At 72.0% G+C, this 57,671-nt stretch carries 51 protein-coding genes (1 of these 51 running past the window's edge); 30 read left to right on the top strand and 21 right to left on the bottom strand.

The window, feature by feature from the left end; all coding sequences use genetic code 11:
- Window positions 1–121, top strand: partial view of an endo-1,4-beta-xylanase gene (locus Ari01nite_RS08170; protein ID WP_203780497.1) — the final stretch only. Its footprint begins 1,877 nt before the window's first position; the window shows 121 of its 1,998 coding nt (coding positions 1,878–1,998); its start codon lies off the left edge, out of view; the stop codon is at window positions 119–121.
- A gap of 154 nt (window positions 122–275) precedes the next feature.
- Window positions 276–1,421, top strand: coding sequence for a S8 family peptidase (locus tag Ari01nite_RS08165; protein ID WP_203780535.1), 1,146 nt, complete (start codon window positions 276–278; stop codon window positions 1,419–1,421).
- Between the two features lie 53 nt (window positions 1,422–1,474).
- Here Ari01nite_RS08165 and Ari01nite_RS08160 read toward each other — a convergent pair whose 3' ends face one another.
- Complete coding sequence (locus Ari01nite_RS08160; RefSeq protein WP_203780496.1) at window positions 1,475–3,034, bottom strand: alpha/beta fold hydrolase; 1,560 nt, start codon at window positions 3,032–3,034, stop codon at window positions 1,475–1,477.
- A gap of 63 nt (window positions 3,035–3,097) precedes the next feature.
- Between Ari01nite_RS08160 and Ari01nite_RS08155 the strand changes: the two genes are divergently transcribed.
- On the top strand, window positions 3,098–4,150 hold the full coding sequence (locus Ari01nite_RS08155; protein WP_203780495.1) for an NAD(P)/FAD-dependent oxidoreductase: 1,053 nt from the start codon (window positions 3,098–3,100) through the stop codon (window positions 4,148–4,150).
- A 7-nt stretch (window positions 4,151–4,157) separates the two neighbouring features.
- Here Ari01nite_RS08155 and Ari01nite_RS08150 read toward each other — a convergent pair whose 3' ends face one another.
- Entirely contained in the window at window positions 4,158–5,600 is a 1,443-nt protein-coding gene (locus Ari01nite_RS08150) for a hypothetical protein (RefSeq protein ID WP_203780494.1), read from the bottom strand.
- Window positions 5,601–5,727: 127 nt separating this feature from the next.
- On the bottom strand, window positions 5,728–6,543 hold the full coding sequence (locus Ari01nite_RS08145; RefSeq protein WP_203780493.1) for a class I SAM-dependent methyltransferase: 816 nt from the start codon (window positions 6,541–6,543) through the stop codon (window positions 5,728–5,730).
- A 98-nt stretch (window positions 6,544–6,641) separates the two neighbouring features.
- Here Ari01nite_RS08145 and Ari01nite_RS08140 point away from each other — a divergent pair, with 98 nt between their 5' ends.
- Together Ari01nite_RS08140 and Ari01nite_RS08135 are read left to right on the top strand one after the other, a co-directional pair.
- The gene (locus Ari01nite_RS08140) at window positions 6,642–7,265 is read left to right on the top strand and encodes a TetR/AcrR family transcriptional regulator (RefSeq protein ID WP_239162568.1); all 624 of its coding nucleotides are present in this window, start codon (window positions 6,642–6,644) and stop codon (window positions 7,263–7,265) included.
- Between the two features lie 36 nt (window positions 7,266–7,301).
- Window positions 7,302–8,090, top strand: a complete 789-nt coding sequence (locus Ari01nite_RS08135; protein WP_203780492.1) for an SAM-dependent methyltransferase — start codon at window positions 7,302–7,304, stop codon at window positions 8,088–8,090.
- Window positions 8,091–8,891: 801 nt separating this feature from the next.
- Here the strand turns inward: Ari01nite_RS08135 and Ari01nite_RS08130 are convergent.
- From Ari01nite_RS08130 to Ari01nite_RS08115, 4 genes are read right to left on the bottom strand one after another with little or no spacing between them, the layout of a single operon-like run.
- Window positions 8,892–10,082, bottom strand: a complete 1,191-nt coding sequence (locus Ari01nite_RS08130) for an ABC transporter permease (protein WP_203780491.1) — start codon at window positions 10,080–10,082, stop codon at window positions 8,892–8,894.
- The gene (locus Ari01nite_RS08125; protein WP_438872155.1) at window positions 10,079–10,768 is read right to left on the bottom strand and encodes an ABC transporter ATP-binding protein; all 690 of its coding nucleotides are present in this window, start codon (window positions 10,766–10,768) and stop codon (window positions 10,079–10,081) included. The genes Ari01nite_RS08130 and Ari01nite_RS08125 overlap by 4 nt, the downstream gene beginning before the upstream one ends.
- Window positions 10,769–10,770: 2 nt before the next feature.
- Entirely contained in the window at window positions 10,771–11,820 is a 1,050-nt protein-coding gene (locus Ari01nite_RS50830; protein ID WP_203780490.1) for a peptidoglycan-binding protein, read from the bottom strand.
- Window positions 11,790–12,338, bottom strand: a complete 549-nt coding sequence (locus Ari01nite_RS08115; protein WP_203780489.1) for a hypothetical protein — start codon at window positions 12,336–12,338, stop codon at window positions 11,790–11,792. The genes Ari01nite_RS50830 and Ari01nite_RS08115 overlap by 31 nt, the downstream gene beginning before the upstream one ends.
- 101 nt (window positions 12,339–12,439) lie before the next feature.
- Here Ari01nite_RS08115 and Ari01nite_RS08110 point away from each other — a divergent pair, with 101 nt between their 5' ends.
- The 3 genes from Ari01nite_RS08110 to Ari01nite_RS08100 all read left to right on the top strand — a co-directional run bounded on the left by Ari01nite_RS08110 (window position 12,440) and on the right by Ari01nite_RS08100 (window position 15,019).
- Window positions 12,440–13,126, top strand: a complete 687-nt coding sequence (locus Ari01nite_RS08110; protein ID WP_203780488.1) for a response regulator transcription factor — start codon at window positions 12,440–12,442, stop codon at window positions 13,124–13,126.
- The gene (locus Ari01nite_RS08105; protein WP_203780487.1) at window positions 13,123–14,487 is read left to right on the top strand and encodes a HAMP domain-containing sensor histidine kinase; all 1,365 of its coding nucleotides are present in this window, start codon (window positions 13,123–13,125) and stop codon (window positions 14,485–14,487) included. The genes Ari01nite_RS08110 and Ari01nite_RS08105 overlap by 4 nt, the downstream gene beginning before the upstream one ends.
- An 85-nt stretch (window positions 14,488–14,572) precedes the next feature.
- The gene (locus Ari01nite_RS08100) at window positions 14,573–15,019 is read left to right on the top strand and encodes a DUF6918 family protein (RefSeq protein WP_203780486.1); all 447 of its coding nucleotides are present in this window, start codon (window positions 14,573–14,575) and stop codon (window positions 15,017–15,019) included.
- Here Ari01nite_RS08100 and Ari01nite_RS08095 read toward each other — a convergent pair.
- Window positions 15,016–16,083, bottom strand: coding sequence for a sugar ABC transporter substrate-binding protein (locus Ari01nite_RS08095; protein ID WP_203780485.1), 1,068 nt, complete (start codon window positions 16,081–16,083; stop codon window positions 15,016–15,018). The genes Ari01nite_RS08100 and Ari01nite_RS08095 overlap by 4 nt on opposite strands.
- A 133-nt stretch (window positions 16,084–16,216) precedes the next feature.
- Here Ari01nite_RS08095 and Ari01nite_RS08090 point away from each other — a divergent pair, with 133 nt between their 5' ends.
- Complete coding sequence (locus Ari01nite_RS08090; protein ID WP_203780484.1) at window positions 16,217–18,157, top strand: putative bifunctional diguanylate cyclase/phosphodiesterase; 1,941 nt, start codon at window positions 16,217–16,219, stop codon at window positions 18,155–18,157.
- Window positions 18,158–18,175: 18 nt separating this feature from the next.
- Here Ari01nite_RS08090 and Ari01nite_RS08085 read toward each other — a convergent pair whose 3' ends face one another.
- Window positions 18,176–18,574 carry a hypothetical protein gene (locus Ari01nite_RS08085; RefSeq protein ID WP_203780483.1) on the bottom strand — a complete coding sequence of 133 codons (399 nt, stop codon included), beginning with the start codon at window positions 18,572–18,574 and terminating at the stop codon, window positions 18,176–18,178.
- Between the two features lie 149 nt (window positions 18,575–18,723).
- Between Ari01nite_RS08085 and Ari01nite_RS08080 the strand changes: the two genes are divergently transcribed.
- From Ari01nite_RS08080 to Ari01nite_RS08065, 4 genes are all read left to right on the top strand, one after another.
- Complete coding sequence (locus tag Ari01nite_RS08080; protein WP_203780482.1) at window positions 18,724–19,392, top strand: response regulator; 669 nt, start codon at window positions 18,724–18,726, stop codon at window positions 19,390–19,392.
- On the top strand, window positions 19,389–21,176 hold the full coding sequence (locus Ari01nite_RS08075) for a sensor histidine kinase (protein WP_203780481.1): 1,788 nt from the start codon (window positions 19,389–19,391) through the stop codon (window positions 21,174–21,176). The genes Ari01nite_RS08080 and Ari01nite_RS08075 overlap by 4 nt, the downstream gene beginning before the upstream one ends.
- 100 nt (window positions 21,177–21,276) lie before the next feature.
- The gene (locus tag Ari01nite_RS08070; protein WP_203780480.1) at window positions 21,277–22,227 is read left to right on the top strand and encodes an ABC transporter substrate-binding protein; all 951 of its coding nucleotides are present in this window, start codon (window positions 21,277–21,279) and stop codon (window positions 22,225–22,227) included.
- Between the two features lie 141 nt (window positions 22,228–22,368).
- Window positions 22,369–23,193 (top strand): hypothetical protein, encoded by an 825-nt coding sequence (locus tag Ari01nite_RS08065; RefSeq protein ID WP_203780479.1) that lies wholly within the window; start codon window positions 22,369–22,371, stop codon window positions 23,191–23,193.
- Here Ari01nite_RS08065 and Ari01nite_RS08060 read toward each other — a convergent pair.
- A complete protein-coding gene (locus Ari01nite_RS08060; RefSeq protein ID WP_203780478.1) occupies window positions 23,186–23,992 on the bottom strand; it encodes a class I SAM-dependent methyltransferase in 807 nt (268 codons plus the stop codon). The two genes, Ari01nite_RS08065 and Ari01nite_RS08060, sit on opposite strands and share 8 nt — an antisense overlap.
- Window positions 23,993–24,365: 373 nt before the next feature.
- Window positions 24,366–27,191, bottom strand: coding sequence for an FAD-binding and (Fe-S)-binding domain-containing protein (locus tag Ari01nite_RS08055; RefSeq protein WP_203780477.1), 2,826 nt, complete (start codon window positions 27,189–27,191; stop codon window positions 24,366–24,368).
- A gap of 170 nt (window positions 27,192–27,361) precedes the next feature.
- On the opposite strand from Ari01nite_RS08055, the gene Ari01nite_RS08050 reads away from it, so the two are divergent.
- On the top strand, window positions 27,362–29,461 hold the full coding sequence (locus Ari01nite_RS08050) for a PhoX family protein (RefSeq protein ID WP_203780476.1): 2,100 nt from the start codon (window positions 27,362–27,364) through the stop codon (window positions 29,459–29,461).
- 41 nt (window positions 29,462–29,502) lie between these two features.
- Here Ari01nite_RS08050 and Ari01nite_RS08045 read toward each other — a convergent pair whose 3' ends face one another.
- Entirely contained in the window at window positions 29,503–32,289 is a 2,787-nt protein-coding gene (locus tag Ari01nite_RS08045) for a glycoside hydrolase family 2 TIM barrel-domain containing protein (protein ID WP_203780475.1), read from the bottom strand.
- Window positions 32,290–32,313: 24 nt separating this feature from the next.
- Between Ari01nite_RS08045 and Ari01nite_RS08040 the strand changes: the two genes are divergently transcribed.
- On the top strand, window positions 32,314–33,774 hold the full coding sequence (locus tag Ari01nite_RS08040; protein ID WP_239162567.1) for an ArnT family glycosyltransferase: 1,461 nt from the start codon (window positions 32,314–32,316) through the stop codon (window positions 33,772–33,774).
- Here Ari01nite_RS08040 and Ari01nite_RS08035 read toward each other — a convergent pair.
- Window positions 33,765–34,250, bottom strand: coding sequence for an Lrp/AsnC family transcriptional regulator (locus tag Ari01nite_RS08035; RefSeq protein WP_203780473.1), 486 nt, complete (start codon window positions 34,248–34,250; stop codon window positions 33,765–33,767). The genes Ari01nite_RS08040 and Ari01nite_RS08035 overlap by 10 nt on opposite strands.
- 61 nt (window positions 34,251–34,311) lie before the next feature.
- Here Ari01nite_RS08035 and Ari01nite_RS08030 point away from each other — a divergent pair, with 61 nt between their 5' ends.
- The 3 genes from Ari01nite_RS08030 (at window position 34,312) to Ari01nite_RS08020 (ending at window position 38,042) form a co-directional block, all read left to right on the top strand.
- Window positions 34,312–35,265 (top strand): EamA family transporter, encoded by a 954-nt coding sequence (locus Ari01nite_RS08030; RefSeq protein ID WP_239162566.1) that lies wholly within the window; start codon window positions 34,312–34,314, stop codon window positions 35,263–35,265.
- Window positions 35,266–35,468: 203 nt separating this feature from the next.
- Window positions 35,469–37,061, top strand: coding sequence for a pectate lyase family protein (locus Ari01nite_RS08025; protein WP_203780471.1), 1,593 nt, complete (start codon window positions 35,469–35,471; stop codon window positions 37,059–37,061).
- Window positions 37,062–37,067: 6 nt separating this feature from the next.
- A complete protein-coding gene (locus tag Ari01nite_RS08020) occupies window positions 37,068–38,042 on the top strand; it encodes a pectate lyase family protein (protein ID WP_203780470.1) in 975 nt (324 codons plus the stop codon).
- A gap of 54 nt (window positions 38,043–38,096) precedes the next feature.
- Here the strand turns inward: Ari01nite_RS08020 and Ari01nite_RS08015 are convergent, their stop codons facing one another.
- Window positions 38,097–39,569, bottom strand: coding sequence for a serine/threonine-protein kinase (locus Ari01nite_RS08015; protein WP_203780469.1), 1,473 nt, complete (start codon window positions 39,567–39,569; stop codon window positions 38,097–38,099).
- Window positions 39,570–40,057: 488 nt separating this feature from the next.
- Between Ari01nite_RS08015 and Ari01nite_RS08010 the strand changes: the two genes are divergently transcribed.
- The 10 genes from Ari01nite_RS08010 to Ari01nite_RS07965 all read left to right on the top strand — a co-directional run bounded on the left by Ari01nite_RS08010 (window position 40,058) and on the right by Ari01nite_RS07965 (window position 49,384).
- On the top strand, window positions 40,058–40,924 hold the full coding sequence (locus Ari01nite_RS08010; RefSeq protein WP_203780468.1) for a WD40 repeat domain-containing protein: 867 nt from the start codon (window positions 40,058–40,060) through the stop codon (window positions 40,922–40,924).
- A gap of 16 nt (window positions 40,925–40,940) precedes the next feature.
- A complete protein-coding gene (locus tag Ari01nite_RS08005; protein ID WP_203780467.1) occupies window positions 40,941–42,128 on the top strand; it encodes a zinc-dependent alcohol dehydrogenase in 1,188 nt (395 codons plus the stop codon).
- A gap of 24 nt (window positions 42,129–42,152) precedes the next feature.
- On the top strand, window positions 42,153–43,067 hold the full coding sequence (locus Ari01nite_RS08000; RefSeq protein WP_203780466.1) for a hypothetical protein: 915 nt from the start codon (window positions 42,153–42,155) through the stop codon (window positions 43,065–43,067).
- Between the two features lie 9 nt (window positions 43,068–43,076).
- The gene (locus Ari01nite_RS07995; RefSeq protein ID WP_203780465.1) at window positions 43,077–44,402 is read left to right on the top strand and encodes a calcium:cation antiporter family protein; all 1,326 of its coding nucleotides are present in this window, start codon (window positions 43,077–43,079) and stop codon (window positions 44,400–44,402) included.
- Window positions 44,403–44,610: 208 nt separating this feature from the next.
- Window positions 44,611–45,687 carry an NAD-dependent epimerase/dehydratase family protein gene (locus tag Ari01nite_RS07990; RefSeq protein WP_203780464.1) on the top strand — a complete coding sequence of 359 codons (1,077 nt, stop codon included), beginning with the start codon at window positions 44,611–44,613 and terminating at the stop codon, window positions 45,685–45,687.
- Window positions 45,688–46,195: 508 nt separating this feature from the next.
- Entirely contained in the window at window positions 46,196–46,627 is a 432-nt protein-coding gene (locus tag Ari01nite_RS07985; RefSeq protein WP_203780463.1) for a helix-turn-helix domain-containing protein, read from the top strand.
- 59 nt (window positions 46,628–46,686) lie between these two features.
- Entirely contained in the window at window positions 46,687–47,184 is a 498-nt protein-coding gene (locus Ari01nite_RS07980; protein WP_203780462.1) for a hypothetical protein, read from the top strand.
- Window positions 47,181–48,371, top strand: coding sequence for an MAB_1171c family putative transporter (locus Ari01nite_RS07975; RefSeq protein WP_203780461.1), 1,191 nt, complete (start codon window positions 47,181–47,183; stop codon window positions 48,369–48,371). The genes Ari01nite_RS07980 and Ari01nite_RS07975 overlap by 4 nt, the downstream gene beginning before the upstream one ends.
- 18 nt (window positions 48,372–48,389) lie before the next feature.
- Entirely contained in the window at window positions 48,390–48,596 is a 207-nt protein-coding gene (locus Ari01nite_RS07970; protein WP_203780460.1) for a hypothetical protein, read from the top strand.
- 32 nt (window positions 48,597–48,628) lie between these two features.
- Window positions 48,629–49,384 (top strand): SAM-dependent methyltransferase, encoded by a 756-nt coding sequence (locus Ari01nite_RS07965; RefSeq protein ID WP_438872154.1) that lies wholly within the window; start codon window positions 48,629–48,631, stop codon window positions 49,382–49,384.
- 48 nt (window positions 49,385–49,432) lie between these two features.
- On the opposite strand, the gene Ari01nite_RS51670 is transcribed toward Ari01nite_RS07965, so the two are convergent.
- The 4 genes from Ari01nite_RS51670 to Ari01nite_RS07945 form a co-directional block, all read right to left on the bottom strand.
- The gene (locus Ari01nite_RS51670) at window positions 49,433–50,812 is read right to left on the bottom strand and encodes a serine hydrolase (protein ID WP_438872152.1); all 1,380 of its coding nucleotides are present in this window, start codon (window positions 50,810–50,812) and stop codon (window positions 49,433–49,435) included.
- A gap of 377 nt (window positions 50,813–51,189) precedes the next feature.
- Window positions 51,190–51,981, bottom strand: coding sequence for a WXG100 family type VII secretion target (locus Ari01nite_RS07955; protein WP_203780458.1), 792 nt, complete (start codon window positions 51,979–51,981; stop codon window positions 51,190–51,192).
- Complete coding sequence (locus tag Ari01nite_RS07950; RefSeq protein WP_203780457.1) at window positions 51,978–52,286, bottom strand: hypothetical protein; 309 nt, start codon at window positions 52,284–52,286, stop codon at window positions 51,978–51,980. The genes Ari01nite_RS07955 and Ari01nite_RS07950 overlap by 4 nt, the downstream gene beginning before the upstream one ends.
- A 33-nt stretch (window positions 52,287–52,319) precedes the next feature.
- Window positions 52,320–52,892, bottom strand: coding sequence for a hypothetical protein (locus Ari01nite_RS07945; RefSeq protein ID WP_203780456.1), 573 nt, complete (start codon window positions 52,890–52,892; stop codon window positions 52,320–52,322).
- A gap of 72 nt (window positions 52,893–52,964) precedes the next feature.
- Here Ari01nite_RS07945 and Ari01nite_RS07940 point away from each other — a divergent pair, with 72 nt between their 5' ends.
- Entirely contained in the window at window positions 52,965–53,363 is a 399-nt protein-coding gene (locus Ari01nite_RS07940) for a YbaB/EbfC family nucleoid-associated protein (RefSeq protein ID WP_203780455.1), read from the top strand.
- A gap of 422 nt (window positions 53,364–53,785) precedes the next feature.
- On the opposite strand, the gene Ari01nite_RS07935 is transcribed toward Ari01nite_RS07940, so the two are convergent.
- Window positions 53,786–54,964, bottom strand: a complete 1,179-nt coding sequence (locus Ari01nite_RS07935) for an MFS transporter (protein WP_203780454.1) — start codon at window positions 54,962–54,964, stop codon at window positions 53,786–53,788.
- Window positions 54,965–55,031: 67 nt separating this feature from the next.
- Window positions 55,032–56,327, bottom strand: a complete 1,296-nt coding sequence (locus Ari01nite_RS07930; protein WP_203780453.1) for a cytochrome P450 — start codon at window positions 56,325–56,327, stop codon at window positions 55,032–55,034.
- A gap of 92 nt (window positions 56,328–56,419) precedes the next feature.
- Here Ari01nite_RS07930 and Ari01nite_RS07925 point away from each other — a divergent pair, with 92 nt between their 5' ends.
- Window positions 56,420–57,010 (top strand): TetR/AcrR family transcriptional regulator, encoded by a 591-nt coding sequence (locus Ari01nite_RS07925; RefSeq protein WP_203780452.1) that lies wholly within the window; start codon window positions 56,420–56,422, stop codon window positions 57,008–57,010.
- Here the strand turns inward: Ari01nite_RS07925 and Ari01nite_RS07920 are convergent.
- Window positions 56,958–57,455: a GNAT family N-acetyltransferase gene (locus Ari01nite_RS07920; RefSeq protein ID WP_203780451.1), complete on the bottom strand. Its 498-nt coding sequence runs from the start codon at window positions 57,453–57,455 to the stop codon at window positions 56,958–56,960. The genes Ari01nite_RS07925 and Ari01nite_RS07920 overlap by 53 nt on opposite strands.
- Window positions 57,456–57,671: the final 216 nt, after the last annotated feature.

Below are 57,671 nucleotides of genomic sequence, written 5' to 3'. Positions count from 1 at the left end.
GTGGAACGGCAACCTGGCCACCGGCGGCACCGCCTCGTTCGGCTTCCTCGGCAGCTGGACCGGCAGTAACCCGGTGCCGCCCGCATTCACGCTCAACGGCAACGCCTGCACCACCGCTTAGTGGTTACACCGCCGTCGCGCTCGTGCGCCACCGACACGAGCGCGACGGCACCTTCGAACAGCTTGTCCGGCCGTCGGGGGGCGGCTTTCATCCCCATCGATCGAGAGGACAAGGGGACGTGAAAATCCGCAAGAGCGTGGGCGTCGCCGCACTGATGGCCGGCGCCCTCGTGGCCCTGGCCGCACCGGCGATCGCCGAGGACAGCACGGGCGAGATCCGGCACGCCGACTCACCTAACGCGGTGCCCGGCAGCTACATCGTCGTGCTGAAGGACGGCACGCTGTCCACGGTCGACACCCGCGCCTCCAAGGTCGCCGGCAAGTACGGCGGTGTGGTTCGCGGTGTCTACGCGAACACCCTGCGCGGCGGCTTCGAGGCCCGGATCTCGGAGGCCGCGGCCGAGCGGCTGGCCGCCGACCCGGCGGTCGAGTACGTCGAGCAGAACCAGGTGTTCCGGACCGCGGACACCCAGGCCGGCGCGACCTGGGGCCTGGACCGGCTGGACCAGCCGAGCCTGCCGCTGAGCACCACCTACACGTACCCGAACACCGCGGGCGAGGTTACCGCGTACATCATCGACACCGGCGTGCTGACCACGCACAGCCAGTTCGGCGGCCGGGCGGTCAGCGGCTACGACTTCGTCGACAACGACAGCAACGCCACCGACTGCAACGGCCACGGCACGCACGTGGCGGGCACGGTCGGCGGCAGCACGTACGGGGTCGCCAAGGCGGTCAAGCTGGTCGGCGTCCGGGTGCTGAACTGCGCGGGCGAGGGCACCACGGTCGGCGTCCTGAACGGCATCAACTGGGTCACCCAGAACGCCGTGAAGCCCGCGGTGGCCAACATGAGCCTCGGCGGCGGCGCCAGCAGCAGCATCGACACCGCGGTCAGCAACTCGATCGCGGCCGGCATCACCTACAGCGTGGCGGCCGGCAACAGCAACGCGAACGCGTGCAACTCCTCCCCCGCCCGGGTCGCCGCGGCGGTCACCGTCGGCGCCACCACCCGGACCGACGCGAAGGCCACGTACTCGAACCACGGCAGCTGCCTGGACATCTTCGCGCCCGGGTCGTCGATCACGTCGGCCTGGTACACCAGCGGCACCGCCACGGCCACGATCAGCGGTACGTCGATGGCCGCACCGCACGTGGCCGGCGTGGCCGCGCTGCTTCTCGAGGCCGACCCGGAGCTCACTCCGGCACAGGTGGCGACGTCGCTGACCACCACCGCGGTCAGCGGCAAGGTGACCAACCCCGGCACCAACTCGCCCAACCTGCTGCTGCAGGTCGTCAACTGAATCCGGGCCTCGGCGGCGGGTCCTGACTGGGGACCCGCCGCCGAGATGTGCCGTCAGGCCGGCGGGAACGGCGGCCGGTCCTGGCCGCACCGGGTGCCCACCGGCGGCACCTCACCGTGCAGCACGTAGCGGGTGTACCAGTTGGTGATGCACGTGCTGTTGCTGCTGGTGTGGCCGAAGCCGTCGAGCGTCAGCAGCCGGGCGTTACCGAGCTGGCGGGTCATCCGCACGGCGAAGTCGTACCGGGTCGCCGGGTCGTAGGTCGGGTTGACCACCAGGACCGTCTGCGACGTCTTACGGTCCCACGGGCCGTTGTAGCGTTCCTGCACCCGCGGCCAGGTGGCGCAGCCGACCTCGCTGAACGCCTCGGCCCGGCCGTAGGTGCGGTGCGCCTTCTCGAACGCCACGGCGAAGCCCGGGTACAGCTCCGGGTTGCGCGGCAGCGGCGCGTCGGCACAGTTCACCGCGCGGCCGGCGTCGAAGCCGTTGAACGCGTACGCGTCCCCGTCCCGGCTCCACAGCCGGCCCGTTGCCTGCTTCGGCAAGGCCGGCCCACCGGCCTTCAGCGTGCTCGGCGTGCCGGTGATGGTCTCGTGCAACAGCTGCAGGATCTGCGCCGCCTCCGGGAACGCCTCCAGGTCGTACATCACGTCGATGACGAAGCCGGTGAAGTCGTCGAGGGTGGCCGTGCCGATGCCGGGCACCTCCACGGGACCCTGCCGGAACCGCTCGCGGATCGCGTCGAACTTGGTCCGCGAGTCCGGCCCGAACACACAGTGCGCCCCCGCCGCGTCGCACTCGCGCAGGAAGCCGGCCAGCGCGATCTCGAAGCCGCCGGCCCGTTCGAACTTGTTGACCAGGCGGCGGTTGGTGCGCTGGTCGGGGTCGACGTTGCCGTCCAGCACGACGGCGCGCACCCGGCGCGGGAACAGGTTGACGTACGTGGCGCCGATCAGCGTGCCGTACGAATAGCCGATGTAGGTGAGCTTGTCGTCGCCCACCGCCTGGCGCAGCAGGTCGAGGTCCTTGGCGACGTTCAGCGTGCTCATGTGGGTCAGCAGCGGGCCGGCGTTGGCCTTGCACGCCTCGGTGTGCGCGACGTTGGCCGCGAGCGTGGCGTCGATCTCCGCCTCGGTCAGCGGTACGCCGCGGATCCCGGACAGGACCGCCTCGGCCTCGGCGTCGGTCGGGAAGCACTGGATCGGGTCGCTCGCTCCGATGCCCCGCGGGTCGAACCCGACCAGGTCGAAGCGGGCCAGCACCTCGGGCGCCACGATCCCGTTCGACCGGACCAGGCCACGGCCCGGGCCACCCGGACCACCCGGGTTCACGAAGATCGTGCCGATCTTGCCGGCCTGGTCGGCGGCCGGGCGGCGGGCCAGCGCGATGGTGGTGGTGGCGCCGCGCGGCTTGTCGTGGTCGAGCGGCACCTCGTAGGTGGCGCAGTCGTAGCCGAGCAGCGGCGTCTCGGTGCAGGCCGCCCAGCTGACCGGGCGGGCACGGGATGAGGCGGCGGCCGTTCCCGGAACGGCGACCGCGGCGGTGACCAGTACCGCAAGTGCGACGCCGGAGCGTACGGCGAACCGGCGTGGTGGCGCTGTGGAATCGGTCATGCGGCTCATCCTTGCATCCATCGACAACCGTCACTCATAGATCAACTGCGCCACAATGCAGGCATGCGGATCGAAGCGGACGTGGCCGTGATCGGGGCCGGGATCGCCGGGGTGTCGGTGGCGGCGGAACTGGCCGGCGACCACGCGGTGGTGCTGCTGGAGCAGGAGAGCCAACCCGCTTACCACACCACCGGGCGGTCGGCCGCCATGTTCCTGGAGAGCTACGGCGGCCCGCCGGTGCGCGCCCTCACGGTGGCGAGCCGGGCGGTGTTCGACGCGGCCGGTCCACTGCTGACCCCGCGCCCGCTGCTCTGGGTGGCGCCGCCCGCGCAGTTCGACCGGCTGGAGGCGCTGGCCGGCTCGGCACTGATACCGGTGGATGCCGCGGAGCACTGCCCGGTGCTGCGTCCGGGCTGGTGCGCGGCCGCGCTGCTCGAGCCGGGCGCGCTGGAGATCGACGTCCTCGGCCTGCATCAGCATTACCTGGGCTCCTGCCGCCGCTCCGGCGCGGAGATCTTTTTAAATGCGGCCGTACGCGGCGGACGGCGCGACGGTGACCGCTGGCTCCTGGACACCGCCGCCGGACCGGTATCGGCGGCCGTGGTGGTCAACGCGGCCGGTGCCTGGGCCGACCGGGTCGCGGCGGCCCTCGGCGCGCCGCCGCTCGGTCTGCGGCCGCTGCGCCGCACCGCCGCGGTGGCCCGGGCGACCGGCGTGGACCGGTCCTGGCCGATCGTGGCCGACGTCGGCGAGACGTTCTACTTCCGGCCGGAGGGCGCCGGCGTGCTGGTCTCGCCGGCCGACGAGACGCCCAGCGAGCCGTGCGACGCCCGCGCCGACGACCTGGACGTGGCGCTGGCGCTCGACCGGGTCAACCGGGCCACCACACTCGGCCTGCGCTCGGTGCAGACCGCGTGGGCCGGCCTGCGCACGTTCGCGCCGGACCGGATCCCGGTGGCCGGGCCCGACCCGGCGGCGCCGGGCCTGTGGTGGATCGCCGGCCAAGGCGGGTACGGCATTCAGATCGCGCCCGAACTGGCCCGGGTGACGGCCGCCTCGGTGCGTGGCGAGGCCGTCCCCGAGGCGCTGTCGGTGGCCCGCTTCACCGGGCGTTGACCAGCCTTTACCGGGCGTTGACCAGCCGGTCGACGATCAGGGTGGTCACGTCGCCGGTGGTCCGGACGTCGTAGCGGGTCCTGGCCGACCGCCAGCCGGGCTCGGTGAGGGTGCTGCCGGCCTTGACCGCCGTGGTCGTCTTGCCGGCCACGGTGGCGGTCGCGGCGCCCTTGCCGAGCCGGACCCGGACCGGCGCGCCGGCCTCGGTGCGCACGGTGAGCTCGCCCATCGTGCCGGCCACGGTCAGCGGCACGGTGCCCTTCGGCTTGGGCAGTTGCAGCACCGAGCGGGCGGCCCCGCCGGCGATGTCCAGCGCCGCGATGCCGCCGGCCCGCGCGTCGAGGTCGAGCTCGGTGGTGCCGGCCGTGAGCTTCACCGTCCACGCCACCTTGGTGCTCAGCACGACCTCGGCACCCACCGTGCCGGGCGCACCGGTCGGCGTGATGGTCAGCGTGGTGCCGCCCTTGGTGTCGGTCACCGCCGGGTTGGTGGACGCGTCCAGGCCGGAGATGTTGAACAGCACGTCACCGAGGTCGGCGGTGCGGAAGCGCAGCATCGCGGCGTTGCCGGTGACCTCGAGCTGCCGGGTCTTGACCTGGCCGAGCGGCGCGCTGATCAGGGCCGGTGGCGGGCCCGCCACCGGGGCGGTCTGCACCACGTCGGACGGCTGCACGGGCGGCGGCACCACGCCCACCGTGCCGGCCGACGACCGGTTCGTGGCCGGCTGGTAGGCCTCGGCCTGCCCGAGCACCACGCCCACGGTGAGCGAGACCAGCACGGCGGTGAACACCCACAGCCGCCACGGCTTCTTGACCTGCGGCTCGTAGACCAGCACGGCCCGGCCGGCCACCCGCGGCGGCGGCGGCCGCTTGCCGAGCAGGCTGCGCGGCGGCTCGGCGGCCTCGGACCGGGCCGCCACCGAGGTCGGCACCAGCGGCAACTGGTCGGTGGGCTCGTTGGCGTAGCTGCGGACCGGCGGCCAGTTCGCCGCCGGCGGGCCGGCGGCCGGGACGTCGGCCGGCGGCATGCCCGCGGACGGGATCCCGACGGCCGGCGGCAGGCCCGCCGACGGCAGGCCGAGCGAGCTGGGCGGCAACGCCGGCTGCTGCGGCTGCTTGCGCATCGACGACGGCATCGCGACGGTGGGCCGGCCGGAAGCCGACGTGGTGCCGGCCGGCGGGCGTGGACCGCCGGCCGGATCAGCCGGCGGAAGCCCGGCGGCCTCCTTGCTCACCAGCCGCGAGCCGCTGGGCGGGGCGCTCGGCGGCACCTGGCCGATGGGTGTGCCCGGCGGGTATTTGCTGACCGGCAGCGAGGGCGCGTTACCACTGGCCGGGATGCCCGGATCGCCGGTGTCGGCCGGTGTCTCGGACCCACTCTGGCCCAACAGGCGCCTCGCGACGTTCGCGCGTCTCTGCGCGGACGACGACCTGTCGAACTGGTCGGTCACCGAACACCTCCGCTCACCGGGTTACCTGGCCCAGCACTACGGGATACGTAAGGCGGGCATGCGTCGGATCGAAGAATATCGTCGCATTCCCGCATGCTAGGAGTATCAGGGGTGAAACGGCGATGTTTCAAGATCGTGGCGTCGTTCCGCGGGCAAGCACCACTGAGACGGGCATCACGAGTCCGTCCGGGCGAGTGTACGGTGCCAGCCGCCGATTGAACGAGGCCCTGATCATGTCCCGGGTCTCGGCGCTCTGCCCGGCCACCAAAGCCGAGGTCCGGACGGTTCCGTCGAGCAGGCCGTCCCACAACTCGTCGGCGCTCGCCAGGTGGTGCTCGAACGCCATCGTGGTGACCGTGACGTCGGCCAGCCCAGCTCCGGTTAACAATGTGCCAATCTCGCCGGTGTCCGCATACCGGAAGAAGGGCGGCCCGTCGGGCAGGTCCGCCGGCGGTGGCGGTCCGACCTCCGCGATCGCCTCCACAAGCACGCCGACGAAGCGCGCCCGCTCCGGCCGGTCCCAGGCGGACAGCGCGAGCCGGCCGCCGGGCTTCAGGACCCGGACGCACTCCCCCACCACCACCTCGGGTTCGGACAGGTGCGGCAGGACGAAGTTGCCGACCACGGCGTCGAAGCGGGACGACGCGAACGGCAGGGCCTCGGCGCTCGCCTCACGGAAGTCGAGGCCCGGATGCCTATACCGGGCCAGGGCCACCATGGCGGGCGAGAGGTCCACGCCGACCGGCACCGCGCCCCGGCGGGCGGCGGCGGCGGCCGCGTAACCCGGGCCGCAGGCCAGGTCGAGCATTCTGGTTCCGGTGGTCACCCGGGCCGCGTCCAGCAACGGCCCGGCCACCCGGCCGGTGATGTGGCCGATCATGCGGTCGTACGCGGCCGCCAGATGCCGCCAACCGGCCTCCTCGAAAGTTCGGAAGGCATTCACAATCGGTAGTCTCCCACTTACTCGGCGGCTCGTAACCGGCCAACCGGTCGCGAGTAGGGTTGCGGCAAGCTCCGCCAACCGTCAGGCAGGACGCATCGTTGACCACACCCCGCAAACGCCGCGCCGACCGGCAGCAGGACCTCATCGAGGCAGCCCGCCGCGCCATGGTGCTGCACGGCACCGACGGCGTGCAGATCAAGCAGGTGGCCGCCGAGGCCGGCCTCACCTCGGGTGCGGTGCTCTACCACTACTCCGACCTCCAGGACCTGCTGCTCGACGCGCACCACGCCGGGTTGGAGCGGTTCTACCAGGCCCGGGTACGCCGGGTCGCCGAGGTGGCCGACCCGGCCGGCAAGCTGGTGGTGACGATCCGGTCCGGGCTGCCGGACGGTCCCGACGACACCGACGTGCGGCTGCTGTGCGAGTTGGGCGGTGCGGCCGGGCGCAACCGGGTCTATGCGGCGCTGCTGACGACGCTGTACGACCGGCAGGTGTCGATGTACCAGACCATCCTCGAATCGGGCGCCGCCCAGGGGGTGTTCACGCTGGCCGGCCCGGCGCTGACCATCGCCCGCAACCTGGTGGCGCTCGAGGACGCGTACGGCTGCCGGATCGTCACCCGGCACCCGACCATCGGCGTGGCCGAGGCGGTCGAACTGATCCTGAGCTACGCGCGCGGGTTCACCGGTCACCGGTTGGACCGGCCTGACGTACCATGTTGATCACGTCAGGCCACTGTGGACCGAATGGAGCCGGGGATGACCGACACACCCGACCTGAACACCGCCGTCCCACACTCGGCCCGGCTGTGGAACTACTGGCTAGGCGGCAAGGACAACTTCGAGTCCGACCGCTTCGCCGGCGACGAGATCGCGAGGCGGCTGCCGTCGATCATCGCGCTGGCCCGTGAGGACCGCGGCTTCCTCCGCCGCATGGTCCGCCACCTGGTCGCCGACCAGGGCATCCGCCAGATCCTCGACATCGGCACCGGCCTGCCGACCGCCGACAACACGCACGAGGTGGCCCAGGAGGCGGCCCCCGACACCAGGATCGTTTACGTCGACAACGACCCGCTGGTGCTGGTGCACGCGCGCGCCCTGCTGACCAGCACCACCGAGGGCCGCACCGACTACATCCAGGCCGACCTCAACGACCCGGCCACGATCCTCGAGCGCGCCCGCGAAACCCTCGACCTCTCCCAGCCCGTTGCCCTGACCCTGCTGGGCATCGTGCACTTCATCCTCGACGACGACGCGGCCCGCGAGGTGGTCCGTGCCCTGGTCGACGCCGTCCCGTCCGGCAGCTACCTGGCCATAGCCCACGGCTGCCGCGACATCAACACCGCCGAGGCCGACGACATCGTCGCCTTCTGGAACGAACACGGCACCCCCAAAATCAAATACCGCAGCGCCGCCGAGATCACCCAGTTCTTCGACGGCCTCGACCTGCTGGACCCGGGCGTGGTCCCGTGCAACCGCTGGCGCCCCACCCCCGAGACCACCACCACCGACGTCAACCAGTACTGCGGAGTAGCCCGCAAACCCTGACCCGCCGCCGCCGGCGGTCCACCCCCTTCTGCCAGCCGCTCTGCCAGCCGCTCTGCCAGCCGCCCTGCCAGCCGCCCTGCCAGGCGGCCCGCCAAGCGCCCCTCATCGCCGCAAAAAGCGGCGTATTCCGCCTATATCCGGCGTGCGGAATGGACGTTGTCGAGTTGCTGTTCGTCGATGACACGAGATCGACAAGATCGGCACATCCGCTGGGGACAGCACTCCGCCGGGAACCGCTCCCCAGGGAACTGAGCTCCGCCAGGGACAGCACTCCGCCGGGAGCAGCACTCCCCCGGGAGCAGCACTCCCCCGGGAGCAGCACTCCCCCGGGAACGCCACTCCGCCAGCGATTGGACACCGGGAGGGCGAGATCGCCGGCAGCGAGGCGTCCCGCGAGAGCGGCCGTGCCGGACGTCGGCGCTCGAGCGCCCCCGGCGGTCGTCCCGGGTGGCGTCCCACTCCGCCCTCAACCCAATCCCCGACCGCGACCCGCCCGGCCGGCCGGGGGGCAGATCTTGTAGATCCCGTGTCATCGACGAACAGCAACTCGACAACGTCCACTCCGCAGAGCGGGATAAAGGCGATATATGCCGTTTGCGGGCCGTGGGCGAGGGCGGCGGAGCGGGGGCGCGGCGGGATGGGGCGCGGCGGGATGGGGCGCGGCGGGATGGGGCGCGGCGGGGCGCGGCGCGGCGCGGCGCGGCGAACCGCAACCGGGACTTTGGCGCCTAACCGGGCTCCGCCGCCACCTAACCGGGGGCTCCGCCGCCAGCTGAGGGGCGGCGGCCCGGCACCGGATAATCAGACCGTCCTCAATGCCTCGGTGGGTGACAGGCGGCTGGCTCGCACCGCCGGGTACAGGCCGGCCACCGCCCCGATCAGCACCGCGGCGGCGAAACCGCCGGCTATCCCCGTGGTGGGCACCAGGAGCGGCCAGCCGCGCAGCAGGTCGTATACCGCCGTGATCGCGGTGCCCAGCAGCGCGCCGCCCAGGCCGCCTATTGCGGACAGCAGCACCGCCTCGGCCAGGAACTGGGCGCTGATGTGGCGGCGGGTGGCGCCCAGGGCGCGGCGCAAGCCGATCTCGGAGCGGCGTTCCAGGACCGAGATGACCATGACGTTGGCGATTCCTACGCCGCCTACCAGCAGGGCCACCGCGCCCAGGGCCAGGAACAGGTTGGTGAAGGCGCTGCTCGCGGCGGCCTTGGCGGCTATCGCGTCGGAAGGGCGGGAGACGGTCACCTGGTCGGGGTCGCGCGGGTTGGCCGTGGCCGCCACCACGCCGCGTACGGCATCCACAGAATTTGGCATGGTGCGCAAGTAGACCGTGCCTGGGGCCTCGTCGGCGCCTAACGCGCTGATCGCCAGGTCGCGGCCGATCAGGACGCTGCGGTCCAGGTCCTGGGCCAGTTCGACCGGGCGCAGCACGCCGATCACCGAGAACCACTGGTCGGCCACCCACACCTTGGCGCCGGTGGTGACGCCCAGGCGTTCGGCCGCCACCGCGCCCAGCACCGTCACCGGCAAGGCGCTGCGGGTCGAGTCCAGCCAGGCGCCGGTTGCCAGTTCGGCGGCCAGCGTGTCCAGCAGCGCGGGATCGGCCGCCTGCACGGTCAGGCCGCCGGTGTGGGTCGACGGGACCAGGTCGGTGCGGCGCACCGTGCCGTCGACGGGCGTGACCGACGCTACCCGCTCGACCGGGCCGATCCGGGCCAGCATCTGTTCGGCGGTCGCCGGCAGCGTGGTCTCGCCGCCGCCGATGCCGCCGCCGGCCTGCACGGTCAGCAGGTTGGTTCCCAGGCGGTCCAGCGAGGCCAGCAGGTCGGCCTTCGACGAGTCGGAGACGCCCAGCACCGACACCATGGCGGCGATGCCGATCGCGATGCCCAGGGCGGACAGCACGGCCCGCGTCCGGCGGGTGCGCAGGCCGATCGAGCCGACCCGGAGCAGGTCGCCGGCGTGCAGCGAGCTTCGTTCCAGGGTCGCGGTCACCGGGTCACCGCCAGTGGCGCGCCGGTGTCCTGGGCGATCCGGCCGTCGCGCATGGTGACCTGCCGGGGCAGGCCGGCCGCGATCTCCCGGTCGTGGGTGATCACGACGATGGTGGCGCCGCCGGCGTGCAGTTCGTGCAGCAGGGCCACGATCGACTCGCCGGAGGCGCTGTCCAGGGAACCGGTCGGCTCGTCGGCCAGGACCACCGACGGCCGGCCGACCAGGGCGCGGGCGATGGCGACCCGCTGCCGCTCACCGCCGGACAGTTTCTGCGGATGGTGGCTCAGCCGGTGGCCCAGGCCGACCCGGTCGAGGGCCTCGGCGGCGCGGTGCCGGCGACCCGAGCGGGAGACGCCGTGATAGAGCAGGCCGTCCGCGACGTTGTCCAGCGCGCTCATCCCGGAGAGCAGGAAGAACTGCTGGAACACGAAGCCGATGGCCTGGCCGCGCAGCGCCGACAGGTCGCGGTCGGACAGTCCGGACACGTCGTGCCCGGTGACCCGGACCAGGCCGCTGGTGGGCCGTTCCAGGGTGCCGACGATGTTCATCAGGGTGGTCTTGCCGGAGCCGGACGGGCCCACGACGGCGAGCAGTTCACCGGGCTGCACGGTCAGGCTGACACCGTGCAGGACCGGGGTGGGCGGGTCGGTGTCGTACGTCTTCACGACGTCGCGCAGTTCCAGCACGGTCACGACGGCACCACCACCGCGAGGCCCTCGGACACTCCGGTGACCTCGGCGAACTCGTCGGTGACCGTGCCCACCTCGACGCCGGTGAGCCGGGACTGGCCGGCGGCCTGCACCGCGTAGCCGCCCTCGGCCAGCGCCAGCAGCGCGATCACCGGCACGGTCAGCACGCCCTCGTCGCGGGACTGCTCGATGGTCACCGTCACCGCACCGCTGTCGAACGCCGCCGCGTCGGCCGGCCTGGTCAGGGTCACCTCCATGGTGACGGTCGGGTCGGCGTCCGGGTCGGCCGGGTTGTCCTGCGCGTCGGTGCCGACGATGGCCACCTTGCCCGGGGTCTCCCGGCCGTCCGGCAGCCGTACGCTCACCGCATCCCCCGCCGCCACCAGGCCGGACTTGTCGACCTCCAGGTCCACCTCGGCGACCTTGACGGCCGACGACACGGTCAGCACCGGCGCGGCCGGCCCGACCTGCGCGCCGACCGGCGCGGGACGGCTCACCACCCGCAGGTTGCCGGGGGCGAACACCACGTCGCCCAGCTCGACCGTGCCGTCCGGGCCGGCGCGGCCGAGGTCCTCCTCCCAGTCCTCGACGGCGTCCGCGGTGGCTGCCGAGAAGTGGTCGTCGACCGTCAGCGAATGTCCGAGTGCTTTCAACGCCGTCTCCAGCTGGCGCACGTCTTCGCCGTCTGCCGAGTCGGTGTTCAGCACCCGGTACGCCGGCACCTTCCCGGTGAGCAGCACGGTGGGTTCGAGGTTCACCGCGTACAGGATCTGTCTGCTTTTGATCGTCGCTCCCTCGGCCGCCAGCGCGGTCACCACACCGGCCCGGTGCACGGTGAGGTCGCGCTGGCCGGCATAGCCGAGATCACCCTTGACCTCCTCGGTGACCACCAGGTCCCGCTTGGTGACGGTCGCGGTGGCACCCGGTTTGGGAGCGGGTGGCTGAGAAGCGGCCGGCCAGCGCCACACGGTCGCGGCAACCGCGACGGCAACCACTGCGCCGGCGCCGAGAACCCGCTTCACCGGATACCGGCCCAGACGTCCTGACATTCCTCCATCGCCGCGGCCACCTTGGGATCGTCCCGGTCCAGGCGGCCGAACATGCCGCTGCCGAGGTTCGAGAAGTCCGGGTCCGGCAGGTCGACGCCCTGCTCGCGCATGCACTTCGCGAACTTGAGCGCCGCGTCCTGGAACTCCGGGGAGTTGATCATGCTCTGGGCGGCCGAGGTGATGCCCTCCGGCGGCTCGCCGCACTTCTCCTGGGCGGCCCGCAACTTGTCGCGGTCGATCTGCTGACCGCCGGCCGGCCGCGCGAAAACCAGCTGGCCGTTCTCGTCGAAGGTCGGGTCCGGCATGTCGACTCCCTGCTTGCGCAGGCATTCGACGTACGCCATCACCTCTTTTTCGACGTCACCGGCCGGCTTGGAGGCGGCCGGCTTGGAGGCGGCCGGCGACGACTGGTCGCCGAGCGTGGCGATGCCGCCGCTGTCGTCGCTGTCCGAGCCGCAGGCGCCGAGGAACAGACCTGCGGTCAGCAGCAGCGTCGCGATGCGCTGTCGTTTCGTCATGGCGACCACGCTCGGCCGCCGGAATGAGACCGGAGTGAGCCGAGTCTGAGAAACGCGTGAGTTCTCATTCTCCTCTTAGCCACGCTGCGCAGACTGGTGCCATGGCGGTGCGCGTACTCGTCGTGGACGACGACCCCGATGTCCGGGACAGCCTGCGGCGGAGTCTTTCCTTTGAGGGGTACGAGGTGACGACCGCGGGCGACGGCCTGCAGGCGCTCGACGCGATCGCCGCCGACCGGCCGGACGTGGTCGTTCTCGATCTGCAGATGCCGGTGCTGGGTGGGCTCGAGGCGTGTCGCCGGCTGCGCAAGCAGGGCAGCGACGTGCCGGTGCTGATGCTGACCGCCCGGCAGGCCACCCGCGACCGGGTGACCGGGCTGGACGCCGGCGCCGACGACTACCTGCCCAAGCCGTTCGCGCTGGAGGAGTTGCTGGCCCGGCTGCGGGCGCTGGCCCGGCGGTTCACCGCGGGCACGGCCGCCACCGGGGTGCTGCACTTCGCCGACCTGGAGCTGGACACCGCCACCCGGGAGGTGTGCCGGGCCGGGCGGCCGGTCACCCTGACCCGCACCGAGTATCAGCTGCTGGAGCTGTTCCTGCGGCACCCGCGGCAGGTGCTGACCCGGCGGCAGATCCTCGCCGAGGTGTGGGGCTACGACTTCGAGCCGGGCTCCAACACCCTGGAGGTGTACGTGGGCTACCTACGCCGCAAGACCGAGGAGCACAATCCGGTACGCCTGCTGCAGAACATCCGGGGCGTGGGCTACGCGCTGCGGGAAACCCCGTGACCGCCCCCGGCCTGCGGGTGCGGCTGGCGCTGATCAGCGCCGCCGCGGTGGCCGTCGCGATCGCCGCGGTCAGCGTGCTCGCCTGGTGGGCCACCGCCGGCACGATGCGCGGGCAGATCGACGGCGCGCTGACCGGTCCCCCGCTGGCCAACCGGGTCGAGCGGACCGGCGCCACGGTGGCCAGCCCGGAGTTGCTGTGCCGGGTGCCCCGGGCCGCGGTCGCCGCGCTGTTCCGCACCGACACCGGCGGCATGCAGCTGATCCGGGCCGACGGCACGTCCTGCACCCTCTCCGGCTCGCCGGCCGTGCCGCCGACCGCCGCCGACATCGCCGTGGCCGCCGGCGGGCCGGCCACCCGGCTGCGCAACACCAGCACCGACACCGGCGTGCACGTGCGCGCGATCACCTATCCGGTGACCGGCGGCTACGCGCTGATGGTCTGGCGTGACCTCACCGAGATGGACGCCACCCTGCGCCGGCTCGCGCTGTGGCTGCTGCTGGCCGGCGGCCTCGGCGTCGGCGTGGCGCTCAGCGCCGGCTGGATTGTGGCCCGGACCGGGCTGCGGCCGCTGGACCGGCTCACCGACGCGGCCGAGCATGTGGCCGCCACCCGCGACCTCCAGGTGCCGATCGAGGTGCGCGGCAACGACGAGGTGGCCCGGCTGGCCCGCGCGTTCAACCGGATGACCGCGGCGCTGGAGCTGGCCCGGCAGCGCCAGAAACAGATGATCGACGACGCCGGGCACGAGCTGCGCACCCCGATGACCAGCCTGCGCACCAACATCGAGCTGCTGGTGCGCAGCGAGGACGGCGCCCGGCTGGCCCCGGCCGACCGCCGCGACCTGCTCGCCAGCGTCTCGGCCCAGGTGCAGGAGCTGTCCGTGCTGGCCGGCGAGCTGACCCTGCTGACGCACGACGAGCCGGCGGTCGAGCCGGTGCCGCTGCGGCTCGACGAGGTGGCCGCCCGCGCGGTCCGCCGGGCCTCGCGCCGCGGCCGGCACCCGGTGGTCACCGATCTCCAGCCATGGCACGTGGTCGGCGATCCGGCGGCGCTGGAGCGGGCGGTGCTCAACCTGGTGGACAACGCGATCAAGTTCTCGCCGCCCGGTTCGACGGTCACGGTGCGGCTGCGCGGCGGCCGGCTGGACGTCGCCGACGAGGGCCCGGGAATTCCGGAGGACGAACGCGGCCAGGTCTTCGAGCGGTTCTGGCGGTCGCCGGCCGCCCGGGCCCTGCCGGGTAGCGGTTTGGGCCTGGCCATCGTGGCCGACGTGGTGGCCGGGCACGGCGGAACGGTGGAGGTGGGCTCGTCCGCGGCGGGAGGGGCCACCTTCACGGTCCGGCTGCCCGGTCACCACTAACTGCCGACAGGTCCGGACCGGACGGCGGCCGACCGCGGCCACGCAGGTGAAGATCAACTCCGGGTGATCCGGCTAGCGTCCCGGGATGCACACCAACCTCTCCGACATCCTGCTCCGGCTCGGTGCACAGCAGCAGATCGCGGCCGACTGCCAGGCCCTGGTCGAACGGGAACTGGCCACCAAGTCCGGCGTCTCCGCGGCCGCCGTGAAGGTCGCCTACAAGGCGGTGACCGCGTTCGCGCCCGGCTACTACGCGGCGACGGTCGAGAGCATGGTCCCGGACATGCTCAAGCAGCTCGACCCGTTCTGGGCCGACTACCGGGCGGCCGGCGGCGGCCGGTTCGGCGACTACCTGGTCACCCGGCCGGACGAGGTGTCCGAGGCGTTGCTCCAGGTCACCGACGGGATGGCGCAGTACTCCGAGAGGCCCGCGGTGGTGAAGGCGTACGGCGCGGTCCGCGGTGGCGCCGCCAGGCACATCGCGGCGGCGCTGCCCGCGGTCGGCGCGCTGGCCGAGAGGTACGCCGGCTAGCTCACCTCGGAGAGCTTGCGCAGGTAGGTGGCGTCGCTCAGGATCTTCTCCACCTGGGCGGCGACCCCCTGCGCGGTGGCCTCCTTGCTCGCCTGGCGGGCTATGACCTGGTCGATGTTCGCCGAGTTCACCGGCAGCCCGGGGATGTAGAGCCAGCCCTCCGGCAGCGGCTCACCGCTCTTGGCGTGCTTGGCCTGGAGATAACCGGCGACCTCGCCCTTGAGGAAGTGCTCCGGCGACGCCAGCACCAGTTCGCCCGCCTTCACCGCGTCCAGCGACTTCGGGTCGAGGTCGAACGCGCCGGCCTGCCACGTCGCCTTCCGCTCGCGCCGGATCGCGGCCAGGTTCCAGCCGTCCGCGTCGCCGGTGCCCAGGAACGCGATCGCGTCCTTGTTCGCCGAGGTCAGCGTCTTCCAAGCGGCCAGGTTGGCGGCCGGCTCCTGCTTGGTGTCGAACGGGCCGAGGATCCGGACACCGGGCAGCTTCTCCTTGAATTCGTCGCGGATGCCCTTGGCCCGGCGGTCGAGCACCTTGACGCCGGGCGCGTTGTTGCCGATGACGACCTTGCCAGCGGTGCCGGCGGGCAGCTTGGCGATGACCTCGCGGGCCAGCGAACGGCCGAGCTCGTAGTTGTCGTTGCCGACGAACAGCTTGACCCCGGTCGTGCTCATCGGCGGGTTGTCCACCGCGATCACCGGGATCTCGGCCTTGACCGCCTCGGCCATGGCCGGCGAGACGACGTCGGGCGTCAGGGTGAACACCGAGATGCCGCTCTTGGCGGTCTTCTGCGCCTCCTGCAACAGCTGCAGCTGCTTGGCGCCGTCGACGATCGCCGGCCCGGTGATGTCGGCGGTGACCCCGCCGACCCGGTCCACGCCGGCCCGGAAGCCGTCGCCCATCGCGGCCGCGAAGCTCAGCCCGGTGGTGGCCAGCACGAACGCGATCTTCGGCGGGCCGCCGCCGCTCGCGCCGGTGCCTTCGCTGTCGCCGCCGCAGGCGGCCGAACCGAACGCCATCAGCACCACGGCCGCGGCGCCAAACAGTCTCCTGGCAGGAAATTTCATGTCATCCCCGTCTTTGACGCTGATCTGCCCCAAGTATGGAGCGATTCGGTGTCACTCACGGTGCATTCCTCAATACGGCGTGCTCCCCACCGATCGGGTCAGGTCGGAGACGCGACGGGACCGAGGAGGCCGGATGCTGAGCAGGGCCATCCGCAGCAAGACCATGGCGCGGGCCGCCGTGGTCGGGCTGTCCCTCGGCGTCACCGCGCTCGCCGGCCTCGCGGGCTACAGCGTCTCCAACAACGCCGACACCATCAACCACGTGCGTACCGCGTCGCTGCAGAGCGACCAGTGGAGCCAGGTCACCCTCGACGTCAGCATCGAGTACGAGATGCTCACCGACTACCTGCGGGCCAGCAGCGACGAGGGCCGGCAGCCGCTGCTGTCCGCCATGCGCTCGGCCGATGACAACCTGGCCTGGCTGACCACCCAGGGCGAGGCCGCGGACATCGAGCAGGCCGCCGAGGTGAGCGACAGCTACCAGGCGTACACCGAGACGCTGACCGAGCTGATCGACGCGCAGGAGGACGGCGACACGGAGTCGATGGCGGCGCTCTCCGAGCAGGCCGCCCTCGGCGCCTCGACGCTGCGCAAGAACGGCATCGCGCAGGTGGCACGCAAGCGGCTCGAGGTCGACCAGTACCTGAGCCTGGTGGACGAGCGCAACCGCGGGCTACTGCTCGCCGGTGGCATCATCGTCGGCGTCGACGTGCTCCTGCTGCTGCTGTGCGCGCTCGTGGTGATCGGCCACCAGCGCCGGATCGAGCGGCAGGCGAAGGAGAACAAGTACCGGGCCGGCCACGACGGCCTCACCGGGCTGGCCAACCGCTCGCTGCTCACCGAACGCGTCGACCGGACGCTCGCCCAGGCCGAGCGCGACGGCGACCCGGTCGGCCTGCTGCTGCTCGACCTCAACAAGTTCAAGGAGGTCAACGACACGCTCGGCCACCACGCCGGCGACCTGCTGCTGACCGAGGTGGCGGACCGGCTCTCCGGCGCGGTCCGCGACTCCGACACGGTGGCCCGGCTCGGTGGCGACGAGTTCGCCGTCCTGCTGCCCGGTGTCGGCACCGCCGAGGACTGCCTCGACCTGGCCCGCCGGATCCTGGAGGCGGTGCAGGGCCCGGCCGAGCTGGACGGCGTCCGGGTCGACATCAGCGGCAGCATCGGCGCCGCGGTGTACCCGGTGCACAGTGCGAACTCGGCGGAACTGCTGCAGCACGCCGACATCGCGATGTACACGGCCAAGCGGTCCCGGTGCGGCGCCGCGCTCTACGACGCGCGGACCGACAGCCGCAGCTCCGAGCAGCTGGGCCTGATCGGCGAGCTGCACCGGGCCATCGCCGAGGGCGAGCTGGTGCTGCACTACCAGCCCAAGGTCGCCACCGACTCGGGCCGGACGGTCGGCGCCGAGGCGCTGGTGCGCTGGCAGCACCCCGAGCGCGGGCTGCTGATGCCGGGCGACTTCATCCCGCAGGCCGAGGACGACGAGATCATCGTGCCGCTCACCGACGCGGTGCTCGACCTGGCGCTGGGCCAGCACCGGGCCTGGCGCGACGGTGGCCTGCTGCTGCCGGTCGCCGTCAACATCGCGGCGGGCGGCCTCTACGACACCGCGTTCCCGGACCGGGTGGCCGCCGCGCTGACCCGGCACGACGTGGCCGCCGACATGCTCACCCTGGAGATCACCGAGACCTCCATCATCAGCGACCCGAACGAGGTGCAGGCCATCCTGGTGCGGCTGCGCGACCTCGGTGTCCGGCTGTCGATCGACGACTTCGGCACCGGGTACTCGTCGATGGCGTACCTGCAAAGCATGCCTCTCACCGAGCTCAAGATCGACCGCCGGTTCGTCCGGGCCATCCACGAGCAGGCCGGCGACGAGGCCATCGTGCAGGCGATCCTGGAGCTGGCCCGGGCGCTCGACCTGACCGTGGTGGCCGAGGGCGTGGAGCAGGCCGAGGCGCTCGCCGTGCTGGAGGCGATGGGCTGCCCGTACGCACAGGGCTACCACATGTCGCGCCCGCTGCCACCGGCCGACCTGGTCGCCTGGCTGCACGCCACGGTCGCCTGACCGGCCGGTGGGCCGGCTTCAGTCGGTGACGGGAACCGGCCGGCGCGCCGGCGTCAGCATCATCGCCACGCAGGAGATGGTGACCACCACGAAGACGGCGACCAGCGCCTGCACCGCGGCCGGCACGTCGACGAAGAACGCCGGCAGCGCCGTGATCATCGAGACGATGCGGGCGCCGGCCGCGATCCGCACGGCGCCGCGCCTGCCGGACCGCCAGGCCACCACCACGGCGACCACGGTGAGCAGGCCGAGCAGGGCGTCGATCACCAGGATCGCGAACGGCGGGCCCACCTCACCGTCGGGTGTGGGCGCCAGCACCGCGAGCATGTCCACGACGCCGAGCAGGAAAGCGAGCACCAGGCCCGCGCGGTTGAGCTTGGAGAACTGCACAACAATCACCCCGGATCGGTCCGGCATCCGCTCCCTGCGGTGCCGATGCGTCGAGCATGCGGACGGACCGGTTCCGGCCGGATCGGTCGCGGCGCCCCCCGTACCGGGAAATCTCCCGGCCGCACCCGGGAAGGAGTTCCTGGGTCGGGGTACGGCGCTGCCCTCATGATGGACCGATGACGCCGCCGCCCGGCAAGCCCATCACCGTCGTCCTGGTCGACGATCACCCGGTCGTGCGCGGCGGGCTGCGGGCCCTGATCGAGTCGTTCGACGGCTTCCGGGTGGTGGGTGAGGCGGCCGACGGCGAGCAGGCGGTCCGCGAGGTGCAGCTGCACCGGCCGGACGCGGTGATCATGGATGTACTGATGCCGCACGTGGACGGCGTCGAGGCCACCCGGCGGATCGTCCGGGCAGCGCCCGGCACCGCGGTCCTGGTGCTGTCGATGGCCGAGGACGACGACGTGGTGTTCGCCGCCATGCAGGCCGGCGCCCGCGGCTACCTGCTCAAAGGCGCCGCCCAGGAGGAGATCGACCGGGCGCTCAAGGCGGTGGTGGCCGGCGAGGCGATCTTCGGGCCGGGCGTGGCGGCCCGGGTGCTCGGACTGTTCGCCCGCGAGCCGCAGTCCGCCACGCCGTTCCCCGAGCTGACCCCGCGCGAGCGCGACGTGCTGGAGCTGGTGGCGCAGGGCCGGCGCAACGCGGCGATCGCCACCGAACTCGGGATGGCACCCAAGACGGTCGCCAACCACCTCTCCACGATCTTCACGAAGCTCCAGGTCACCGACCGGTCGGCGGCCATCGTCCGGGCCCGCGACGGCGGCCTGGGGCGGGGCCGGCCGGCGTGACCCGCGACGAGTGGACCATCTGGGTACCGTTCGGCGCGGGGCTGCTCGTCCTGGCCGGAGCCACGATCGGCCTGCGGGTGGTCCGCAAGATCCCGGCCACCGTGTTCGGCCTGCTCCTCGCCGCCGCGGCCACCGGGTTGGCCGCCGTGGTGCTGCGCCTGGCCGCGGGCTCGTCGCCGCTCACCGACCGGCTCTGGGTGCTCAGCGTGCTGGTGCTGCTGCCGACCGCTCTGGTGCTCTACCCGGACGGCCGCCCGCCCGCCGGGCTGGGCTGGGTGGCGGTGGGAGTAGTGGCGGTCTCCGGCAGCGTCGCGCTCATCACACCGCACCCGTACGCCTCCAGCGGCCTGAGCGGGATCGTCGCCTTCCTGCTGGTGCTCGCGGTGCAGTGGTGGCGCTACGAATACGCCGATCCGGCCGGCCGGCGCGCCCTGCAGTGGCTGGCGCTCGGCGCGTTCCCCGGCACCCTGCTCGCCTGCCTCAACCTTTTCGTCGCCAGCCAGGAGGCGGCCGCCGTCCTCGACCTGGCCGCCGGCGTCGTCTTCATCGCCTGCCTGGCGCTCGGCCTGGTGGCGCCCGGCGTCCGGGACGCGCGCGCGCTGGCCCTCGGGTTCAGCGTGCACGCCGGCACGGTACTGCTGGTGATGAGCGTGTACGCCGGCCTGCTCAGCGGCATCGAGACCATCGCCGGGCACCCGGTCGAGATCGCGCCCGGCGGGCTGGGCCTGCTGGCGGCCGTCTGCGCGCTCGGCTACGCCCCGTTCGCCCGGCTGTTCCGGCAGGTCATCGAGCAGTTGTTGTTCGGCGCCCGGAGCGACCCGATCCAGGCGGCCACCCGGGCCGGCGAACGGCTCAGCGACGACCCGGTGCCGGCCCTGCGGTCGCTGCGGGAGTCACTGAATCTGCCGTACGCCGCGCTGGTCGACGGCTCCGGCGAGCCGGTCGCGGTGAGCGGCAAACCCCCGGAGGCCGTGGTACGCCGCTCGCTTTCGGGGGTTGATCCGGGCGTCGGCCACCTTGAGGTCGGGCTGCGGCCCGGGCACCTGACCCTGCTCCGCGAGGACGAGCAGGTGCTGGCCGTGCTCACTCCCGCGCTGGCCCAGCTCATGCACGCCCGCCGGCTGCGCGCCGAGGTGCAGGCGTCGCGCGCCGCCGTGGTGGCCGCCATCGAGGAGGAGCGGCGCCGGCTGCGACGCGACCTGCACGACGGGATCGGGCCGCGACTGACCGGGGTCGCGTACGCCGCGGACGCCGCCCGCAACGTGCTCGGACGCGACCCGGACCGGGCCGCCGAGCTGCTGACCGGGGTACGCCAGGAGGCCGGCGAGGCGATCGTCGAGATCCGCCGGCTGGTCGAGGGCCTGCGCCCGCCCAGCCTCGACCAGGTGGGCCTGGAGCAGACCGTCCGGCAGCACGCGCGGCATCTGCTGCGCCCGGACGGCCGGCCGCTGGACGTCGACGTGCAGGTGCCCGGCCCGTTGCCGCCGCTCGGCGCCGCCGTCGAGGTCACCGCGTACCGGATCGTGGTCGAAGCCCTCACCAACGCGGCCCGGCACTCGCGCGGTGAGCGCGCCACCGTGATCCTGACCTTGGCGGACGACCGGGAACTGGCCGTCGAGGTGCACGACGACGGGCCGGCGCGAACACCGTGGGTGCCCGGATGCGGACTCACCGCGATGCGCGAACGGGCCGAGATGCTCGGCGGCACCCTCGCGGCGCGGGCGGGCGAGACCGGCGGTGTAGTCTCCGCCCGGCTGCCACTCACCGCCACACCGGTGGGCTGATCAATTGTGACCATTCCGCCCGTCCCGTATGGGCGGAGATCAGGGTACGGTTCGCCCGGCGCATAAAGGCGTCGATGTGACTTTTCCATGGGAGCGGAACATGCGTCGGATCCTCGCCGCGGTCGCCGTGCTGGCGACGCTGTTGGCGGCATCGGCCTGCGGGCCGGACGACAAGGCGGAGCAGACGACGGGTACGAAGATCGACGTCGGGGTCATCGCGATCATTGACACGGCGCCCATCTATCTCGGCAAGCAGAAGGGTTTCTTCAGCAAGCGCGGAATCGACCTCAATCTGACCGCCGAACAGGGTGGTGCGCCGATCGTCAAGGGCGTCCTCGGCGGCAAATACCAGTTCGGGTTCAGTAACGTCACCTCGCTGCTCGCGGCGACCGCCGACGGCGCCCCGCTCAAGGCGGTGGCCAGCGGCGTCGCCTCCACCGGGCGCACCGGCCGCGACTTCTCCGCGATCGTGGTCAAGGACGGTAGCCCGATCCGCTCCGCCAGGGACCTGGCCGGCAAGAGGGTCTCGGTCAACACGCTGAAGAACATCGGCGACACCACGGTGCGACAGTCGGTGCGCGAGGACGGCGGCGACCCCACCAACATCACGTTCGAGGCCATGCCGTTCCCGGCCGCGCCCGCCGCCCTGATGGCCGGCAAGGTCGACGCGGCGTGGGTGGTGGAGCCGCAACTGTCCGAGGTGCTCACCCAGGGCGGCAACGTGGTGGCGTCCAACTTCGTCGACACCGCGCCCGATCTGACCGTGGCGCTCTACTTCACCAGCAAGGACACCATCGCCAAGAACCCGGCGCTGGTGACCAGCTTCACCGAGGCGATCCGCGAGTCGATGCAGTACGCGGCCACCCACCCGGACGAGGTCCGGGACACGGTGGGCACGTACACCACGATCAACGACACGGTCCGAATCGCGATGATCCTGCCCAACTGGCCGCAGGACATCAACCGGACGTCGCTGGAGCGGGTCGCCCAGCTGGGCACCGTGGACGGCATCTTCAAGAAGGTGCCGACCCTGGAGCAGCTGCTCCCGTAACTCTCCGTGCACCGGACACGCCCGTCACTCAGCCGAGTGGCGGGCGTGTCCCGTGTTGCGCGTGCCGTGATTGGGTACCTTCCTCAACGCTTTGAACGCGCTGTCCGTGTTCACCGGAGAAAGGACCGCGAAGGGAGCCTGATGGCGGACTGGATCCTAGTCCCCTGCCTCGTGCAGCTCCGGACGGAATTCAACCGGATTGCCCCGGATCGAGACACCACTACGGACGGCTCGATCGGGGACACCGCGCACCAGAACACGGTCTCCGACCACAACCCCGACGAGACCGGCGCGGTGCCGATCCGGGATGCCGATTCGATCAACGAGGTGCACGCCGTCGACGTGGACGTCGACCTGCGCGTACCCGGACTGACTATGGAGAGGGTGGTGCAATTCCTGCTCGGACGCTGCCGCTCGGGAGCCGAGAACAGACTGCGGTACATCATCTACAACAAACGCATCTGGCAGGCCTCCAACGGGTGGGCGCAGCAGTCCTACAGCGGGGCGAGCCCGCACACGGCACATGCCCATTTCTCGGCCTCGTACGAAACAGCCCGCGAGGCGTCGACCGCCTCATGGCATCTGGAGGAACTGGTGGCACTCACCGACGCAGAGATCGAAAGGATCGCCGCGCGCGTGGAACAGCGGGTGTGGAACCACACCGAGCCCAACCCGTACGACAACGGCGCCACGAACCGCCGCATGGGCGGCGACCTGCGGATGATGGAGTACCGCGACGACCAGCGGGCGCTGGCCACCAACGTCACCCGGCTGGACAACCAGGTCATCCCCATGCTCAAGCAGACCCTGGCCCTGGTCTCGCAGTTGGCCGGCGAGCCCAGCGCCACCGAGCCCATGATCGCCGTCGCGGTCCTGTCCGGCATGCCACCCGCGGTGATCGCCGCGGCCATTCCCCCGGAGCTGGCAAAAGAGGTCGTCAGCGAGCTGATGACACGGATCAGGTAGGCAGGCTCGCGCTGGTCCGGGGCCGGGCGTAGATCTCCAGCTCGGTGGTGCAGAGCTCAGCCGGCTCGAACCGCCGGAAGTCCGGGTGCACCGGGAACCCCCGGGCCAGCGCGGCCCGCGACCGCTCGTCGACGGTCCGCTCCGAGCGCTCGATCCCGAAGCCGGCCTCGTCGAACAGTCGCTCCAGCTCGGGCGCCCGCAGCCGGTTGCAGTAGGAGAATTCGTTCCCGCCGACCCGGCGCCACTCCCGTTCCGAGAACCGCAGGAAGTTGATCCGGGTGATCCGCTGATCCTGATGCGCGAAGTGGTCGCTCGGGTCGATCAGGTGCGCGGCCACGCCGTCGGCGGTAAGTAGCCGGCGCGCCTCGGCGAGAATCTGCCGCAGCGCTCCCGGCGTCACATGTTCGAGGACCGTCACCGAAAAGCTGAGGTCGAAACTCCCGTCCGGGTCCGGCATGCGGGCGGCATCCCCCGGCGCGACATAACGCACGCCAATTCTTTCCAGGAGCTCGTACGGCCGGCCCGCGAGCCCCCGGATCACCGCGAGACGCTCCCGCAGCAGCTCCGGCGCGACGACTCCGTCGTACAACTCCAGCAGTTGATCCTCGGCCGCAGCCATCCGGTGCAGCATCTCCGCGGTCAACTCCGGATTGAGCCGCCGATGCAGGTCAACGGTGACGGTTTCGCGGGCCCCCACGAGATAGAAGGCCACCGGAGCCACCGGCAGATGCCCGGTCCCGATCTCCAGACACCGCCTGCCCTCCCCACCGAACCCCATGTCCCGCAGCCGCCGAACCATCCGGGCATGCGTCGGCAACCGCCGAAACGGATCCGCACCCAGCCGCCCAAACCGCTGTTGGATCCGCTGGTAGAGAACGTCCCCACCAGGAGCCGCCGCACAGAACTTCTGAACCATCGCCTTGTACGCCCACCGCATGCCCCCACCCCCACGTATCAAATTACCGTTTCGCGCCCTTTGCGACCCCTACTCCGGCCCCCTCATCCAGCGGCCCCTCACCCAGCCGCCCTCACCCAGCCGCCCCTCACCCAGCCGCCCCGCGGCCGGTGGTCACGCCGGGTGGCGTCCCGCCACCTACCCGAGCCCACCCGCTCCGCCCGCGCTCCCCGACCCCGGGCGGCCTAGCCCACGGCGTGGGAGTGCGGGCCGCCTCCTACCTTTCCTTCGGCAGGTGGTCGGCCAGCAACTGCACCAGATGCCGGCCGGGGACGCCGGCCAGGTCGGTCGACTGGGTCCGGCAGGAGAAGCCGTCGGCCAGAAACACGTCGCCCTCGGCGGCGTTCCGCAGCGCCGGCAGCAACTGCTGCTCGGCCACCTGCACCGAGACCTCGTAGTGGCCGCGCTCCACGCCGAAGTTGCCGGCCAGGCCGCAGCAACCGCCCAGGCGGGTCACCTCGGCACCGGCGGACTTCAGGAGTTTGGCGTCGGGGCTCCAACCCATCACGGCGTGGTGGTGGCAGTGCGGCTGGGCGATCACCTTGACGCCGGCCAGGGACGGGGGCTGCCAGCCGGGGGTGCGCGCCAGCAACTCGGCGACCGTGACCGTGGCGGCGGCCACCTCGCGAGCGGCATCCGTGTCCACCAACTCGGGCAGGTCGCTGCGCAGGACGCCGGTGCACGACGGTTCCAGGCCGACGATCGGGATGCCCCGCGACACGGCGCCCTGCAGGGCGTCGACCGTGTCGCCGAGGATGCGCTTGGCGGCGTCCAGCTGGCCGGTGCTGATCCAGGTCAGGCCGCAGCACGCCTTCTCGGTGGTGATCTCGGGGGCGTAGCCGGCCGCGGTCAGCACCTCGACGGCGGCGTGGGCGATGTCGGGGGCGAAGTGGTCGGTGAAGCTGTCGACGAACAGCAGGACCGGTTTGCCCTGCGCCCGAGCGGGGCGGAAAGACTTGCGGAAGGTCCGGTCGGCGAAGGCGGGGATCGAGCGCCGCGCGTCGACGCCGGCGAAGAACAGCGCCAGGCGACGCAGGCCGGGCGCCGAGACCAGGCGGTTGGCCAGCCGGGGCAGGCGGGAGGCCAGGCGGGACCAGCGCGGCAGCATCCCCAGCGAGTAGTGCGAGCGCGGGCGCAGACGCCGACGGTAGCTCTGGTGCAGAACCTCGGCCTTGTACGCGGCCATGTCGATCCCGGTCGGGCAGTCCGACAGGCAGCCCTTGCAGGACAGGCACAGGTCGAGCGCGTCGTGCACGGCCGGCGCGCGCCAGTCGGGGGCCAGGTCGCCGTCCAGCATCTCCTGCAGCACCCGGGCCCGGCCGCGGGTCGAGTCCTTCTCGGTCCTGGTGGCCAGGTAGGACGGGCACATCACGCCGCCGGTGCCGGTGTTGTCGGCGCGACATTTGCCGACGCCGGTGCAGCGGTGCACGGCCTGGTTGAAGTCGCCGCTGTCGTGGTGATAGGCAAAAGCAAGAGGCTGGCGTACGGGCTGAGCCGACGCGACCCGGATGTTCGCGTCCATCGGATCGGGGTCGACCAGCACGCCGGGGTTCAGCAGATTTCCGGGGTCGAAGGTCGCCTTGATCGCGCCGAAGAGTTCCATGGCCGCGGGCGTGTACATCCGGGGCAGCAGTTCGCTGCGGGCGCGGCCGTCGCCGTGTTCGCCGGAGAGCGAGCCGCCGTAGCGGACCACCAGGTCGGCGGCGTCCTCCAGGAACGCGCGGAACCTGCCGGGACCGCCGGGCTTGTCGAGCGGAAAGTCCAGGCGTACGTGCAGGCATCCGTCGCCCAGATGCCCGTACGGCATCGCCGAAAGCCCGTGCTGGTCGACCAGCGCATCGAAATCGCGGAGATAGGCACCGATCTTCGCCGGCGGAACGGCGGCGTCCTCCCAACCGGCGTGCGCGGGCCGGCCGGAGGGCGCCCGGCCGGCCAGTCCGGCGCCGTCCTCGCGGATGCGCCACAGCGGAGCCGCGGCCACCGGGTCCTCGACCACCAGGCTGTCCAGCGCTCCGACCGAGGTGGCCAGGCGCTGCGCACGCTCGCGGGCGGCGTCCAGCTCGTCGCCGGCGATCTCGACGAACAGCCAGGACGCGCCGGCCGGCAGCGGCGGCACGGCGTCGGGGCCGCGGCGGCTGCGGACCACCTCGATGATCCGGGAGTCGATGCCCTCGCAGGCGGTCGGCGCGAACGGCAGGATCGCCGGCACCGCGTCGCCGGCGGTACCGAAGTCGGGGTAGCCCAGCACCACGAGCAGCCGGTATTTCGGGTCGACCACGAGGCGTACCGTCGCCTCGGTCACCACCGCGAGCGTGCCCTCGCTGCCGACCAGGAACTCGGTCAGGTTGAAGCCGTTCTCGGGCAGCAGGTGCTCGACCGCGTAGCCGGACACCTGGCGGCCGAAGGTCGCGAACTCGGTGCGGCCGACCGCCAGGTTGGCGCCGATCACGCCGGCCAGGGCGGTGGTGATCTCCTTGGCCCCTTCGGCGGTGGGGCGGCCCTGCTCATCCCGCCCGGTGATCAGCTTTTCACCATCGACGGTGTACGCCGAGAGCGCCGCCACGTTGTCGGAGGTGCGCCCGTAGCCCAGGGTCCGCGAGCCGCAGGAGTTGTTGCCGATCATGCCGCCGATCGTGCAGCGGGTGTGCGTCGACGGGTCGGGGCCGAAGCGCAGGCCGTGCGGGCGGGCCGCTGCCTGGAGCGTGGCGTGGATGGTGCCGGCCTCGACGCGGGCCGTGCGGGTGGCCGGGTCGACCTCGAGCACCCGGTTGAGGTGGCGGCTGAAGTCGATCACCACGCCGCGGCCGATGGCGTTGCCGGCCACCGACGTGCCGGCGCCGCGGGCCGTGATCGGCACCCCGGCCGTGCGGCAGACCTCGAGCGTGGCGGCCACCTCGTCGGCGGACCGGGGCCGGACCACCGCCAGCGGCACGACCCGGTACAGCGAGGCGTCGGAAGCGTACGCTGAGCGATGCGCCGCGTCCGCCAGCACGTCGCCGACGCCGGCCGTGCCGAGACGGCGGATGAGGTCTTCCGGGTTCACCTGGGCATGGTAATCGGCGACCGGCCGGGCGCCCGTCGTGCCCGGTCCGCGGCGTGGCCGCCGACACGTTCATTCGCCGTTCACCACAGATCGGCGGTGGTGAAAGTTGACTTTCCTAGCGTGCGGTCACGACCACCTGCCGGTGGGCGCTGACCTCGAGGAGATACCCGATGCCAGAGATTGGCCGTCGCCTGTTGCCCGTGCTCGGCCACAGCGGAGGCGGGCGGGACGCGATGACCTGCCGGTACCGCTGCGGCAACGCCTGTGACCACCCGGTGCCCAACCGGTCGGAGAACCCGTACCTGGGCGACGTGGTCAACGCTTCGATGAGCCGCCGCGGGGTGATGCGTGCCGGGGCGGCCGGCGCGCTGGTCCTGGGCCTGAGCGGAACCGTCACCGCGAGCGCCGGGCCGGCCCTGGCGGACCAGAAGCCCGGAAAGCCCGGCCAGCCCGCAACGCCCGGCAAGGCCGGCCCGCTCAAGTTCAAGCCGATCCCGCCGAACACGCTCGACAACCTGGTGATCCCGAACGGGTACGACCACTCGATCGTGATGCGCTGGGGCGACCCGGTGGTGCCCGGCGCGCCGGAGTTCGACCTGGCGAAGCAGTCCGCGGCGGCGCAGGCCCAGCAGTTCGGGTACAACAACGACTTCGTCGGCGTGCTGCCGTTCGGCGACGGCGACCGGGCGCTGCTCGTGGTCAACCACGAGTACACCAACGAGAACCTGATGTTTCCCGGTTACACCAGCCTGGACGCGCTGACCGTGGAGCAGATCAGGATCAGCATGGCGGCGCACGGCATGTCCGTGGTGGAGATCGAGCGGGTCGGTCGCACGGGAGAGTGGCGACCGGCCGGCGGGCACCGGCTGCGCTACAACAAGCGGATCACCGGCTCGACCACGCCGTTCCGGTTCACCGGGCCGGCCGCGGGTTCGGCGCTGCTGCGTACCGCCGCCGACCCGAAGGGCACCACGCCGATCGGCACGCTGAACAACTGCGCCGGCGGCGTCACCCCGTGGGGCACGGTGCTGTCCGGCGAGGAGAACTTCAACCAGTACTTCGTCGGCGGCGACCAGGCCCCCGAGGCGCTCAAGCCGAGCCTGGCCCGGTACGGCATCACGACCACCGCGCGCTACCCGAGCGACTCGCGCAAATGGGAACGGGCCCAGGAGCGGTTCGACCTGGCCAAGCACCCGAACGAGGCGCACCGCTTCGGCTGGATCGTCGAGGTCGACCCGTTCGACCCGGACGCGCCGCCGCGCAAGCACACCGCGCTGGGCCGGTTCAAGCACGAGGGCGCCAACGTCATCGTGGCCAGGAACGGCCGGGTCGTCGCGTACATGGGTGACGACGAGCGGTTCGACTACCTGTACAAGTTCGTCTCGGACAAGAAATACCTGCCGGGCGACTCGGCGGTGGCCCGCCGGCACAACCTCACCCTGCTCGAGTCGGGGACGCTGTACGCCGCCAAGGTCACCGGCGACTCGCCGGCGGCCGAGATCGACGGCACCGGCAAGCTGCCCGCCGACGGCGCGTTCGACGGCTCCGGCACCTGGATCAAGCTGGTCTCGGGTAACACGTCGTACGTGCCCGGGATGACCGCGGCGGAGGTGCTGACCTTCACCCGGCTGGCCGGCGACAAGGTCGGCGCCACCAAGATGGACCGGCCCGAGGACGTCCAGCCCAGCCTCAAGACCGGCAAGATCTACGCGGCGATGACCAACAACACCAACCGCGGCGTCGGCACCTACCCCGGCGTGGACGAGGCCAACCCGCGGCCGGCCAACAAGCACGGTCAGATCTTCGAGATCGTCGAGGACCGCGGCGACCACACCGGCACGTCGTTCACCTGGTCGCTGCCGATCGTCTGCGGCGACCCGGCGGACGCGTCCACCTACTTCGGCGGCTACGACAAGACCGCGGTGTCGCCGATCTCCTGCCCCGACAACGTCGCCTTCGACAGCGCCGGCAACCTCTGGATCTCGACCGACGGCAACGCGCTGGGCAGCAACGACGGCCTGTTCGCCACGGCGATCGAGGGTTCCGAGCGGGGCCACCTCAAGCAGTTCCTCACGGTGCCGCGCGGCGCCGAGACCTGCGGCCCGTTCATCACCGGCGACGACCGCTCGGTCTTCGTCGCGGTCCAGCACCCCGGCGAGATCACCGGCGCCTCGGTGGACAACCCGGCGTCGACCTGGCCGGACGGCGACTACGCCAAGCCGGCGGTCGTGGTGACCTGGCGCCTGGACGGCGGCCCGATCGGCAGCTGATCACGGGGCGGCGCCGCCGGATTGCCGGCGGCGCCGCCACGTCACAGAGCCGACAAGGTGAAGCCGAACGAGTATTCGCGCACCGGCACCTCGTAGCGCGGCAGCACGCCCGGCCCGCACGAGGCACTGCCCAGCCCGCGCTGCGCCAGGTCGAGGTTGAGGTGAATCCGGTCGCGCTCCGGGATCTCGGTGCGCCGCACGGCCATGTCCAGGTCTTCGTCGGTGCACCGCCGGGCGGTGAAGCCGAACGTCGGCGCCCCGGTCACCCGCAGCCCTCCACCGCCGCGCAACTCCAGGAGACGGACGTCGGCCCGGTGGCCGTTCTCCTGCGGATAGACGTACGGGGTCTGCAACTCGTCCACGGTCGAGCGGTAGCGCCCGACCAACACCGCAGCCCGCGAGTCCGGGTACGCCTCGCCCGGCCCGCGCCCGAACCATTCGACCTCGGACAACGAACCCGGCAGCGCCAGCCGGACGCCGATCCGCGGCAGCGTGACCGTCCAGGCGCCCTCGGGCACCACCCGGACCTCGGCGGAGAGCCCGTCCTCCCCCGCGTGCCACCGCACCGTGGTGCGCAGCGCGAGATCGGTGCCGGCCGGCGCGTAGCGGCTCAGCACGGTCAGGCCCTCGTCGTCCGCCTCGATGCCGTCCAGGCGTTCCTGGAGGCGGTGCAGGCCGGCCTCCCGCCAGTCGCGCATCAACTCACCGTGGAAGCCGAGCCGGTCGTTGTCGGTGGGCGCCCGCCACACGTGCAGCCGGGGCCCGTCGAGCGCGAGGTCACCGAGCCGCACCAGCCGCCCGTACACCGGCTCGAACACGGCCGGCCCGAGCAGCAGATGACCGTCCGCCCGCCGCCGCCCCGGCAGCCGGGAGGCACCCGCGGCCCGCGGCGCGGCACCGACCGCGGCCTGCCCAGCCCCGAGCACCAGCCCGTCGGGATCGGCAGCGACCACGGTCAGCCACGCCTCCCCGGATACATCGGGGAAATCCGGCAGCGAGATCTGCCCGGACTCCCCCGGAGCCACCGGCGGCGCTGCGGCGCGCCCGCTCGCCGGCTCGGCGTCCGGGGTGGAGAGGGTCCAGGTCAGCGTTACGTGCGAGAGGTCGCGGTAGGTGTAGCGGTTGGCCACCGTTATCCGGCCCGCGCCGAAGCCGATCCGCACCGGGGCGTAGACCGCGGCCAGTTCGGCCATCGCCGGGGACGGGGTGCGGTCGGGGAAGACCAGGCCGTCGATGACGAAGTTCCCGTCGTGGACCGGCTCGCCGAAGTCGCCGCCGTAGGCGAACTGGTCGCCGGACCGGATGCCGTGGTCGATCCACTCCCAGATGAAGCCGCCCTGGCAGCGCGGATACGTCTCGAAGATCTGCTGGTACTCGGCCAGGCCGCCGGGGCCGTTGCCCATCGCGTGGGCGTACTCGCACAGGATGAAGGGCGGGCCGGACGCCCGGCCGATCGCGGCGCACTCGGCGTGGCTCGCGTACATCCGGCTGTAGACGTCGACGTACTCGCACGCCCGGTCGCCCTCGTAGTGGATCGGACGGGAATCGTCGCGGGATCGGGCCCATGAGGCCATCGCGGCCAGGTTCGCTCCGGTGTGCGACTCGTTGCCGAGGGACCACATGATCACGCTGGGGTGGTTCTTGTCGCGCTCCACCATCCGGGACATCCGGTCCAGGTACGCGTCGCGCCAGCGCGGATCGTCCGACGGGTTGCCGCGCCAGCCGGTCGACAGGAAGCCGTGCGTCTCCAGGTCGCACTCGTCGATCACCCAGAAGCCGAGTTCGTCGCAGAGGTCGAGCACCCCGGGCGCGGGCGGGTAGTGGCTGGTGCGGATCGCGTTGATGTGGTGCCGCTTCATCAGCTCGAGTTCGGCCCGCACCACCTCCTGCGGCACCACCCGGCCCAGGTCGGGGTGGAACTCGTGCCGGTTCACGCCGTGGAACTCGATACGCCGGCCGTTCACGGTCAGCAACCCGTCCACGATGGCCACCGTCCGGAACCCCACCCGCAGCGACCCGGTCTCGGCCGCGGTGGCCACCTCGACGGTGTAGAGCGCCGGGTCCTCCGGCGACCACGGCCGCACCGCCGCGAGGTGATGCGTCTGGTCGGCGGCCACCTCGTGCAGGCCGAGCGCGGGCGCGGAGAAAACAGCCCCGGGTGGCGCGTCCACCCGCAGCGCGCCGCCCCCGGTGACATGGTCGTAGTCCGCGTGCACGAACACGTCGTCCAGTCCGCCGGCCGGGCGCTGCGCCAGCGAGACCGAGCGGAAGATGCCCGGCAGCCACCACATGTCCTGGTCCTCCAGGTAGCTGCCGGCCGACCACTGGTGCACCCGGACCGCCAGCACGTTGGCACCCGGCCGCAGCACCCCGCTCACGTCGAACTCGGCCGGCAGCCGGCTGCCCTGGGTGACGCCCAGTTCGGTGCCGTTGAGCCACACCCGGCCGCACGAGTCGACGCCGTCGAACCGCAGCACCGCCCGCGCGCCGGCCCACGACTCGGGCACGGTGAACCGCAGCCGGTGGTCGCCGGTCGGGTTCTCGGTGGGCACGTACGGCGGATCGATCGGAAAGGGATAGACCCGGTTCGTGTACGCGGGCTTCCCGTGCCCGTGCATCGGCCAGCTCGACGGCACGTCCAGGTTGGTCCAGGCGGAGTCGTCGAACTCCGGGCGCCAGAAACCCTCGGGCGCCTGCGCGATCGCCGGCGACAGCCGGAACCGCCAGCTGCCGTCGAGTCGCAGCACCGGCGCGTCGGTGGACAGGACGGCGCGCGGGGGCAGCGTGCCGGCCGGGCGGGCGAAGTCGGTCAGGTAACCGTTGTCCATGCCTCCATGCTCTACCGTGTGATCGTGATCGACACGGGTGCCCCACGCCCGCCGATGGCCCGGTGGCCGGTGGGCATCATTGCGGCAGGTGTCACGGCCCTGCTCATCGCCACTTCCGACCGGTACGACTACCACCGCGACGAGTTGTATTTCCGGATGCTGGCCGAGCACCCGCAGTGGGGTTACGTCGACCAGCCGCCGTTCACGCCGATGCTGGCCCGGCTCGGCATCGAGATCTTCGGCGACACCGTCTGGGCCATGCGCGTCCCGGCCGCCGTCCTGCTGGGCGTGGCCGCGATCGTGGCGGCGGTGCTGGCCCGCGAGTTCGGCGGACGCGCGGTGGCCCAGTCGATCGCCGCGGCCGGCGTGCTGAGCGCGGTGCCGCTGGCCGCCGCGCACGTCACCTCGACTGCCACCGCCGACCTGCCGATCTGGCTCGGGGTCATTCTTTTCGTGGTCCGAGCCCTGCGCGGCAACGATCGAGCCTGGCTGGCCGCCGGGCTGGTGGCCGGCCTGGGCCTCTACAACAAGCACCTGGTGGTGCTGCTCCTGCTGTCGCTGGCCGCCGGCATCCTGGTGGCCGGTCCGCGGCGGGTGCTGCTGTCGAAGTGGCTGTGGGCCGGCGTGGGCCTGGCGGTGCTGGTCGGCCTGCCCAACCTGCTCTACCAGATCGCGAACGACTTCCCGCAGGCCCGGATGGCCGAGGCGCTCAGCGAGAACAAGGGCGGCGAGTCCCGGGCCGGACTGGTACCGCTGCAGTTCGCCCTGCTCGCCGTCCCGCCGATCTGGATCGCCGGTATCGTCCGGCTGGCCCGGGACCGGCAGGTTCGCGCGCTGGCCGTCGCGTACCCCCTCATTTTGATCTTGACCTTTGTCGTGGGTGGCCAGCCCTACTATCCGCTTGGCCTGCTGTTCGGGCTGTACTGCGCGGGCGCGGTGGCGACCGAGAGCTGGCTGGCCGGCCGGCGCACGCGGCAGGTGCTGGCCGGCGCGGGCATCGCGGTGCTGACCCTGATGGGTGTCGTCTCGGGGCTGCCGCTGCTGCCCCGCGACCAACTGGCCGGCAACATCGTGACCGAGCTCAACCCGACGGTGGCCGAGCAGATCGGCTGGCCCGAGTATGTCGAGCAGGTGGCAGCCGTGCACGCCGCGCTGCCGGCCGAGGAGCGGGCCGGCGCGGTGCTGATCGCCGGCAACTACGGCGAAGCGGGCATGCTCGACCGGTTCGGCCCGCGGCACGGGCTGCCGCCGGTCTACAGCGGGCACAACGAGCTGCACAATTTCGGGCCGCCGCCGGACGACCGGACGGTGGCGGTGGTGGTCTCCCAGTCGCCGCCCACCCTACTCGCGCCGTGTGACAACGGTCCGGCGCTGCGCAACAGCCTCGGCGTGGAAAACGAGGAGCAGCAGGAGGGCCGCATCTACGTGTGCCGGCCGGCCGAGCCGTGGCGCACGCTCTGGCCGAAACTGCAGCGCTACAGCTGACCGGGAGCTCGGGGCGGCACCGGGGTGGAAACCACGAATGAGCTGGTCGTCTGGCCGTACAGCAGGAACTGGTCGAGCACCTCCTCTAGCGCCTCGATGGCCGGCACGTGCACCTTGACCAGGAAACAGTCCTCGCCGGAGATCCGGTGGCACTCGCTGACCTGCGGGGTGCGCGCGGCCAGTTCGGTGATCCGGGCCAACTGTCCGGGACCGGGCCGGATGCGCACCCAGGCGGCCACCGGCAGCCCGATCGCGGCCGGATCGATGTCGACCCGGTAGCCGCGGATCACGCCGGCCTCCTCGAGGCGGGCCAGCCGCTCGCGCACCGTGGGCGCCGAGGTGCCGATCCGGCGGGCCAGTTCGGCCGCGCTCGCCCGCGGGTCCTCGATCAGGGCGGCAAGCAGCCGGCGGCCGGTATCGTCCAGTTTTCCGTCCGGAAAGCCATCCGGCAATCGTGGTGCGCGAGGCATCGTCATTGTCTCTGTTCACCTTCGATCTGCCATGGTTCCGGGGCCCGGTCTTTTCCAGGATAAGAGCATGACCGCGTACGCCTCCTTCCTCGTCAGCGCGGTGTTCCACTATCTCGGACCGGCGTTCGCGGTGCTGCTGTTCGCCCGGGTCGAGCCGCTCGGCGTGGCCTGGCTGCGGATCGCGGCGGCGGCCCTGGTGTTCGCGCTCTGGCGGCGGCCGTGGCGGGTCTGGCGCCGGCTGGACCGGCCGGTCCGCCTGCTGCTGCTCGGCTGGGCGGCCGTGCTCGCGGCCATGAACAGCGTCTTCTACCTGGCCATCGAGCGGCTGCCGCTGGGCACGGTGGCGGCCGTCGAGTTCCTGCCGGTGATCGTGCTGGCCGCGATGGCGGTACGCACCAGGCGCAACCTGCTGGCGCTGGCCGGTGCGGCTGCCGGGGTCTACCTGCTCACCGACGTGCGGCTGGTGGCCGAGCCGCTGGGCATCGCGTTCGCGGCGGCCAACGCGGTGCTGTTCGCGGCGTACATCGTGCTCGGGCACCGGGTCGCCCGGGAGCCGCGGCTGTCCGGCGTCGACGGGCTCGCGCTGTCCATGCTGCTGGCGGCCGGGTTCGCGCTGCCGGCCGGCGGGTGGGACGCGCTGCCCGCGCTCGCCGACCCGGTCGCGCTGGCGGCCGCCGCCGGGGTGGGCGTCTGCTCGTCGGTGATCCCGTACGTCGCCGACCAGGTCGCCATGGCCCGCCTGCCGCGCGGCCGGTACGCCCTGCTGGTCGCGCTGCTGCCGGCCACCGCCACGGTGATCGGCGTCCTGGTGCTGACCCAGCTGCCGACGGTCCGGGAGCTCGCCGGCGTCGGGCTCGTGGTCGCCGGGGTGGCGCTCCACCGGGACCGGCTGGCGCCCGGGGCCGATTGCCGCCATGATGTCCGGAACGCGCCCGTCGTGTTGCAGCAAACAAGGCGCCGATTCGCGAGGGCAGATCGGGCCAAAAAGGGCGTCCGACCGGAGATCCGGCCGGAACAATGAATGCTGCGCACGTTTCGTTGCAACTTATCTGCAAATCGATTCCATTGACGGACGACGATTGACGATCCTATGTTCATAAACAGGATTTGCTATTAGTCGCCGCATTCACGGCACCCCATAAAAGGCAACCCGGAACCGCCACCGTCCGGCGGTGATCCGGGCGTGCCCGCACTCCCCCGCTCCCAGCCCACGGAGGACCCGCAATGAAACGGATCCGTTGGATCCTCTCCGTCACTGCCGCGGCGGCCGCAACGGCCGTCGCGTTCAGTACGATCACCACCGGGCCGGCGTTCGCCGACACCCTGTTCACCGACAACTTCGACGACGGCGAGGCCAGCGGCTGGAGCCGCTCCGGCGGCTCGTGGTCGATCGTCACCGACGGTTCGCCGGCCTACCGGCAGACCAGCACGAGCGCCAGCGCCAAGGCCCTGGCCGGCACCACCACCTGGTCCGACTACACCGTGTCGGCCCGGGTCAAGCCGATCGCGTTCGGCGCCAGCAACCGCACGGTGGGCATCGCCTCCCGGGCCCGCTCCACCAGCGATTACTACGCGCTGGTGCTGACCAGCGGCGGCGGTGCGGCCCAGCTGCAGCGGGTCTCCGGCGGCGGCGTGACCGTCCTGGGCACCGCGGCAGTCGGCGGCAGCACCGGCAGCTGGCGCACCCTCGCGCTGAACGCGCAGGGCAGCACGCTGACCGCCCTGGTCGACGGCGCGCAGGTGCTGCAGGCCACCGACTCCACCTTCGGCTCCGGCCGGATCGGCCTGGTGGCCACGTACGCGAGCGCGACCTACGACGACGTGAAGGTGGACACCGACGCGGTCACCCCGACGCCCACCACGCCGTCGACGACCAGCCCGCCGCCGCCCGGCAGCTGCCGCGTCGGTGGCAGCCTGGCCGGTTTCGCCTCGGTGAACGCGCTCGGCCAGAACGGCACCACCGGCGGCGCCGGCGGGCCGACCGTCGCGGTCGACACCGCCAACGAGCTGCTGGCCGCCATCGCCACCCCCGGTCCGCTGACCATCTGCGTCAGCGGCACCATCACCCTGCCGGCCGGCATGTACGACGTGACCAGCGACAAGTCGATCCTCGGCGTGGGCTCGAACGCGGGCATCACCGGCGGCGGCTTCAACATCGGCCTGCCGGTCTCGGACATCACCACCCAGCCGGCCGACGCGGTGCACAACGTGATCATCCAGAACCTGTCGTTCCGCGGCGCCAGCGACGACTCGATCAACGTGCAGATGTTCTCGCACCACATCTGGATCGACCACAACGACCTGGCCCAGGGCTACGACGGCCTGCTCGACGTCAAGCGCGGCTCCTCGTACGTGACCATCTCGTGGAACCGCACCCACAACCACACCAAGAACATGCTGCTCGGCCACGACGACAACAACGGGGCGCAGGACATCGGGCGGCTCAAGGTGACCTACCACCACAACTGGTTCGACCGCACGCCGCAGCGCAACCCGCGGGTCCGGTTCGGCGAGCCGGTGCACGTCTACAACAACTACTTCGTCTACAACACCGACACCGGGGTGGCCTGCCAGGCCAACGCCGGCTGCCTGGTCGAGGGCAACTACTTCGAGGACGTCGAGGAGCCGGTGACCAACTCGTACGCCGGCCCGGGCGGGCGCTGCGTGGCCCGCAACAACGTGTTCGCCGGCGAGTCCGGCCAGCCGGACTGCAGCGGCACCGTGCAGGAGGCCTCGCAGTACTACTCGTACACCCTCGACGACCCGAACGGGGTCAAGGCGGCTGTCACGGCCGGCGCCGGCGTAGGAAAGGTCTGAAAAGTCATGCGGAAGACAATCATCGCCGGGGTCGCCGTCGCGGCCGTCGTCGCGGGCGCGATCGCGTTCACCAGCACGGCCGGACCGGCGGCAGCCGCGGTCGTCGGCACGCCGGACGGGTTCGCCGCGGTGAACGCGCTCGGCCTCAGCACCACCACGGGCGGCGTCGGCGGACCCACCGTCACGGTCGACACCACCGACGAGTTGCTGGACGCCATCGACACGGTCGGCGCCATGACCATCCAGGTCAGCGGTACGATCAACATCACCAGCAAGCAGGGCGTACGCCCGAACAAGACGATCATCGGGCTGGGCTCGAACGCCACCATCGCGGGCGGCGGGTTCGACTTCTACCGGTCGTCCAACGTGATCGTGCAGAACCTGACGTTCGTGAACGCCGAGGACGACGCGATCAACGTCGGCCAGGAGTCGCACCACATCTGGATCAACCACAACACGTTCCGGGCACCGGTGGACGGCTCGATCGACATCGTCCGCGGCGCCGACTACGTGACCGTGTCGTGGAACCACTTCGCGGGCACCGACAAGTCGATGCTGATCGGCCACTCCGACGGCGCGTCCTCGACCGACGTCGGGCACCTCAAGGTGAGCATCCACCACAACTGGTTCGACGGGTCGCGGCAGCGCCACCCGCGGGTGCGCTTCGGCGAGCCGGTGCACGTCTACAACAACTACTTCGACGGCAACGAGTTGTACGGGGTGGCGTCCACCATGAACGGCGGCGTCGTCCTGGAGAACAACAACTTCGCCAACGTGCCGTACCCGTGCTTCTCGACGAGTGGGTACGCGGACAGCGGCCCGGGACGGTTGGTGCAGCGCGGCAACGTGTTCACCGGCTCGGGTTCCTGTGAGGCCGGCGGGACTGTGACTGAACCGCGGACGTACTACTCGTACACGCTGGACGCGGCGTCGGCCGTTCCGTCGCTGGTGCAGAGCGGAGCCGGCGCCGGCAAGCTCTGATCATCGGCAGGGCGGGTGTGGCGGACGGCCGCACCCGCCCTGGCCAACCCGTTCTCAGAACTGGGATCCGGTGAACTCGCCGCCTTCAGCCGGCTGCGCCAAGCAGTGCAGGAGCGTGGGGTCACCCTCGGCGAGCCGGATCGGCCAGGCGTCCCTTCGCCAGGTACGGGTGACAGCCGGGTCGCGGGAGACCGCGCCCATAACTGCCGACGAGCACGCGGCCGAGACGTCGCGCTGCGCCATCAGTTCGTCGGCGCGCACCGCGTCGAGCCCCTCCGGGAGCGCCACCGCCACGAAGGTCTCCCAGCGATGCGGCTCGGTGCAGTCGATCTGTGCGGGGGGATGGGCCTTGCCGCTGATCGCGGTGAGCCCGCCCCAGCACAGCGGCACGGTGGGGCACAGGCCGGGGCCACACTCGCCGAACCCGGCGAAGCCCGTCGGCGCGGACTGGGGTGCCGCGTCGCCGCGCCGGGCCGGCGTGGTGGCCCCGGTCGGGTCCCGATCCCGGTCCCGGGTGACCGTCCAGCCCACGACGGCGGCACCGGCCAGCAGCACGGCCGCCAGCGCGGCCAGCACCAACCGCCGGCGACTCCCGGCGGCCGGAGCCGGCCCCCAGGCCGGCGCAACGCCGCCCGGCCCAACGCCACCCGCGACACCGCCGGACCCAACGCCACCCGCGACACCGCCCGGCCCGACGCCGCCCGGTGCCGCGCCGACCGCTGCCCGTGCGGCCTCCGCGAGGGCCGCAGCCGTCGGCCATCTCTTCCCCGGGTCGGTGTCCAAGGCCCGCTCGACCACCGCGAGCACCGGCGCCGGCAGCGTCACGCCGATCGTCCGCGGCGCGGACTGGAGCCGCTGCAACGCCACCGCGTACGGGTTGTCGCCGACGAACGGCTTCTCCCCCGCGAGGCACTCGTACGCGGTCAGCCCCAGCGAATAGATGTCGCTGCGCGCCGTCGCCTCCTGGCCCAGCACCTGCTCCGGCGACAGGTAGCTGGGCGTGCCGAGAATCGCCCCGGACGCGGTGAGCCGGCTGGCGTCCGGCCGGCGTGCGATGCCGAAGTCGGTCAGCACCACCGAGCCGTCCCGCCGCAGCATCAGGTTGGCCGGCTTCACGTCGCGGTGCACCATGCCGCGCGCATGCACCGCCTGCAGACCGTCGGCCGCCTGCGCGATCAGCCGCATGGTGTCGGCCGGCGCGATCCGGCGGTTGCCGGCCAGCGCCTGCGCCAGCGATTCGCCGTCGATGAATTCCATGACCAGGTACGCGATCGCACCGCTGCGCCCGTAGTCGTGAATGGACGCGACCGCCGGATGGTGCACCTGGGCCATCGCCTTGGCCTCGGCCAGGAACCGGCGGCCGAAATCGGGGTCGCCGGCCACCGTGGGCAGCATCGCCTTGACCGCGACGGTCCGGCCGAGCACCTCGTCCTCGGCCCGCCACACCTCGCCCATGCCGCCGGCACCGAGCCGTGCTTCCAGACGATACCGGTCGCCGAGCCGTGAACCGGGTTGCAGCGCTTCCACGGCGGACAGCTTAGGGGGTGGGTAGCCGTCCCATTACAAGAAATCCCGCCCACCCCTTGCCTCAGCGGTATCTATACCCGAATATGGCTTTGCACCTCGTTCGGAGCCATATGCCGTGGCGGCGGCTCGTGATTGAGGACCAGACCCACCATGCAAACAAACGACACCGGCCACGGCGGACGCACCACGGAAGCGATGCTACATCCCAGGTCAGGCACGCCCCCGAAACGCCCGCCCCTCCACTTCACCGGCACCGCAAATTCCACGCCGAGGACCGCATTCCGAAAGCAAAATTTGCTGTACCGGAATCAGCGGCAGTGGATCCACGACCGCGCAACGGGCTGATCGCCGCACATTTTCCGGCGAACGAATTCAGCCCCGCGGGTCGCAACCCGATGGGTTCCACGAACGGCGTGGTATCGCGTAGCCGCCACTCCGCGGTACCACGCCCCCCACCGAGCGCCGGAGTTTTGAGAACGAGGTACCACGTGGCCGAAAGGACCGGGCTCGCCACCCTGACCGCCCTGCGTTCGGACGGTCGCCGCCTCGCTGCGACCGCCCCGAACGGCGACCTGAAAGTATGGGACACCACCGAACCGACCAAACCGCACCTGCTCATCCGGCTGACCCGCCGCCACCGGGTCATCGCGGCCACCTGGAACCCCACCGCGGCCGACCTGCTCGCCACCCTGGCCACGGACGGGAGCATCTCGGTCTGGCGGATGGTCGACGACCGGCCGCCGCAGGAGATGATGCGCCTGCTCATGCCGTACGGCCGGTCGGGCAAGCTGGCCTGGTTCCCGGACGGCCGGCACATCGCGTGCGCCACCCCGGACGGCGTGATCAGCGCCTGGGACCTGGTGTCCGGCGCGCGCCAGACGCAGGTGCTCGGCGACCGGGCAGACTGCCTCACGCTGTTCCCCGGCCCGGACGGGCTGCGCGCCGCGTACCGGGACGGCAGCATCCGCCAGCCCGGCACCCGCACCCGGCACATCCAGCCGATCACGGCGGCGTCCTGGTCGACGACCGGCGCGCTGCTCGCGGTGGCCCGCGAGGACGGCTCGGTGGAGATCCGCGACGAGTCGCTGCGCACCCGGTGGACCCGGGCCGTGTCCGGCGGCAGCCCGCTGTTGCTGGCCTGGTACGACGACACCGCCATGGTCGCGGCGGACCGCGGCGGGCGCACCCTGACCGCGTACGACATCGCGGGCCGGGCGCGCTGGCAGACCCGGCTGCCCGGGGTGCCGACCGGGTTGTCGGTGGCCGGCGACATCCTCGCGGTGGGCGGCTGCGGGTTCGCGCCGTGGATCGTGGAACTGGGTACCGGCACTCCCCTGTCGGGTCTCCCCTCGTAGGTGGCACCATCGCGGGATGCGGGCCGTCCTCGCCGACCTGACCGTGCCGCGCTACCTGCTCACCGCGGCCAGCCGCGGCCGGCTCGGTGGCCTGCTCGCGCTGCGCGACGACCTGCCGGTGCCACCGCTGCCGGACGCGCCCGGCTGGGTGCGGCTGCGGCCCGAACTGGCCGGCATCTGCGGCAGCGACCTGGCGGTGGCGCACGCGACGTCGTCCCTGGTGCTCAGCGGCTACTACACCGCGCCCCGGCAGATCCTCGGGCACGAAATAGTCGCGGTGGTCGAGCCGACCGGCGAGCGGGTGGTGGTCGATCCGGTGCTGTCCTGCGTGCACCGCGGGTTCGAGCCCTGCCGATCGTGCCGGGAGGGTTTCCCGTACGGCTGCGAGCGCTTCGACGAGCCGGGCGTGACCGGCTGCCGCGCACCGACCCAGGGTTTCGACGCGGCGCTGGGCGGCGGCTGGGGCGATTACCTGGTCGCCCACGAGAGCCAGCTGCACCCGGTCGGCGACCTGCCGGCCCGGCGCGCGGTGCTGGCCGAGCCGGCCGCGGTCGCCCTGCACGCGGCGCTGCGCTGGGAGCGGCGCGGCGACCGGGCCGTGGTGATCGGGCCGGGCACCATCGGACTGCTGGTCACGGCCGCACTCCGGCGGCTGCACCCGGACCTGGACGTCACCGTGCTCGTCCCCGGGCAGTTCGGGCGCGAGCAGGCGGAACGCGTCGGTGCCACCCGTACCCTCTCCTCCGGACCCGGCGCCGTCGCCGGGCTGGCGCGCCACCACGGAGGCCGGGTCATCCGGCCCCGGATGACCCGGACACCCATCCTCGAGCGGGGCGTCGACGTGGTGTTCGACTGCGTGGGCCACTCCGCCACCATCGATCTGGGGCTGCACCTGCTGCGGCCGACCGGGATGCTGGTGCTGGTGGGCGCGGCCGGCCGGCAGCGGGTGGACTGGTCGCTGGTGTGGAACCGGCAGCTCACCGTGCAGGGCACCGTCTATTCCGGTCCGGAGCCGGCGCTCGGCGGCCGCAGCACCATGTCCGAGGTGGTGACCTGGCTGGCCGATCCGGCGTTCCCGGTGGACGGTCTGGTCACCCACACCTACCCGCTGGACGAGTGGCGGAAAGCGCTGGCGACCGCGACCGCCGGCCCGCGAGCGGGCGCCGTGAAAGTCGCGTTCCGGGTAGGGTGTCGATCCTCTTAGTACTACATCGGGGGATGTACGGGGATGGTGGAGAACGATCCGTTCGCCGGTTTGGCGGAGTGGGCCGCGAAGACCGAACGCAAGGTGCACCGGCGCCGGCTGCTGCGCCGGTTGCCGGCATTCCTGGGTGTCGCGGTGGTGCTGGGCCTGCTGGCCTTCGCGACCCCGGCGGTGTGGCGGGCGCTGACCACCGACTACGAGCAGCCGCATTCCACGGTCACGCTGCCGGCCACCACCGATCCCTTCGCCGGCACCCCCGCGGCCGCCTACCCGAAGGGCGCCGCCGGCATCACCATGCCGGCCGCCACCGCGGTCGCCGGCTTCACGGTGTCCCACGTCGACGCCGCGCTCCGCAAGGTGCGCCAGGCCCTGATCGCGGCCCGGCTCGACCCGCGCATGCTGACCGGCCACGACCCGTCCGGCCTGATCACGCTGCTGGCGGCCAACCAGCGGGAGAAGGTCCGCAGGGAGTTCCGCGACCGGACCTTCCTCTCGTTCGCCACCTGGATCGACCCGGCAGTCCGCCTCGATCCCCACGAGCAGCCCCGGGTCAGCGGCCGCGTCACCTACCGCAGCGTCACCGTCGACGGCCTGCGCACGCTGCGGGTCATCACCAACTTCGTCTGGGTGTACGCCTTCGACCGCGCCGACCGCGCCGACCGCCCGCTGGCCGCCGCACACGAGGAAATCCACTGGGAGTTCCCGTCGACGGCAAACCTGCAAGCCGGCGACCACGGCATGTGGCTGGGTGACGTGCAGGGCTACACGGCCTGGGTCGACTGCGCCGCCGCCGACCGCGGCCTGCTGGCGCCGACCCCACCCGGCCCGGCCCCCACCGACGACGAAGACCTGCTGCGCGCCGACCACACCCTGGACATCGACGGCAACTGCCGGACGACGTCAAACCTCCCACGGCATGGGACCCACCGGACGGGGTAGTGCGCAGCCATGCAGCAGCGAAACCCCCGGGCCTGGCCGCTGGCGGTGGCCGCGGCCGCCGCCCTGCCCGGCGCGTACGCGGGCCTGGCCGACTACGCCGGGCTGCCGGCGCCGGAGCTGGACCCGTTCCTGGCCGCCCTGGTCTTCGGCGGCGCGATCGTGGGCGCCGCGTTCCTGCTCTCCTGGACCGCCGAAGCCGCGCAGGTCGAGGTCAGCGCCGGGGTCGCGCTCGCCGTGCTGGCGTTCCTCGCGGTGCTGCCCGAGTACGGCGTCGATTTCGTCTTCACGATGCGGGCCGGGCAGACGTTCGCCGAGCACGGGCACTGCGCGCCCACGGCCGGCGGCGAGGACCCGTGCTCGCTGGCCCTGGCCAACATGACCGGCGCCAACCGGGTGCTGGTCGGCGTCGGCTGGCCGCTGGTGGTGCTGCTCGCGGCGCTGGTCGCCCGGCGCCGCCCGGACCGGATGCGCCGCGAACCCAGCGTTCCGGCTCCCGGCCATGTCCGGCTCGCCAACACCATGTCGGTCGAGGTGGTGTTCCTGGCGGTGGCCACGGTGTATTCGCTGACCCTGCCGTTGCGGCACAGCCTGACCCTGGTCGACGCCGCGGTGCTGCTGACAATCTTTGCGGCGTACGCGTGGCGCCTGTCGAAGGCCCCGGTGGAGGAGCCCGACTTGTCCGGCGTACCGGCGTGGGTGGCGGACCGTCCGCAGCGCGATCGCCGCTGGCTGCTGGCCGGGCTGTTCCTGCTGGCCGCCGCGGTCATCGTGGCCACCGCCGAGCACTTCGCCGACGCCGTGGTGCACAGCGGCGAGCGCCTCAACGTCGACCAGTTCCTGCTGGTGCAGTGGGCCGCCCCGGTCGCCAGCGAGGCCCCCGAGTTGATCGTGGCCTGCCTGTACGCGTGGCGGCTGCGCGCCTCGCACGCCCTCGGCACGCTGCTGTCCAGCAAGGTCAACCAGTGGACCCTGCTGGTCGGCACGATCCCGATCGTGTTCGCGCTGTCCTCGGGTGGTCTGGCCGGGCTGCCGCTCAGCGAGCACCAGCGCTACGAACTGCTGATCACCGCGGCGCAGTCGCTGTTCGCGGTGAGCCTGCTGGTCAACCTGCGGCTGAGCCTGTGGGGGTCGGGGGCGCTGCTGTCGCTGTTCCTGACGCAGTTCGCCGCCAGCATCCTGCTGGGTGACGCGGCCAACCGGGTGGTGCTGCTGGCGCTGTCCGGTGTCTACCTGGCCGCGGCGGTGGTGCTGTTCGCCCGGCAGATCTCCCCCGGCCGCCGGTTGCTGCGGACCGGATTCGTCGCCGACCTGCACCGGGTCGAGGAGTGGAAGTGAGCTTTTCAGCCCGATCTGCCTTTCAACCCGGTTTCCGCCGCCGGTGGCAGGGCGACGGAAACCGGGCCATCCCCTGGGAGATCTGCCTTTTCCCGGAACAGAACCTACCCGGGACACCAGGTCGAAAATCGGGCGAAGCAGAGAAGAAGTGGTTAACGAATGAACGATCGTTCAGGTTCAACCTCCGCGAGGCGGGTACGCCATCGCCATGCGAGTGGTGATCGTCGGGGCCAGCGGCAACGCCGGCACAGCCCTGCTGCGTCGTCTGCACCAGGACGCCGACACCGAGATCGTCGGTGTGGCGCGCCGCCTGCCCGAGCACACCGGCGTCTACCGCGACGTCGACTGGCACGCGGTGGACGTCGGCGCCGACCAGGCCGCCGACCGGTTGGCCCCACTGTTCCGGGGTGCCGACGCGGTGGTCAACCTGGCCTGGCAGATCCAGCCCAGCCACGACCGCCGCCGCCTGTTCCGCACCAATGTGCTGGGTGGCCGCGAGGTGGTCCGCGCGGTGCTGCGCTCCGGGGTACCGACGCTGGTGCAGGCCTCGTCGGTAGGCACCTACGCGCGCGGACCCAAGGATGCGTACGTGCGGGAGAACTGGCCGCACACCGGCGTGCCGGAGTCCTCGTACAGCCGCCACAAGGCCCTGGTGGAACGCATGCTCGACGACGTCGAGTCGGTCCACCCCACGCTGCGGACAGTCCGCGTCCGCCCCGGCCTGATCTTCCAGCGCACCGCCGGCACCGAGATCGCCCGCTACTTCGCCGGCCCGCTGCTGCCCGCCCGCCTGCTGCGCTACCAGCGGATCCCGGTCATCCCGTCGCACCCCCGCCTGCGCCTGCAGGGCGTGCACGCCGACGACGTGGCCGAGGCCTACGCCCGCATCCTGCGCGCCGACCTGCGCGGCGGCGTCAACCTGGCCGCCGGCCCCGTGCTCGACCCGCACGTGGCGGCCGCGACCTTCCGCGGCACGCCGGTCCCGGTCCCGCGCCTGGCCCTGACCGGCGGCGCGGCCTTGAGCTGGGCCTTGCGCCTGCAGCCGGTGGACGCCGGCTGGGTGCACCTGGCCCTGGCCGCCCCACTGATGTCCACCGACCGGGCCCGCACCGAGCTGGGTTGGCGCCCGCAGCGAACCGCGGTGGCCGCCCTCCGCGACCTGACCACCGGGATGGCCGAACGGGCCCACGCCCCCAGCCCACCCCTCTCCGGCGACCCCGCCCTGCCGGGCCGCCTGGGCGGCTTGGCCCACGGCCGCCTCCCAGGAACCGGCGATCCCTACTAAGCCCTACCCCGCCCCGACGGCACGGGCTCCCTGCGGCGGTTCAGGTCGGCGGCCCCCGCCGACGACCGCCCTTCCCCCGCACCAGGATCCGCCAACCGTGACAGCCACCCGACGACCTTGACGCCCACGCCACCGGCTGCTGGGCCGGGAAGCAGTGTCGCGCCGCGGGCCCGTTTGCGGAAGCGAGCCGACCGCCCGCCGACTCGGCGACTCGTGATCCGCCATCTCGGACTCGGCGACTCCGACCCAGCGACGCGGCAGCTCGGGACTCGGGACTTGGCGACTCGGCGGCCGGGACTCAGGACTCGGGGCGGGGCTGGGCTGGGCGGGTCCGGGCTGGCTGGGCGAGCGGGCAGCTATGCGCTCCAGTCGTGGTTTGTCATGTTGGCTCCGTCCCCGTTGGTCTACTGTGGTTGCCGTACTGACAATTTTCTTCCATGTCAGTTGAGATGTGGGCGCCACGAGCCTATGCCTTCATGTCAACTGGTGTGGAGATGAGGACGGAAGCATGGCCGCCACCGCGCCAGCCGCCCTGGCCGCTAAGATCAATCATCTGTTTGACACGATTCGGCGGGCCGACGGGAGCCGGTACAGCAACGACGAGGTGGCGGCGGCCATGGGCGGGGACGGGCCGTCGATTTCGGGCAGCTATCTCTGGCTGCTGCGCCGCGGTGAGCGGGACAACCCCACCAAGAAGCACCTTGAGGCGCTGGCCCAGTTCTTCGACGTGTCGCCGGCGTATTTCTTCGACGAGGCCGAGTCCAGCGCCATCGCCGGCGAACTCGCGCTGCTCCGCGCGCTGGCCGACGCGGGGGTGCAGCGCGTCGCCACCCGGCTGGGCGGGCTGTCGGCCGCCAGCCTGCGCGACATCGCCAACGTCATCGAACGCTTCCGGGCCAGCGAAGGGCTGGACGCCCGCTACGCCAAGGACGACGGCTGACATCCACGTGAGTTGACAGGCGCAATAGGCTGAGCCCGACCGTCCACACGGGAGGGGCGATGACAGCCTGGTCGGTGCGCCGGCGCTGCCGGGCGATAATCCGGACGCTGGACATTCCGGTGCCGTTCGACGTGCGGGTTTTCTGTGCACGGCTGGCTACTACGCGGGGGCGGGCGATCGAGCTGCGGGCCATGCCGATGCCGCCGGACAGCCCGTCGGGGCTGTGGGTGTCGACCGGCGACCGCGACTACATCCTCTACGAGCGGGACACCACCGCACTGCACCAGGAACACATCGTCATGCACGAACTGGGCCACCTGCTCAGCGACCACGCCGCGGCCACCGACATGCTGCTGCCGCACCTCGATCCGAAACTGGTCGGGCGGGTGCTGCACCGCACCACCTACTCCGTCGACGACGAGCGGATGGCCGAGATGATCGCCTCGATGATCCTGGAGCAGGCGCACCGCTGGAAGCCGGTCTCCGAATGGGAGGCGCCGCCGGAAAGCGCCGCGATCCGGCACCGGGTCGCCCGGACGATCGAGCCGCCGCGGTGAGGACCGTCATGTTCGCGGCGATGACCGTCGCGTACGGGATCTGCCTGGTCATCAAGGGCCGTGACCTGCGGCGCGACCCGGGCAATCCGTTTCTGCGCTGGCTGTGCACCATGGTCGGATTCTCCGGTCTCGCCTCGCTGGCCGGCATCCCGGCGATCCTGACCGCGCTGGAGACGTCGACTGGGGTGGCCGCCGTCTGGGTGCTCGCGCCGGTCACCGTGGGCAGCGCCGCCACCGTGGTCACGCTTCAGCTGTGGGCGCGCCCGCGGGCTCGGCTCCGGCTTTCCCTGATCCCGTACGCCGCGGCGGCCGCGGCCATCGTGGCGCTCACGGTGTCGGCGCGTGGCGCGACCACACCGGCCGCCGTCGCCGCCGCGCAGCAGATGCCGGAGACGCTGTGGGCCACCGTTCCGGGGGTCCGCGCGGCCTTCCTGATCTACTGCGGGGCCATCGGATTCGCGTACGTGGACGCCGCGATCCGCCTGACCCGGACCGCCCGGGTGCTCGACCGCCGCTGGTTGCGCCGGGCCATGCGGACGCTCGCCACCGCGGCCACGCTGCTGCTGGTCTACACGGTGGCGATGGCCGGCTACTTCCTGAGCCCCCGGCCGGCGCTGGCCGACCTGGGCTTGGCCGAACTGGGCTTGGCCGAACTGGGCCTGGCGGCCGCCGGGCTGGGCGCCGTCACCTGCGCGACCGGGGTCGGCCTGCCGGTGCTCGGCCCGCGCTGGGACCGGATGCGCGCCTACCGCCGGCTGCGGCACCTGTGGCAGGCGCTCGGCCGCGCGGTGCCGGACGTGGTCCTCGATCCGCCGCGGCTGCCCTGGCTGGACGCCTGGAACCCGTGGCGGGCCGACTTCCGCCTGTACCGCCGGGTCATCGAGATCCGGGACGGTGTGCTGGCACTGCGGCCGCACCTCGACCCCGCGGTGGCCGACGCCGCGCGCCGCCTGGCCCGGGAAGCCGGTCAGGCACCCGACGAGCAGGCCGCCACTGCGGCCGCGGCCCAGCTGCGGGCGGCTCTGACCCGCTTGGAAGGCAGCGCACCCGCCGTGCACGGCGAGCCGCCGCCCATTGATCTCACCCCGGCCGGGCCGGGCCTGGACGCCGAGCTGCGGGTGCTGGTCCCGCTCGCCCGCGCGTTCGCGTCCTCGCCCATCGTCCGGCACGCGGCGGCGCCGGGCTGAGGGCCCGGCGCCGCCGCGGTGACGCCCCAGCTGACCGGCAACGTCCCGGTCGGCACCACCAAACCGGACTTCCTCGCCGACGCGGCCGGCACGACCACCGAGGCCCGGTTCCGGTCCACCGACCCGGCCACCGCCGAGGGTGCCCGCCGCCCGGACGGCACCCTGCCGGCCACCACCTTCCTCACCGGCTTGTCCGGAAAAGGCGCTATTATGCGCGCACCTTGACCCTCCGAGATGGACGGTGCCCGTTGAGCGACGTGCCGCACACCGCACGGATCTGGAACTACTGGCTGGGCGGCAAGGACCACTACGCCGCCGACCGGGCCGTCGGCGACCAGGTGCAGCAGTTCCTGCCGGACATCGTGGCGTCCGCCCGGGCCGACCGCGCGTTCCTCAAACGGGCCGTGACCCACCTGGTGCTGGACTGCGGCATCCGCCAGTTCCTGGACGTCGGCACCGGCCTGCCCACTGCCGACAACACGCACGAGGTGGCGCAGACCCTCGACCCGGAGTGCCGCATCGTCTACTGCGACAACGACCCGTTGGTGCTGGCCCACGCCCGGGCGCTGCTGACCAGCACCCCTTCGGGCGCCACGGCCTACATCGACGCCGACGCCCGGGACACCGGCCGGATCCTGGCGGCGGCCGCGGAGACCCTCGACCTCACCCGGCCGGTCGCGGTGATGCTGCTCGGCATCCTCAACTTCGTCGGTGACGACGACCAGGCCGGCGCGATCGTCCGGGACCTGGTGGCCGCGGTGCCGTCCGGCAGCTATCTGGCGGTGGCGCACCCGACCACCGAGATCAAGCCGGCGGAGTCGGCCGCCGCGGCCGCACAGTGGAACAAGACCGCGACCCCGCCGATCACGTTGCGCCGCAAGGCCGATCTGGAACGCTGGTTCGAGGGTCTCGACCTGCTCGACCCGGGCGTGGTGACCTGCACGAAATGGCGCCCGGCCGCCGGGGACCAGGCCGACGTCTACCAGGTCTGCGGCCTGGCCCGGAAACCGTAGTGCGGGCGGTCCGTGAGGCTCTGTCGGTGCCGGTGGCATCGGATGGACTTACGCGTGGGTGAACGCGGTCGCCACCAGGTTGTCGAAGAGTTCGTCCAGGTCACCGGTGCCCCCTGGGGTGGCCGCGACGGTGAGTTCGCGGCTGCCGTCTTCGGTGGTCCAGCAGGAGGTCTGGTAGCCGAAGATGTCGCCTTCGTGTCCCCATAATCTGGTGCCGTTGGCCAGTTGCCTGGTTTGCAGGCCGAGGCCGTAGTCGTAGCTGCGGCCGGTAGGCCGGGCGGTGCGCATCAGGGCGCGTTGGGCCGGGCGCAGCAGCGGTCCGGTAAGCAGGGCGCGGTAGAAGCGGTTGAGATCTGTCGTGGTGCTGATGAGCTCGCCGGAGGCGCCGGCGACGGTGGGATTGAGCACGGTGATGTCGACGGGTTCGGGTGCGCCGTCGTGTTCGCGCGGGAGGTAGCCGTGCGGGTGGGGTCTGGTGAGGTTCGCGTTGGTGCCGGGCAGTTCGGTGTTGCGCAGGCCGAGCGGGCGCAGGATGCGGCGTTCGATCTCTGTCGCGTACGGCCGCCCGGTGGCTTTCTGGACGATGAGCGCGAGCAGTATGTAGTTGGTGTTGGCGTAGGCCCATGAGGTGCCGGGCTCGAACAGCAGCGGCTGGCCGTCGGTGAACGCGAGCAGTTCGGCCGGGGTCCAGGTGTCCTCCAGTTCGAGCAACGTCGCGGTCGGCAACAGTTCGGGCAGCAGCCGGGGCAGCACGCCGGAGGTGTCGCGCACGATCAACGTGCTCTGCCGGGCGGTGCACTCGGTGTGGATGACCTCCACACCCGTCGGCAGCTTCTCGATGAGATCCGGCCGGCCGACCAGCCGGTAGTGGGCCGCCAGCACGTCGTCGACGTCGCCGGCGAGCTGCACCTGGGATGCGGTCAGCACGACCAGGTGATCGCAGACCCGTTGCAGGTCGCCGAGCAGGTGCGAGGACAGGATGACCGTGGCTTCCAGTTCCGCCACGGAATCCATCAGGTTCTGCAGGAAGGCGCGCCGCGCCAAGGGATCGAGCGCGGCCACCGGCTCGTCGAAGATCAGCAGCTGGGGACGCCTGGCCGCGGCGACGGTCAGGGCGAGCTGGGCGCGCTGCCCGCCGGAGAGACGCCCGGCCTTCTGCGCCGGGTCGAGGCCGAGCTGCGCGATGCGCCGCTGCGCCAGCCCGGCATCCCAGTCCGCGTTCAGTTTGGCGCCGAGCCGAAGATGCTCGGCGACGGTCAGGCCCGCGTAAACCGGGGTGTCCTGCGCGACGAAGCCGACCTTGGACAACTGCGCGGCGTTCGCCGCCGGGCGGGCGCCGAGGACCTCGATGACGCCCGAGGTCGGCCGGATCGTGCCGACGATCAGATTGAGCAGGGTGGACTTGCCCGCCCCGTTGGGCCCGACCAAGCCGACAACCCGACCGGCCGGGACGCTCAGCGTCACATCGGCGAGGCGGGGTGGCCACCGCGGTAGCGTTTGCTCAACCCCTCGGTGCGCAGCGCCGGGATCATCGGGCGACCTCGATGGCCTTCCGGAACGTGGTCATGAACAGGGCCCCGATGCTGTCCGCGTCCATGATCTCTGACCTGTCAAGGACGCACTGAAGCCGCGCGGGCCCTGGCCTCACCGCCAGTTGTCGCGTTTTTGTGAGGTTTTCGCACTTGCCTGGCCGCCCCGGACACCGACAACCAGATCGGCATCCGGTTGCTCGACCGGGTCGTCGCGCACACCCCGGCGAACCCGAGAGCGGCCCGTTCACCCTCGGCCCTGCCCGCCCGCAAGCCTTAAAAGACCTGCGGCAGGTTCCAGGTCTGGTCGGCGCCGGTGGTCTTGTCGATCGTGGGGCCGAGGGTGGGCTCCACGATCGTCTTTTTGATCACCCAGTTGGTGGCGAGCAGCTGCCCGCCGGACTGGGTCGCGAAGCGGGCGCCGGCCCAGTTGCGGACGCCGACGCTGCGGATGCCGGTGAGCTTGTACGCCTTGGCGAAGTCGCTCATCTTCTTGAGGAAGACGGCGACCTTGCGCAGCAGCGTGGCCAGCTTCATGCCGACAGTCGCGGCCCTCGTGCCGGCCACCGCGGCCTCGATGCCACCCGCCGCGGCACCGGCCGCCAAAGACGCGCCGAGGGTGATCCAGGACGACGCGAGCGCCACGATGATGGTGACGATCAGCCAGGCGATCAGCTCGCGGACGATCTGCTCGACCAGGTCCTGCGCCTGGGCGGCGGCCTCGGCCGAGCCGTCGAGCAGTTCGGCGGTCACCCGGAAGTGTTCGGCGATCTCGTCGAAGGACTGGTTGACCTCGGTGAGTTCCTGGTTGAACGCGTTAGCCGCGTCGCCCTCCCAGTAGGACAGCAGGTCCTTGCGGGCGGCCAGCTCGGCCTCGGCGTGCTTTACCACCTGGTCGGCCGCGGTGCGCCAGGCCTGCGCCTTGGCCCGCAGCTGGTCGGGGTCGCCGGTGGTCTCGTCGAGCGGGTTGGACAGGAAGCTCACGATCGGCTTGATGACCGAATAGGCCTCGCCGGCCGGCCCGAGCCACTCTTCGATGCGGTCGGCGCCGCTGGGTGCCCGGGTCACTTGCCACCGACCTGGGTGGCGGCGGACTGGTCGGACGCCTCGTAGTCCTCGCGCATCTCGCGGAACGCCTGGGCGAGATCGAGGAACGCGTCGTTGCCGGCCTGCAGAACCTCGAGGCCGACCGTGCACCGCTCCTCGTAGACCTTGGCGCACTCCCGCGAGTCGGACAGCAGGCCGAAGCTGTCCTCGGTGACGTCCGCGTCGATCAGCAACCGCCGGGTCTCCCCGAAACTCGCGCTGAGATCCTCCATCGCCGCCGCATAGCGGGACATCGAATCCAGATAGACCGATACCGGTTGTGACACCGCGTCTCCCTCCCCCGTGGTCCCGCCGCGCTCTCACGCGCGTGGCGGGCCGATCGCGTCGATCACCGCCGGGGCCAGGCTCGGCGGGCTGCACACCAGCATGCAGCCGGACCCGTCCTGGAATCCGGCCAGCAGCCGGCCGCGGCGCAGGGCACCTGCCGGGGCCGCGACGGCACCCAGGATAGCGACCTTGTCCACCTCGTACCGTCCCGTGGCGACCTGGTCCGAAGGTCCGAACCACCGCCCGAAGAACGACGACGACTGCGGCACCACGTCGAGCTCCACGATCAGCAGCCGCCGGTCGGTGACGGCCACCTTGGGCGCGGTGAGCTTGCCGATCGCCTCGTGCAGCAGCCGCCCCTGCGATCCCGGCCCGCCGATCACGGCCCGGCCGAAGACGGCCTGCTGCGCCGCGTTGCCCGGATGTCCGGCGAGTCCGATCAGGATCGTGGGGTCGAGCAGATTGACCAGTTCATCGCGGACCGAGACATCCTCGACAATGCCCGGATCCTGCACCAGCGGCGCCGCGGCGAGCAGCCGCTCGCCGCCGGCCAGCAGCACACTGATCGCCGGGGCAACCACCCGGGTGTAATCCTTCACCGCCATCGCAACAGCATCGCATCCGTTCGATAGGCTCGGCGCCCTACCCGCCGCCGCCTTTGCTGAGGAGCTCACCCCGTGACCGAGATCCGCAACCTCACCGATCTCGCCGAATACGCCCAGGACCAGATCGAGCGCATCACCCGCATGCAGCAGGAGATGGCCGACTACGTGGGCGAGGGCACCTCCCCCGAGCGCCTGGTGAAGGCCCGCACCGGCCCCGGCGGCCAGCTGGTCGACCTGCACCTGGACCCCGACGTCCTCCGCTTGCACCCGCAGGAGGCAGCCGCCGAGATCGCGGCCGCAATCACGGCCGCCCAGCGCGACTACGCCGACCGCACCAACGCCATCATGGAGCCGGTGCTGGCCGCCCGCCCCAGCGAACACAACAGCGACGACATAGACGCCGGCATCCGCCGCCTAGACGCCCTGACCGAAAACCTGGAACGCCTGATGTCCCGCCACGAAATGCGCTGACCCCCACCCCCCCCCCGCCCCACGCCACCACCAGCCGCATTTCCGCAGCCCGCAGCCCCGCAGCTCCGTCACCCTGCCCCGCCACCCCGTCACCGCCGCCGCACCACCGCCGCCGCCGCACCGCCGCCGCCGCACCACCGCCGCCGCGTCACCGTCACCGCCGCCGCGTCACCGCCGCCGCCCCACCACCGGCCGCTGCGAGCGGCACCTGGGTCGATTCGACAGGATCCGCCCCATTCGCGCCGCCAACCCGATTGCTGTGACCGGACCCGTCGCCGACGCGCGCCCCATCGCCCGCCAGGCCCGGTCCGGGCCCGCCCCGACACCACCCTCGATCTTGCAGAGTTGCTGCTCGACCGGTTCGACCGGCGTGTACTGCCCGCGGCTGGAGCCTTGGCGGCGGTCCCACCGGGACGAGGACGCTAGTCGGTGCTGCCCTGGGGGACGGGCACGCGGGTGCGGGACCTGGCCGTGTCGAGCGCCAGGCAGACGGCGGCCGCCAGCACGAAGAGGCCGCCCGCCAGCGCCAGGGCGCGCGCTCCCAGGGCCGGCAGCACCGCCCCGCCGATCAGGGCGCCGGCCGCTATGCCGGCGTTGAACACGGTGCTGCCCAGGGCCGAGGCCAGGTCCGTGTTGCCCGGTGCCAGGCGGAGGATCCCGTGTTGCAGGCCCGTTGCGTACGCGGCATAGCCGAGACCGACGCCACCCAGCAGGACCATCGCGGCCGGGCGCAGGGCGCCGAGGGCGGCCAGCGCCAGCAGCGAGCCGGCGCCGATCAGCAGGGGCGCCACCAGGGAGGCTACGGGGTAGCGGTCCAGCGTCCGGGAGACCGCGAAGGTGCCGATGATGCCCGCGGCGCCGGAGATGAACAGCAGCGGGGCCAGGGATCGCTCGCTGAAGCCGGTCACGTCGAGCAGGAACGGGGTCACGTACGTGGTGAAGGTCAGGTAGCCGGTGACGCCCAGGGCGGTGACGATCATCAGCATGGTGAAGCGGGTGCGGTCGGGGGCGGTGGCGCGGGCGGCTCCGCCGGCGGACGGTGGGTAGGACGGCAGCAGCGCGGCCACGACGGCGGCCGACAGCAGGCCGACCGCGGTCATCACGGCGAACGCGGCCCGCCAGCCGGCCTGCTGGCCGAGCCAGGTGCCGATCGGGACGCCCAGCACGGGCGCCAGTGCCGGGCCGGTGGCGAACAGGGCCAGCGCGCGGCCGCGTACGGCTGCCGGAAAGAGACCGCCCACGGCGGGGGTGACCACCGACCAGAACAGTGCCTGGGTGAGCGCGGTGATCAGCCGGGCGCCGGCCAGCATCTGGTAGGACTGCGCGGCGGCCGCCACCGCGTTGGCCAGCGCGAAGACGACCAGCGTGACGCTCAGCAGGCGGCGCCGCGGTACGTGCTTGGTGAGCATGGTGAGCGGGATCGAGGCCAGCACGACCACGATCGCGTAGCCGCCGACCAGCAGGCCTATCTCGGAGCGGGACCGGTCGAGGTCGGGGGCCATCACGGTGAGCAGGCCGATCGGCAGCAGCTCGGTGGTGACGAAGGCGAAGGCCGCGATCGACAGCACGGTGACGGCCGCCAGGGCCCGGCGCTTCTCCACGGCTACCGCGGCCCGATCCCCGTTTTCACACCGCTAACCCTCGCACACGATCAATGCGAACTCATCCTCATCCGACCCGGCGGTGCACCACCGCCATACCGCCCTTCCCCGGCGCCAGGGTGATGCCGCGGTTGTGCAGCCGCTCGGCCGGTTCGGTCGTCGGTTCCAGGGTGAAATCGCGCAGGATGGTACGCAGCACCACGTTCATCTCCAGGGTGGCGAACGCGGCCCCGATGCAGCGCCGCACCCCGCCGCCGAACGGTATCCAGGCGGCGGCGTCGGCCCGCGCGCCCAGGAACCGGTCCGGGTCGAACACCTGCGGCCGGGGGAACAGCTCCGGGTCGTCGTGGAGCAGCGAGATGGCCGCCGTGATCACGGTGCCGCGCGGCACGGTCCAGCGGCCGAGTTGCAGCGACTCGGCGCGCACCTGCCGGGCGGTCAGCTCGACGACCGGGCGGACCCGCTGGACCTCGATCAGGGTCGCCTCGCGCAGTTCGGAGCCGCCCGCGTCGACCTCGGCGACCAGGCGCTTCAGCAGGTCGGGGTGCCGGCGCAGCCGCTCGACGGCCCAGGCCAGGGTGGTCGCGGTGGTCTCGTGCCCGGCGGTCAGCAGGGTGAGCAGCTGGTCGGCGATCTCGCTGCGGGTCATCGCGGATCCGTCGTCGTACCGGGACTGCAGCAGCATCGCGAGCACGTCGTCGCGTTCGCTCAGATCGGGGTCGGCCAGGGCCTGGTCGATCAGCCGGTCCACGATCGCGTCGTAGCGCCGCCGGTGCCGGTCGAAGCGCGCGCCCAGCCCGTACCCCCGCATGTTTTTGCGAAGCACCGGCATCACCGCGACCACCGAGCCCAGCCGCACCATCGACGGCAGCATCGTGCGCAGCTCGTCGAACTCGGCGCCCTCCGCGCCGAACACCGCCCGCAGGATGATGTTGAGCGTGATGCGCATGGTCGACGGCATCACCGGGAAGGGTTTTCCTTCCGGCCAGGCGGATATCTCACGCACCGTCTCGCGTTCCATGAGGGCCTCGTACGCCCGCAGCCGGCGCCCGTGGAACGGCGGGGTGAGCAATTTGCGCTGCGCCCGGTGCTGATCGTCGGTGATCGCGAACAGCGACCCCGGCCCCAGCACGGATCCCAGGTTCGCGTCCGGGGTGTCCGCGATCTCCATGGGCGTCTGGAACAGCTGCCGGATCTCGGCGGGGTCGGCCAGCATCACCATCCGCCCCAGGTTGAGCGTGTCGAGCGTGAACGCCGACCCGTACCGCCGGCGCATCCGGTGCATGGTCCGGTTGCGCGCCACCACGAAGGAAATCGCCTGCACCAGCCGTGGTCCGGTAGGTCCGTCCGGCAACACCACCACCGCACACCTCCTTGGTACGCCAACGTACCGCTTCACGGTACGACTGCGTACCAGCACCGCACAAGCGACTGTCCGGTATTAGCGTGTGTCCCGTGACGACCACCGAAGTGCCCACCGGCTTCCGCCAGCGCCTCCTCGAGGGCATGGCCGCCTCGATCCGCGAGCGCGGCTACCCGGAAACCACGGTGGCCGACATCGTCCGAGCTGCAAGAACATCAAGGCGTACGTTCTACGCCCATTTCGCCGACCGCCAGGAGTGCCTGGCCGCGTTGCTGTACGAGACCAACCAGCGAACGATCGCCCGGATAGTCGCCGCGGTCGACCCGGCCGCCGGGTGGGAGACGCAGGTGCGGCAGGCCATCGAGGGCTGGATCTCGGCGGCCCAGGCCGACCCGCCGATCACCCTGGCCTGGATCCGCGACGTGCCGGCCCTGGGCGAGGCGAGGGCACGACGCTTCCAACGCGAGACGATGGCCGGTTTCGTCACCCTGATCCAGACCCTGACCGACACCCCACAGCTACGAGCGGCCGGCGTGCGCCCGCCGTCCCCGCAGACCGCGACGATCCTGCTGGGCGGCCTGCGCGAACTGATCGCCACCACGGTCGAAGACGGCGATGACGTGGCCGCCATCATCGACCCGGCCGCCGAGGCGACGCGCTTGTTGCTGGGCCCCCGCGGGTGATCTCCAGCGCCGGGGCGAAGTGGATGCGGGAGCGGACGGCGGTGAAGCCTGCCGCTTCCAGGTTCGCGATGGTCGCGGTTCGGGTGGCGTCGGTGTCGGCCACCACTTCGAGGGCGCCGGCGGCGGCCAGCCTGGTCAGCGCGTCGGCCAGCAGGACGGGCCGGGCGGCCGGGTCGAGCACGCCGAGGTAGGCGATCATCGGATAGCAGGCGTCGCCGGTCGCCGCGGCCAGGCCCACCGGGTCACCGCCGGACACTGCCACCCGCCAGTCGGAGGTCGGACCGGTCAGCCAGTCGAGCGGGTTCCGCGCGAGATCCACGCCGCGGACCAACTGAGCGATCTCCGCGCCGGTGAGCAGATCCGGACCGGTCAGGTTCTCGCCCGCACCCGCCGCCGCACCCGCCGCCGCACCCGCCGCTGTTGCACCCGTTGCCGCACCCGCCACCGCTCCCGCCGCTGTTGCACCCGTTGCCGCACCCGCCGTCGCAGCACTCGCCGTCGCAGCCGTTGCCGCACCCGATGTCGGGAACAAATCCGAAATATCCCGCGATGCGGAGGCGGTCGGGAGGGCGGAGGCGGTCGGGAGGGCGGAGGCGGTCGGGAGGGCGGAGGCGGTCGGGAGAGTGGCGGCAGTCGGGAGAGTGGCGGCAGTCGGGAGAGT

Source organism: Paractinoplanes rishiriensis (assembly GCF_016862375.1).
GTDB lineage: Bacteria > Actinomycetota > Actinomycetes > Mycobacteriales > Micromonosporaceae > Actinoplanes > Actinoplanes rishiriensis.
Note: the sequence above shows the minus strand (reverse complement) of the source record. Positions and strands in the feature narration are given on the sequence as shown.

Coding starts and splice junctions, on each gene's coding strand:
- Ari01nite_RS08165 (WP_203780535.1), top strand. CDS start 276: ATGGCCGGCGCCCTCGTGGCCCTGGCCGCACCGGCGATCGCCGAGGAC.
- Ari01nite_RS08160 (WP_203780496.1), bottom strand. CDS start 3,034: ATGACCGATTCCACAGCGCCACCACGCCGGTTCGCCGTACGCTCCGGC.
- Ari01nite_RS08155 (WP_203780495.1), top strand. CDS start 3,098: ATGCGGATCGAAGCGGACGTGGCCGTGATCGGGGCCGGGATCGCCGGG.
- Ari01nite_RS08135 (WP_203780492.1), top strand. CDS start 7,302: ATGACCGACACACCCGACCTGAACACCGCCGTCCCACACTCGGCCCGG.
- Ari01nite_RS50830 (WP_203780490.1), bottom strand. CDS start 11,820: ATGTCAGGACGTCTGGGCCGGTATCCGGTGAAGCGGGTTCTCGGCGCC.
- Ari01nite_RS08115 (WP_203780489.1), bottom strand. CDS start 12,338: ATGACGAAACGACAGCGCATCGCGACGCTGCTGCTGACCGCAGGTCTG.
- Ari01nite_RS08110 (WP_203780488.1), top strand. CDS start 12,440: ATGGCGGTGCGCGTACTCGTCGTGGACGACGACCCCGATGTCCGGGAC.
- Ari01nite_RS08100 (WP_203780486.1), top strand. CDS start 14,573: ATGCACACCAACCTCTCCGACATCCTGCTCCGGCTCGGTGCACAGCAG.
- Ari01nite_RS08095 (WP_203780485.1), bottom strand. CDS start 16,083: ATGAAATTTCCTGCCAGGAGACTGTTTGGCGCCGCGGCCGTGGTGCTG.
- Ari01nite_RS08090 (WP_203780484.1), top strand. CDS start 16,217: ATGCTGAGCAGGGCCATCCGCAGCAAGACCATGGCGCGGGCCGCCGTG.
- Ari01nite_RS08085 (WP_203780483.1), bottom strand. CDS start 18,574: ATGCCGGACCGATCCGGGGTGATTGTTGTGCAGTTCTCCAAGCTCAAC.
- Ari01nite_RS08080 (WP_203780482.1), top strand. CDS start 18,724: ATGACGCCGCCGCCCGGCAAGCCCATCACCGTCGTCCTGGTCGACGAT.
- Ari01nite_RS08070 (WP_203780480.1), top strand. CDS start 21,277: ATGCGTCGGATCCTCGCCGCGGTCGCCGTGCTGGCGACGCTGTTGGCG.
- Ari01nite_RS08065 (WP_203780479.1), top strand. CDS start 22,369: ATGGCGGACTGGATCCTAGTCCCCTGCCTCGTGCAGCTCCGGACGGAA.
- Ari01nite_RS08060 (WP_203780478.1), bottom strand. CDS start 23,992: ATGGTTCGGCGGCTGCGGGACATGGGGTTCGGTGGGGAGGGCAGGCGG.
- Ari01nite_RS08050 (WP_203780476.1), top strand. CDS start 27,362: ATGCCAGAGATTGGCCGTCGCCTGTTGCCCGTGCTCGGCCACAGCGGA.
- Ari01nite_RS08045 (WP_203780475.1), bottom strand. CDS start 32,289: ATGGACAACGGTTACCTGACCGACTTCGCCCGCCCGGCCGGCACGCTG.
- Ari01nite_RS08035 (WP_203780473.1), bottom strand. CDS start 34,250: ATGACGATGCCTCGCGCACCACGATTGCCGGATGGCTTTCCGGACGGA.
- Ari01nite_RS08030 (WP_239162566.1), top strand. CDS start 34,312: ATGACCGCGTACGCCTCCTTCCTCGTCAGCGCGGTGTTCCACTATCTC.
- Ari01nite_RS08025 (WP_203780471.1), top strand. CDS start 35,469: ATGAAACGGATCCGTTGGATCCTCTCCGTCACTGCCGCGGCGGCCGCA.
- Ari01nite_RS08020 (WP_203780470.1), top strand. CDS start 37,068: ATGCGGAAGACAATCATCGCCGGGGTCGCCGTCGCGGCCGTCGTCGCG.
- Ari01nite_RS08005 (WP_203780467.1), top strand. CDS start 40,941: ATGCGGGCCGTCCTCGCCGACCTGACCGTGCCGCGCTACCTGCTCACC.
- Ari01nite_RS08000 (WP_203780466.1), top strand. CDS start 42,153: ATGGTGGAGAACGATCCGTTCGCCGGTTTGGCGGAGTGGGCCGCGAAG.
- Ari01nite_RS07995 (WP_203780465.1), top strand. CDS start 43,077: ATGCAGCAGCGAAACCCCCGGGCCTGGCCGCTGGCGGTGGCCGCGGCC.
- Ari01nite_RS07990 (WP_203780464.1), top strand. CDS start 44,611: ATGCGAGTGGTGATCGTCGGGGCCAGCGGCAACGCCGGCACAGCCCTG.
- Ari01nite_RS07985 (WP_203780463.1), top strand. CDS start 46,196: ATGGCCGCCACCGCGCCAGCCGCCCTGGCCGCTAAGATCAATCATCTG.
- Ari01nite_RS07980 (WP_203780462.1), top strand. CDS start 46,687: ATGACAGCCTGGTCGGTGCGCCGGCGCTGCCGGGCGATAATCCGGACG.
- Ari01nite_RS07945 (WP_203780456.1), bottom strand. CDS start 52,892: ATGGCGGTGAAGGATTACACCCGGGTGGTTGCCCCGGCGATCAGTGTG.